This window comes from Pseudomonas sp. TAA207 (genome assembly GCF_001529285.1).
GTDB classification, from domain to species: Bacteria; Pseudomonadota; Gammaproteobacteria; order Pseudomonadales; family Pseudomonadaceae; genus Aquipseudomonas; species Aquipseudomonas weihenstephanensis.
The window spans coordinates 115343-165282 of sequence record NZ_LLWJ01000062.1; the positions used below are offsets into that span (position 1 = coordinate 115343).

Sequence of the window (49940 nt, forward strand, 5' to 3'; positions counted from 1 at the left end):
GCCTGCCTCACAGTGGCAGGAGCCTTGCGGCCAACCATTTACCGAACCAGAGTGACTGGAGTTCAAATCAAAAAGGGTGTATGGCTCTGTTCCGGGGCTAACACTGGGCGCACCGAGAAAAAAGCCAAGGGCGGCATGCTAGCACAGATGCCTGGTTGATGCAGCGTACCCCGGCATTCAGCGCTTCACGCTGCCCTTTTTTGCATAATGCTGAACTTGAGCTGCACTTGTGCCCTCAAATACACCGTGAATCACGTTCGACTTAAATGTCCAAGAAGGAGCATCACATGCGCTTGAATCCTCTGTTTGCTTTCGCTGCCCCTCTGGCACTGCTTATTCCTCTAAGCGCTCACGCCGATAACTGGCCTGCGGGCGCTAAAAGTGACTACATGAAGGACTGCGTTGCAGCCGCCAACCAAAGCGTCGATCTAAAGACGGCTCAACAGCATTGCGCCTGCGGTGCTGACAAATTATCCGAAAAGTTTTCGACTGCCGAAATCACGCAGTTAATGAGCAAGACCACTCAGCCTAGTGCCGAACTACGCACTAAAGCTCTGGATGCAATTCAGACCTGCCGCGCTGAGAAAAAGCCCGCCGCCAAAGGCTGAGCAAGTGCTTTCGCGAGTAAAAACGACTTAAAAAGCACTTATCCTTAAAAAAAAATCATTCACAGCAGCTTTTTTTTAAAGCGTTTTTCGACCCCAAGCCCCCATAAAATGGGGGCCATGACGGTTTTCAGCAACACATACACGCTAACAATTGTGCAAACTGTGACTCAGGGGGGGTTCCAAACCGTACATTTCGACTATGATAGCCAAGTGTGCCCAGTTGGCCTGAGCAACACAGTACTACTGAAAATATAAGTTTCTTGGAGATACACCATGTCTAATCGCCAAACCGGCACCGTAAAATGGTTCAACGATGAAAAAGGCTTCGGCTTCATCACTCCTCAAGGTGGCGGTGACGACCTGTTCGTACACTTCAAAGCTATCGAAAGCGACGGTTTCAAAAGCCTGAAAGAAGGCCAGACCGTTTCCTTCGTGGCTGAGAAAGGCCAAAAGGGTATGCAAGCTGCGCAGGTTCGTCCGGAGTAAATCTCCCTCGAACAAAAAAACCCCGTCCATGTGACGGGGTTTTTTATGCCTGACAGAACGTTAAACCGCTGCGCCTAACCGCAATTCACGCGCGTAATGATCGCGTTATCGTCGGCATTCAGGTTCAGTCGATCAGAACGATACTCAAGCGTCATAACGTCGTGCGGCCCCAGGATGCGTGCATTCTGCGCCCCGGCCTTGACTCGTGCCTGCTCCAGAAGCTCAGAGGAGGCTTTTTTACCGATCACAAACGCTGCTGCTTGAGCGTCGCACCGGCTGTGTCCAGCGTCTTGTGTCACCTCGTTGTCAGAACTCGGCGTGGTGCAGCCAGATAAGACCAGCACCGCCAACAACGAACCCAATGGCATTAGCTTCCAGGACATGAAACCTCCTTAAATTGAATGATCGAAGCCTTTGCGACAGCGGTATCGCAAAGAGGTTGCACGGCACAAAGCAACAAAACACCTCATGACCGAAAGGCGCGTGATTCTGGACGAAAAATTGGCTATTGCTCATTCCCAATCGTCACGGCATGTGTGCACGCTCTAGTACACGTCAATGTAGTCAAAAGCAGGATTGGGCCAGTTCTCTTTGAGCGCGTTGAAAATCTGCATCACCCAAACCTCATCGTTGGCCGCCACGTTGCCCACGTACCCCGACCCTGCCGCCCAGGTTTCCAGCCTGAACAGCAGCCCGTCGATATCGGTTCCACCTACGGCACTGACAGACAGATACGCAATGCCTGCTTTCGTTACGCGCAACTGCGTATGCACATCATCGCTGGCAGAGGCCAGCAACTGGCGCACGGCGTCAATGGTGAGCGCATCCGCTTTGTTCAAATCAATGCTTATCATCCACCTGCCCCTCAAAAAGGCCAAGTGTGACACGCACCCGTCACAGATGGGCCTAAGGATTGGGACACGACGGCCTCCAACGCTGGTGGCTTATCGATAGCATTTTGCTAAAATCGCGATTTTAAACGCCATGAGATAACCATGATCACAGTCACGATTGACGCAAACATCAAGGCAAAGTGGCCTCAAGGCCAGTGTTCATACAGCCCGGGCACCCCTGAAGAACTAGCGATTATCGGGATTGATCTGCTGGTCAAGGAGCTGGGAACAGACGCTGCGCACGTATTTGCCAGCCAGATTTTCGAGAAATATGGAGACCTGTCCCGCGCCACATGAAGTTGCGCAGACATGCGTCTGCGCACTTTCTGGTTATTTCAAGCGCCCTAAACGAGCCGTCAGCAAATCAAAAAAGCCTTGGGCGTTTCCGTTTTCGACCCAAAATGCATTTTTTGGCTGATCTAAGGTGTTGTACCAATCAGCAATCGTCTGACCAAACGTCGGGCCTTCGCGCGTATCAATCACAAGATTGACTTCACGCCCTGTAAACAAGCCAGGCTCCAGTAAATACGCGATGACACTGGCATCGTGCACCGGCCCACCTGGCAAACCATAGTGCTCCATGTCCCCTTTCACGTATTCATTCAAAATACCGCCTACCAGTTTCCCGGCCGTATTACCCAACGATGCAATTTGCTTTAACCGCGCTTCGCTGGTGAGGATTTTGTGTGTCACATCCAGCGGTATATAAGTCAGCTTGACCCCGCTTTTGAGCACCACATCGGCCGCATGTGGATCTGCGTACAGATTGAACTCTGCAACCGGAGTGATATTGCCGCCGTTAAAGTGCGCCCCACCCATTACCACCACTTCTTTAATGCCCTTGGCAATGCCAGGCGCCTGGGTCAACGCCAGCGCAAGATTGGTCTGAGGCCCCAGCATGGCAATGGTCACACTGCCAGGCTTGGCAGCCGTAAGCGTTTCGATCAGGTAGTTGACTGCATTTTTGGGCTCAAGACCTTTGGCAGGCTCATGCACAGGCACACCCGTTATGCCTTCCTGACCATGAATGTTCTCTGCGTAGATAGGCGAGCGAACCAGGGGGCGTGGCGCACCCGCGTACACCGGAATCTCTTCGCGCCCTGCCCACTCACGCGCCAGACGCGCATTGCGCGAGGTTTTATCCAGACGCACATTCCCGGCCACCGTGGTAATAGCGCGAACTTTCAATTGCTCTGGAGACGCCAGTGCCAACAGCAAAGCAACCACATCATCAGCCCCCGGATCGGTGTCGATGATGAGATCTATCTTTTCTGCGGCCTGAGCACTTGAAAGCGTGATCGCTGACAAAAACAAGACACTCCTGATGACTTGAGGCAGACGTGGTGTAAAGCGTGGCATAACCGAATTCCTGTATTGAACGTTATTAAAATGTAACACCCGCAAACAACGCGATATTGCTGTAAGGACGACACTCCCCCGTACGCACGATCACTTTTGCCTGCTGGCATAAGTCTTTGAACGCATCATGTGAAAGCAGGCGCCGACTCCCCAGCTCGGCCCCTCTTGCGTGCGCCTCGATACTGTCCAGCGCGGGACTGGGCGCCAGCAGCAGCTCGTGGGCCAGCGCATGACTTTGCACCTGCATTTCACTCAATACGGTCCGTAAGGTGCTAGCGAAGTCCGGCACGCCTTGAGTCAAGGCCAGGTCGATCAACTCAACACCTTTGGGCACCGGCAAACCGGCATCTGCAATCACCACGAAGTCACCATGGCCCAGCGATGCAATGAGCCGGGAGAGCGCAATATTCAATAAAGGCGTCTTTTTCATGACGGTGAAAACCCCTCAACGTCCGATAAATAAGGAATAGAGGGTTGAGCGCCTGAGCGTGTGACCGACAAGGCCGCCGCCACCTGGGCAAATCGAATGGCTTGATCCTCGCTACGACCAGCGGCCAGTGCGGCAGAGAACGCACCGACAAAGGTGTCGCCAGCGGCCGTCGCGTCAACCGCCAGCACTTTGGGCGCCGCAAAATGCACCGCCCGTTGCTCGCTGACAAACAGAGCGCCCCGAGCGCCAAGCGTGACAATGACCTTGCCTGCACCGAACCCCATCAACGTGCGCGCCGCCAATTCGGCTGAGTCGAGTGAGTCGACAACCACACCGCTGAGTGCCTGCGCTTCACTTTCATTGGGAATCAAATAATCAACAGCGTCATACCACTCAACCGGCAATGGGCCGCTGGCCGGCGCCGGGTTGAGAATGACGGTTTTATTCAGCGCGCGCCCCCGGTCGAGCGTGTAACCCACAGTGCTCATTGGCACCTCAAGCTGACACACAATCACATCGGCTTTTTGCAACGCGCTGTCACACGCATCGATGTCTTGTGACACCAGGCACGCATTAGTACCCGGCACGACCACGATGGTGTTCTGACTGTTGGCATCGACCACAATCAACGCCACGCCACTGACGCCACCTTCAACGTTACGCACACCGTGGCAATCAATCTGTTCGGCCAACAGCCCCTCGCGCAATTGCAGACCATACGCGTCACTGCCCACGCACCCTATCATCGCCACCTGCGCACCAAGCCTCGCCGCTGCAACCGCCTGATTAGCCCCTTTGCCCCCGTGCACGGTCGCCAACGAATGACCAAAGAGCGTCTCGCCCGGTTGAGGCAATCGCTCGGTACGCGTTACCAGATCCATATTCAGACTGCCAACCACTACGACATTTGCTTGCATGTATCGACACTCATCCATGGGATTGCTGTGGGTATTGCAAGGCTACGTCGTACGGCCCCGTGGACTCTCGCAATACGATGTTGGGCGCAACAATCAACTGTTCGACGGCCTGCTGCGGTGTAGCAATGCGTCGTAATAAAACCTGTGCGGCGGTTTCACCCAGTTGCAGGATCGACTGCCCCACGGTGGTCAAGGCCGGGTACACATAACGGCTCATTTGCACATCATCAAAACCGATGACAGACAACTGCTCGGGCACCCGAATGTGCCGCTCGGCAGCTGCGCGCAGCACACCAATCCCCATCATGTCGTTGCACGCAAAAATGGCCGACGGCCTGTCGCCGCTCAACAAGCGGCCCGCCGCCTCGTAGCCACCCGTACAACTGAAGTCACTCTCGATCATCCACTCGTCGTTGGGTATCAGGCCCGCCTCGCTCAGCGCTCTCAGATAACCGGCCTTGCGCATGTGGGCCACGCTGGTGATGGCTGGCCCGCCAATGCACGCGATTGCGCGATGCCCCAGATCAAGCAGGTGCCGTGTCGCGAGATAAGCGCCCTGCTCGTGATCGATTCGCACCAGATCGGCATCTATGCCTTCAAGGCTGCGGTCGACGATCACCATCGGCGTGCGAACCCCCGCCAACCCGCTGGCAAGGCCCGCATCCCCCCCCGCAGAGGCGACCACCAGCCCATCGACGCGTTTTTCCAGCAACACGCGCAAATAGCTGCGTTGCTTGTCGGGGTCATCGTCGCAATTACACAGGATCACGCAGTAATTGTTGCGCTCGCAATAATCCTCAATGCCCCGCGCCAACTCAGCGAAATAGGGGTTGAGGCTATTGGCAACCAGCAGGCCAATGGTTGCCGTGCTTTTGGCCTTCAAGGAACGAGCGACAGCGCTGGGCACGTAGTCAAGGCGCGCAATGGCCTCTTCCACTTTCAAGCGCACGGGTTCACTCACCGGGCGCGTTTTGTTCAACACATGAGAGACCGTTGTGTAGGAAATCCCTGCCAGTGCCGCGACATCTTTAATCGTTGCCATTGCTTAATTCCGTCGACGTGCTCGTTGACTGCGGTAAGTGTCCAGAATCACTGCTATCACAATGACAGCACCGGTAATAATACGCTTGGTCGGCTCCGTTGCGCCGATTTGGGCCAATCCGGCCGCCAGCACCGAAATAATCAGCACACCAAAAAACGTGCTGATGACCGAGCCACGTCCGCCCATCAAGCTTGTGCCGCCGATCACCACGGCAGCAATGACCTGCAATTCAAGGCCAGAACCCGCATTGGGATCTGCGGCCTCAAGACGCGAAACCTGGAACAACGCCGCCACGCCAGCCAGTAAACCCATCAGGCTGAACACCAGCACCTTATAAGGTTTGGGGTTGATACCCGCCAGCCGCACCGCCTCTTCGTTGGTACCAATGGCGATCAGGTAACGACCAAATACCGTTCGGGTCAGCACTGCTTGAGCAATCAGGATCACCAGTAAAGCGATGATGAACGAAGGCGCGATGCCAAACGCAATCGGGTTGGAGAGCCATGCAAAGGCGTCACCGATATAAGCCGTGCGCGAGCCTGTCATTTGATACGCCGCGCCACGCGCCATTTCCAGCACACCCAGTGACACGATGAACGAGGGAATACGCCAGGCAACGGTGATCGAACCCGTGATCGTTCCGGCCAATGCTGCGCAGCCCATACCCAGCAACGCAGCAGGCAAAACGCCCCACCCCCAGCCGAGTATTGCCACGCTCACCACCGAGGCTGCCAGCGCCAGTACCGAACCCACCGACAGGTCGATGCCGCCAATAATCAGCACGAACGTCATACCGACCGCGAGCACCATCAGGTCCGGGATCTGGTTCGCCAATGTGCTCAGCGTGTCATAGGAAAAGAAGTGATCACTGAGGCTGGAGAACAACACCACCATGCCCAGCAAAGCACCCGCCAACCCCAAGTACGTGCCCATCCCATAGAAATTGTGTGCAGCTTTGTGCTCCGAGGCAGCCGTTTTCATGACGCATCCTTTGGCGTTACTGGCGTGAGTAACGCATCGTGTTTTTGATAACCGGCAAATGCTGCGGCCAGCAGTTGCTCCTGACTCCAGGACTCGCGCTCGAAGGTGTCGATCAAACGCCCGGCAGAGAGCACGCCGATACGATCACAAATCAGCATCAGCTCACGTAAATCACTGGACACCACCACCAACGCTTTGCCTTGGCGCGTTAACTCACCCAGCAAACGGTAAATATCGAATTTGGCGCCGATATCAATGCCGCGGGTAGGTTCATCAAACAGTAATACGGTGCAGTCACGTTCAAGCCAGCGGCCGATGACGACCTTCTGCTGATTGCCGCCCGACAATTGCGCAACGATTTGCTCAGGCCCGGAGCTGCGAATGCCCATCGCGTCTATCTGACGCTGAGCCAGAGCGTCTTGAGCAATACCGTTAACAACACCTGCGCGGGAGATGCGAGCCATATTGCCCAGGCCGAGATTGGCGCCGATGGATTGACTCATGAGCAAGCCTTCGCCTTTGCGGTCTTCGGTGATCAGGGCGATGCCCTGCTTAACCGCGTCAACCGGCGAACGGATACTCACCACCTGCAAAGGCGAACCCACGGCTACCGAACCGCTGTCAGCGGTGTCTGCGCCATAAATCAGGCGCAAAAGCTCGGTGCGCCCTGCCCCGATCAAGCCAGAAATACCAAAAATCTCGCCCTTTCGGACCTCAAAAGAGACATCCAGCACTTTGTTCGAGCGACCCAGCCCCTTCACTTGCAACACAGGTTCCCCACGCTGGCGAGACCCCATATCCAGATGATCACCCAGCTCTCGCCCCACCATCAGGTTGACCAGTTGCTGGCTGTCGTAATTAGCCATCGGCTCGACACACACCAGGCAACCATCACGCAGTACTGCAATGCGCTGCGCCACCCGTGCCAGCTCTTCAAGGCGATGCGAGATGTAGACGATGGCAACCCCGCGCGCTTGCAGTTGCGCGATCTGCACAAATAACAGCTCAACCTCACGACCGGTGAGCATGGCCGTGGGTTCGTCGAGAATCAGTACATGGCAGTCGCCGATCAAATTGCGCGCGATTTCGACCATCTGCTGATGGCCAACGCCCAATTCTCCCACCAACGTATCGGGGTCTATCGCTTCAAGCCCAACTTGCGCCATTGCTTCAATAGCCGCCTGGCGCAACTTTTTACGGCTGATCCACCCGCCACGGCTGGGCAGATTATCGAGAAACAGATTCTCAGCCACCGTCAGTGTCGGCAGCAGATTGAGTTCTTGCATGACCATGCGCACACCCAGGCGCTCAGCCTGCGCCCGGCTGCCTGGCGTATAAGGCTGGCCATTGAACTGCATCTGGCCGGTGGTAGGCGTTTCCAGGCCGCCGATGATTTTCGACAGGGTACTTTTGCCGGCACCATTTTCACCGGTCAACGCCAGCACCTCGCCACGATTCAGGGTCAAATCGATGCCGCTCAACACAGGCTGCGTATAGGTTTTACCAATGCCGCTGACTGAAAGGGCCACTCCGGCTACAGGAGTCGTCATAGAGCTTCTCCGAACACCTGCTCAACCGAACAGGTGCTCCGGGCAGGAGGAAGTTTAAGGTTGGGTGACCAGTTGAACCGGGGTATCGATCACACCCTCTTTGAGGTTTTCAACCGGCTCTTTCTTGATCAGTTTGAGCGCCGTTTCGATACCAAAAACTGCCTGTTGGGCAGCCGCCTGATCCGCAGTGGCAACGACACGACCATCCTTGAGCATCGGTTTGATGGCATCGATATTGTCATAACCCACCACCAACACCTTGCCGGTCTTGCCCGCCGCTCGAATGGCCGAGACCGCACCGATCGCCATGCTGTCGTTACCGGCCAGCAGCGCTTTTATGTTCGGGTATTCGCTGAGCATGGCAGCCGCTTTCTTGTTACCGCCATCAATCTCCCAATCCCCCGATTGCACCGAGACCACGTTCATCTGCGCCGCTTGCATGGCGTCCTTGAAGCCAGCCGTGCGCTGCTGGGCGTTGGTGGTGGTCGACACCCCCTCAATAATTCCAACCTCGTCTCCCGCGCTCAGTTTGGCCGCCAGAAACTCACCCACCTTACGCGCGCCATCACGGTTGTTAGGCCCGACAAATGGCACGTCGAGGTGCTTGGCTTTCAACACTTGAGGGTCTAGCTGATTGTCGATATTGACCACCACGATGCCGGCTTTGCGAGCTTTATCAATGGTCGAGATCAGCGCCTTGGAGTCTGCTGGCGCAATAACCAGCCCGTCGACTTTGGCGATGATCATCTGATTGATGATGTCGACCTGACCCGCGGTATCGGTTTCGTTCTTGATCCCGTTGGAGATCAAGTCGAAATCAGCCGGATGCTGTTGTTGATAGGCCTTGGCGCCATCGGCCATGGTGACGAAGAACTCATTGGCCAGCGACTTCATCACGAGGCCGATCTTCGGTTTTTCAGGGGTATCTGCGTGGGCAACAGGAAGGGATAAAGAGGTCGCCGCCAACATGGCGACAGCGAGAAGACGTCCAGCAAAGGGCAGCTTCATGGGAGCACTCCGATCTTATGATTATTGTGAGCAACATCCTGTTTACGCGAAGTAGCAGGTCGACAGCTACAACCGACCTTGTGTGTTTTCAGACACTTAGAAAAAGCACAACTAAAAGCAGCGCGCAAACGTTTGCTTGAACCTCACTATGGAAACCCGTTTCGTATTTGTCAACGTCAAAAAATGGCGTCATAAAACCGACGAACGGACGCATCTCCGAACAAAAACCCTGTGCAACATTCGGAAAACCGTCCTGAACACGACATACACGGCTACAGATATTAATAATTTGTTGATACAAATCAGTGATTTGTAACATTCCTTGAGAACTTTTCGTATTGGCACAGATCATGCCTTCTTAAGGCCAGCGCGTGGCCAGTGGATGGCGCGCGCCGTGCTAGGTGTATGTGCATCAGCACTCTCATCATTAAGAGAGAACATAATGAAAACAGCTGTGTTGAAATCGATTGTTCCGGGCGCTTTGGCCCTTCTGCTAGCCCTGCCAACTGCTCAGGCGCAAGAAACCGCTACTAAGCCCAATGTGATCATCCTGGCCACGGGCGGCACCATCGCGGGTGCGGGCGCCAGTGCTGCTAACAGCGCGACCTACACCGCTGCCAAAGTGGGTATCGACCAACTGATCGCCGGTGTACCCGAGCTGAGCCAATTGGCCAACGTGCGTGGCGAACAAGTGATGCAGATCGCGTCCGAAAGCATCACCAACGACAACCTGCTGCAACTGGGCCGCCGTGTTGCTGAGCTGGCTGACAGCAAAGACGTTGATGGCATCGTGATCACGCACGGCACCGACACCCTGGAAGAAACCGCCTACTTCCTCAATCTGGTCGAAAAAACCGACAAGCCTATTGTGGTAGTCGGCTCCATGCGTCCAGGCACCGCCATGTCCGCAGACGGCATGCTGAACCTGTACAACGCTGTGGCGGTCGCCGGCAGCAAAGAAGCGCGCGGCAAAGGCGTACTGGTCACCATGAACGACGAAATTCAGTCGGGCCGTGATGTCAGCAAAATGATGAACATCAAGACCGAAGCCTTCAAAAGCCCTTGGGGCCCGCTAGGTATGGTCGTTGAAGGCAAATCCTACTGGTTCCGCTTGCCTGCCAAGCGTCACACCATGGATTCTGAATTCGACATCAAAAACATCAAGAGCCTGCCAAACGTAGGCATCGCCTACTCCTATGGCAACGTTGATGACACTGCCTACAAAGCACTGGCTCAATCGGGCGCTAAAGCCATCATCCACGTAGGCACTGGCAACGGTTCCGTTTCTTCGCGCGTGGTTCCGACCCTGCAAGCCCTGCGTAAAGATGGCGTGCAGATCATCCGTTCGTCTCACGTGAATAACGGCGGTTTCGTACTGCGTAACGCAGAACAGCCTGACGACAAAAATGATTGGGTCGTTGCACACGACCTCAACCCCCAGAAAGCCCGTATCCTGGCGATGGTTGCACTGACCAAAACCCAAGACAGCAAAGAATTGCAGCGGATGTTCTGGGAGTACTAAGTCACGCGTAATCACTTCCCTGTGAGCATTAAAAAAGCCAACTGACAGTCTGCTGTCAGTTGGCTTTTTTGTGAGCCGTCGCTTCAGTGCGTTGCCACGGCGTCCATTTTCTGGCGCAGGCTCAGCGGACGCATGTCCGTCCACACCTCTTCGATATAAGCCAGGCACTCAGGCTTCAAGCCGCTTTTGCCCACCGCGCGCCAGCCGTTGGGAATGGCCTTGTAATCGGGCCAGATCGAATACTGGTCCTCGTGGTTCACCACCACCTGAAAGAGAATGTCGTCGCGGTCAAATACTGAACTCATGTGCGGGTCTCCGTCGCAGCAATCTGGCTGCGCGATCACGCGCAGCGGGGTAATAAAACAAACGATCAAGGATGGCCTGGAATTAGAGCCGGGCGATGGCGGCTGCCAGCGCATTGCCAAAAATGGCGGCAACCTGATCGATTTCGGCGCGGGTGATGATCAGCGGCGGCAAAAACCTCACCACACTGCCATGCCGACCGCCCAACTCAAGAATCAGCCCACGTTTGAGGCATTCGCGCTGTACCAAGGGCGCCAACCGGCCAAATGCAGGGGGATGGCCCTGCGCGTCGGCCTTGCCTGTCGGGTCAACCAGCTCCACGCCCAGCATCAGCCCACGACCACGGATATCGCCCAACTGCGCAAAATCACGTTGCAGGATGTGCAGGTGTTCGCTCAATCGCTCACCCATCGCGGCCGCATGAGCGGCTACATCGTGTTCCTTGAGGTAACGCATCACGGCCGAGCCGGCCGCCATCGCCATTTGGTTGCCACGGAACGTACCCGCATGTGCGCCCGGCAACCAGGTATCGAGCCACTGGCGATACACCACCACCGCCAGTGGCAGACTGCCGCCAATCGCCTTGGACAGCACCACCACATCAGGAATGATCCCGGCATGCTCAAACGCAAACATTTTACCGGTACGGGCAAAACCGCTTTGGATTTCATCGACGATCAGCGCCACGCCGGCCTGCTCCGTGATGCGACGCACACCCCGCAGCCAGTCCAGATCAGCCGGAATCACTCCGCCTTCACCCTGCACCACTTCTACGATCACGGCGGCAGGCAATTGCACACCGGCTTCCGGGTCACTGAACAGGTTTTCCAGATAGTGCAGGTTGGCCTTCACACCTTGCTCACCGCCCAAACCGAAGGGGCAGCGGTAATCGTAGGGATAGGGCATAAACTGCACACCGTTACCGAGCAGTGCGGCCATCGGCTTTTTCGGCCCCAGGCTGCCCATCAGGCTCAACGCACCTTGGCTCATGCCGTGATAGCCGCCCTGGAACGACACCACCGTGTTGCGCCCGGTCGCCGTGCGCACCAACTTCAACGCTGCTTCGACTGCGTCGGTGCCGGTCGGTCCACAAAACTGGATTTTCGCTTCTGCGGCCAGCGCTTCGGGCAGCAAGCCGAACAAGTCCTGAACGAACTGGTCTTTGACCGGCGTCGTGAGGTCCAGCGTGTGCAGCGGCAGACCGTCATCCAGCACCTGGCGAATCGCGTCGATCACCACCGGATGGTTATGCCCCAGCGCCAACGTGCCGGCACCCGCCAGACAATCGATAAAACGTCGGCCTTCAACGTCCTCGACGTACAGGCCATTTGCGCGTTTCAACACCAGCGGGATACGCCGCGGATAGCTGCGCGCATTGGACTCTTGGCGGCTCTGACGGGCCAACAAAGGGGATTCTTCAAATTCATACAGCGCTTCAGTTGGACTGACTCCAACCGGCTGATCGTCGATAAAACGGCTAGCGACTGACATTTCCGGGACCCTCAATACGCTGATGAGATTGACCAAAACCGCAGACCTGACCCGTGACCTCCCTGTACGGAAGAACACCGCAGGTTTTCCTGCTTTGGAGACGCATCAGCGCGGTCACGATTTAGAGTTCAAGCAGATAATTCTCAGGCGAAGGGGCACCAGACGACAAAGGGGGCGGCACCTTGCAGCGCCACCCCCTTAAACAAACCGCAAAGCGCTCCGGCCTTTAGAGATCCGCTTTACAGGCCCGCAGTGCTATGCGCTGCTTGTTGCGCACAATTGATCGATAAGCCAATGCCAGCAACACAAACCACCCTGGCACGACGTACAGCGCCTGGCGGGTGTCGTCTTCGAGCGCCAGCAACACCAGAATGAACGCAAAGAATGTCAGGCACACCCAGACCATGACTTTGCCCCCCGGCATTTTGTAGCGCGATGCCAGATGCAAATGGGCACGGTTTTTACGGTAGGCCAGATAGGACAACAGGATCATCGACCAGACAAACATGAACAAAGTCGCTGACACCGTGGTGATCAGGGTGAAGGCCTCCATCAGATTAGGGATCAGATAAATCACCAGCGCCCCCGCCAACAGGCAGATGCAGGAAAAAATCAGACCGTTTGAAGGCACTGCACGACGCGACAGGTGCTTGAATTTACCGGGTGCGTCGCCCTCCAGCGCCAAGCCGTAAAGCATACGACTGGTCGAGAACACGCCGCTGTTGGCCGAAGACGCCGCCGACGTCAGCACCACAAAATTAATGATTCCCGCTGCCGCCGGAAGGCCCGCCAGCATAAAGAGTTCAACAAAAGGGCTTTTATCGGCGACCACATCCCGCCACGGGGTCACGGCCAAAATGGCAATCAGCGCGAACACATAAAACATGATGATGCGCAGAGGGATGGAGTTGATCGCACGGGGCAGATTGCGCTCCGGGTTCTTGGTTTCTGCGGCTGTGGTACCGGCCAACTCAATGCCGACAAAGGCAAATACGGCGATCTGGAAGCCTGCAAAAAAGCCCATCACACCATGTGGAAACATGCCGCCGTCATTCCATAGGTTCCCCAGGCTTGCCGTGTGGCCGACGGGGGACTGGTATGCCGTAACGACCATATACAGACCGGTGCAGACCAACGCGCAAATGGCAACGATCTTGATCATGGCAAACCAGAACTCCAGCTCGCCGAACATTTTCACGGTAATCAGGTTCAGCGACAGCAGTAACGCCACACACCCCAGCGCCGGCAACCACAGAGGTACGTTGGGAAACCAGAATTGTGTGTACCCGGAGATGGCAATCACATCCGCGATGCCGGTGACTATCCAGCAAAACCAGTAGGTCCAGCCCATGAAATAGCCAGCCATCGGTCCGAGCAAGTCGGCCGAGAAATCAATAAATGACTTGTAGTTGAGGTTGGATAAGAGCAATTCGCCCATCGCACGCATGACGAAAAACAGCATGAAACCAATGATCATGTAGACAAAAATGATCGAGGGTCCTGCCAGGCTAATGGTCTTGCCAGAACCCATAAACAGACCGGTACCAATGGCTCCGCCAATGGCAATCAGTTGAATGTGGCGGTTGGACAAACTGCGCTGCAATTCTGGGGGTTCCCCAGCTGGACGGTGATCAAACGCTGAATCCTTCAATGTTCTATTACCTTACAAGTGGATTATTTTTATAGGCGGGACCCACGTGGCCCCCTTATAAATCGAGAGCCACTGTAAAGATGTAACGGGTGCGAAACACTGAGCTATATCAGTGCTTGCTCGACTGCCTGTTTGCCGGTTCGATGCAAACACGCGCCCAAAACCTGCCCTATTGCAACGGCATCCTGAGTTCAACCCGCAGCCCGTCGGGCTGACTGTCAAACTGCAACTCCCCCCCACAACGCTCAACAATTGCCTGCACAATCGCCAGTCCCAACCCACAACCATTGCTGTTGCCATTGCGCCAGAAGCGCTGGGTCATGTGTTGCAAGGTTTGAGGCGAAATACCTGGCCCATGATCGCGCACCACAAAATAGATGAACTGACCTTCGGCACGCAATTTCAATTCGACCCGAGCTTCTTCCGGCGTATGGCGCAAGGCGTTGTCCAGCAGATTGCGCAATGCGGCAATGGCCAGAACCGACGGCACCTTCAGTGCTGTGGCGGGCAAATCTGCGGGCACTTGCACAATGATTCGATCCGCTGCACCACTCGCCGCATCGTGGATCGCCAGGCGCGCCACTTGCTCGGCCGAACATTGCACACCGTCATCGAAGGACAAGCTGCCCTCCACCCGCGCCAATAGCAACAATTGCTCAAGGGTACGGTGCAAACGGTCAGCACCCGCCTCGGCATGCGCCAGCGACTGCTCACGGGCCTCGCCATCGGTCATGCGGGCCACCTGCAAGTGGGTCTTGATTGCCGTCAGCGGGCTGCGCAATTCGTGGGCAGCGTCACCCGTCAGGCGCCGTTCACGCTCAATCGCTTTGGCAATACGCGCCAGCAACTGGTTCTGCGAGTCGAGCAAAGGTTGCAGCTCGCTGGGTAATGGGCTGATTTGCAACGGTTGCAACGAATCTGCATCCCGGCGCATCAACGCATCGCGCATCCGTTTGAGTGGCGCCAGCCCCTGACCAATCCCTAGCCATAACAACAGCAAACACACCATCAGCGCCATGCCCACCGGCACAGAGGCCGCCAGTAACACGGAGAGATTCAGCGCCTCGCGCTCCACTTGGCGGTCTGCGGTGGTGATGCGCAAGTCACCGCGCACCAGGGTAAACGTGCGCCAGGCTGCGCCATCAATGATCTGATCGCGAAACCCGGTCGACTCGGACTGCATGGGTTGATCGGGATTGTTATGGCTGCGGGCGAGAATTTCTCCACGCAGCGAACTGACCTGGCAGGCCATGCCGCCGGGTATGGTCAACTGCTCGGCACTGAAATGCGTGCCCTCGCCTTTTACCGGCAGTTGCGGCAATTGCTCCAGCAAGCCCGCCACCATTCGTGCAGACGCCACCAGACGCTGATCGAGGGAAAACATCATTTGTTGACGCAGATCGCTGAGCATCCAGGCCGCCGCCAACACCCATATGAGGATGAAGGCTGAACCAATGGTCAGGCTCAAACGCAGGCGCAGGCTCATCATGCGTCAGGCTCGGCGCCATCTGCTGGCCCCAGGCGGTACCCCAGGCCGCGCACGGTTTCGACGATGCCATTGCCCAGCTTGCGCCGCAGATGATGGATATGAACGTTCAAGGCGTTGCTCTCCAGTTCGTCGCTGAAACCGTAAATGCTGTCTTTGAGTTGCTCAGTCGACAACACCCGTCCGCGGTTATGCAGCAAAGCTTGCAGCAGGGCCTGCTCGCGACGGGATAGATCCACCGGCTTGCCGCCCAGCAATGTTTCGCGGCTGCTGGGGTCGTAACTCAAGCGACCGTGCTCGATCAGGTTGACACTGCGCCCCGCCACGCGGCGCAGCAAGGTGTGCAAACGGGCCGCCAGCTCGCGCAGGTCGAACGGTTTGAGCAAGTAATCGTCCGCGCCGGCTTGCAGGCCATCGACCCGATCAGTCACCGAGTCACGCGCAGTGAGCACCAGCACGGGCAACTCCAACCCCTGCTGGCGCAATTGTTGCAATAACTTAAGACCGTCTTCGTCGGGCAAACCGAGGTCAAGCACCATCACGTCAAACTCAGCCGCCTTGAGCATGGCCCGGGCGGCACCCGCAGTGGCGACATGCTCAACCGTCATACCCTGAGCCTTAAGCCCCGCCACAATGCCGCTGGCAATCAGCTCGTCGTCTTCGCAAACCAATACGTGCATGCAGATACCCGCGTAAATAGGCCGATTAAAGGGCGGTGGGATTAAGGCCCGATTATGCCGTTTTTAACACTCGGTTAATCAAGTGCCTCCAAGGTGACGGTTAATTGAAAATACCAAGGTCTGGCGCATGTCTCGTTTGATTGTGTTTTTTTTCCTGCTGCTGACGGGTTTTAGTCAGGCCTACGCCAGTGACAATCCCTTTGAGCAAAAAGCCGACTTCCTACCGGCTGAACAGGCGTTCGTCTTCAGCACCGAGCCGCTGCCTTCAGGTGAAACGCGTCTGCAATGGAAAATCACCGATAAGTATTACCTGTACAAGAAGCGTCTGAAGTTCGAGGGCCTGGATGCCGCACACACGCCACCACTCCCTGAGGGGTTGGCGCACAGTGACGAGTTTTTCGGCGCGACTGAGGTTTATCGAGACCGCCTTGAGCTGCTCATCCCCGCCAATGCCAGTGGCCAGATCAAGGTCAGTTGGCAAGGGTGTGCCGACGCCGGATTGTGTTACTCACCGCAAAGCCAAAAGGTTGATCTGGGGAGCGCTCAATCCGCGACTGCGCCCGAACAGGCGCAAGACCAGTCGTTAGCCGCCACGTTGCAGCAGGGTTCACTGGTCTGGAGCGTGCTGCTGTTCTTCGGGCTAGGCCTGTTGCTTGCTTTCACCCCTTGTTCGCTACCCATGCTGCCTATTTTGGCAGGTCTGGTGGTGGGTAGCGGCGCCAGCCCCGGTCGCGGCTTTGCGGTGGCGGGCAGTTATGTCTTCAGCATGGCGCTGGTGTACGCAGGTTTGGGAGTACTGGCGGCCTTGCTCGGCGCCAATTTGCAGGCGCTGCTGCAACAGCCGTGGCTGCTCGGCAGTTTTGCCGCGTTGTTTGTGGTTCTGGCACTGCCGATGTTTGGTTTCTTCGAACTGCAACTGCCCACCGCGCTGCGTGATCGCCTCGAAACAGCCGGGCGCGGGCGCAAAGGCGGCAGCCTGATTGGCGCGGGCATTCTCGGCGCTTTGTCGGGCTTGCTGGTCGGCCCGTGCATGACCGCACCCCTGGCGGGCGCCTTGCTCTATATCGCGCAAAGCGGCAATGCCGTGGAGGGCGGTTTGGTGCTGTTTACGATGGGTGTCGGGATCGGTATGCCGCTGTTGCTTCTGGTCACTGTGGGCAGCCGTTTCCTGCCTAAACCCGGTGCCTGGATGAACCTGATGAAAGGCCTGTTTGGCTTCCTGTTCCTGGGCACCGCCCTGCTGTTGGTGCGCCCGGTGCTGGATGAATCGTTGTGGGTCGGCTTATGGGGCGTCCTGCTGCTGATTTTTGCCAGCAGCCTGTGGCAACAAGGCCAGCAGTTCTTGCGGGCCAAAACCCTGTTCAGCCCATTGAGCCTGATTGCAGGCATATGGGGCGCACTGATGGTGATTGGTGCCGCCGGGGGCAGCACCGATACCTGGCAACCGCTAGCGGTGTACACCGCCAAAACCGTGGCGGGCAGCAGTGTCAACACGAGCCACGACGCATTCATCACGGTCAAGGACATCCCCACCCTTGAGCGAGAACTGGCCAGCGCCAAAGCGCAGGGCCAGTGGGTGATGCTCGACTACTACGCTGACTGGTGCGTGTCCTGCAAGGTGATGGAGAAAAAAGTCTTCGGCCAGGCGCAGGTGATGAACGCCCTGCAAGGCGTGCGCTTGTTGCGTCTGGACGTGACCGCCGATACTGTCGCCAGCCGCGATCTGCTCAGCCGCTATCAAGTACCCGGCCCGCCCAGCTTTATCTGGATAGGCCCCAACGGGGTTGAGCGTCGCGCGCAACGCATTACCGGCGAAGTCAACGCCGAGACTTTTTTGAATAACTGGAACGCCACCCGGGAACTCCTCTAAATGCTGACCCTGACCATCGGTTCGTTTGCACTGGCAATCAACCACTTGCTGCTGATACTGGCCCTCGCCCTGGCGACGCTGGTGGGCTGGCGCGTGGCAAAACGCGGTGGCGAAAACCCTGAGTCAGTGTTGTTCAGCTTGTTCCTGCTGGGTTTGCTGGCGGCACGTATAGGGTTCGTGATTGGCTACTGGCGCTACTTCGAAAACGATCCTCTGCAAATGCTCGACCTGCGTGACGGTGGCTTTTTGATGTGGCCGGGGTTGCTGGCCGTCGTGGTCGGGGCCGTGGTCTGGAGCTGGCGTCGCACCGGCCTCAGACGCCCGCTCGGCTGGGGGTTGGGCAGTGGCCTGGCGTTCTGGCTACTCGCCAGCCTGGCCTCGAATCTCTACGACAAAGGCACCCAATTACCCGACATGGCGCTGCGTAATGCCAACGGCGAGTCGGTGCAACTGAGCAGTTATAAAGGCGGCCCGTTAGTGATCAACCTCTGGGCTACCTGGTGCCCGCCTTGCAGACGCGAAATGCCCGTGTTGCAAAACGCGCAGCACCAACACGAAGACGTGACCTTCTTGTTCGTCAATCAGGGCGAGAGCATGCAAAGCGTCAGCACCTTCCTTGAAACTCAAGGTCTGAACCTGAGTAACGTGCTGTTCGACAGTGGCGGCCAACTGGGGCAGAAAGTAGGCTCGATGGCCTTGCCGACCACCCTGTTCTACAACGCTGAAGGACGCTTGCTGGCCAGCCACTTGGGCGAGTTGTCGCAAGCCAGCCTGGCCCGGGCGCTCGAAAATTTTGACCCGAACACCTCAAAGTCAGCCCTCCAGGGCGACCCTGCAAGGACTACCCAATGCCTAACCGCACACTGCTAAACCTGAGCATGACCACCCTGCTCGGCGCTGCCCTGCTGCAATCGCCATGGCTGCACGCCGAAGAGTTGCCCCCTGCGATCAAAAAAATCGAAGCCAAGGGCGCCAAAATCGTTGGCAGCTTTGACGCGCCCAGCGGTTTGCGCGGCTATGCAGCGCAATACCAGAATCGCGGCATGGCGCTGTACCTGACCAAAGACGGCAACGTGCTGGTGGGTAATTTGTATGATGCCCAAGGCAAAGACCTGAGCCTGGCACCGCTGCAAAAGATGGTGTACGAACCGATGGCCAAGGAAGTCTGGGCCAACATGGAAAAGAGCAACTGGATCGCAGACGGCAAAAAAGATGCGCCGCGCATTGTTTACCTGTTCAGCGACCCGAACTGCCCGTACTGCAACATGTTCTGGGAGCAAGCCCGCCCGTGGGTAGACTCTGGCAAGGTGCAGTTGCGCCACATCATGGTCGGCATCATCCGTGAAGACAGCCCCGGTAAATCGGCCGCGCTGCTGGCAGCCAAAGACCCGATGCAAGCCCTGCATGACCACGAAAAAGCCGGCAAAGCCAGCACCCTTAAAGCACTGGGCAGCATCCCGGCCGACGTGCAGGCCAAGCTCGATGCCAACATGCAACTGATGACCGAGCTGGACGTAGCGGCCACCCCGGCGATTTTCTATCTCGACGAGCAAGGCAACCTGCAACAGCAACAAGGCGCGCCGTCGCCAGACAAACTGCTGAAGATTCTCGGTCCCAAGTAACGCCACAAAAGGCCCGCGCTTGATGCAAGCACGGGCCTTTGTGCTGATTACAGCCCTTCCAGTTCCGCCATCAAATCGCTGAGACGGTCTACTTTCTCCTCGTTGATTTCACTGCTTTGCAGCCCTTCGATGTACTGCGCCAGTTCCTCCACGCAACTGCATTCGAACATGGCGCGTAACGGCACATTGCGTTGCAGCACTTTCTGCACCCGCGAAGCAATTTGCGTGGCCAACAACGAATGACCACCCAACTCGAAGAAGTTGTCGCTCACCCCCACCCGCTCCACCGTCAGCACCTCGGCCCAGATATCGGCCAGGGTCTGTTCCAGCTCGGTGCGTGGCGCCACATAGTCTTCACGTTGCAACTGGCCGATCTCGATCACAGGCAATGCCTTGCGGTCCAGTTTGCCATTGGCATTGAGCGGCAAGTGTTCAAGCCATGCCCAATGCAACGGCACCATGTACTCCGGCAGCTCGGCGCGCAAACAGCGCTTGAGCTGCTCCAGACGCTCGCTGTGGCTCAGCGTCGAAGGCGCCGCCACCAAATAACCCACCAGGTACTTGCCGTTTGGTCCTTCTTGAACGCTGACCGCCGCATCGCGCACCTGCGGTTGCTCGTGCAGACGCGCCTCAATTTCTCCCAGTTCAATGCGATAGCCGCGGATCTTCACTTGATGGTCGATGCGGCCCACGTACTCCAGCACCCCGTCCAGGCGTCGGCGTGCCAGATCGCCGGTGCGGTACAAGCGCTCGCCCGGCGCACCGAACGGGTTAGGCACAAATACCGTCGCCGTGCGCAGCGGATCGCTGACATAACCGCGCCCGACCCCGGTCCCGGCTACACACAGCTCGCCAACGGCACCCAGCGCAACCAGTTGCAAGTCGCCGTCGAGCAGGTACAAACGGTTGTTGTCGGTAGGTGTGCCGATGGGCAAATAACTGCCTTGGGTTGAAGCCTGATCGACACGGAAGAACGCCACGTCATCAGAGCATTCCGCCGGGCCATAGGCATTCACCAATCCAACGTGGGGGTAACGCAATAGCCATTGCTGAGCCAGTTCGGGCGGCATCGCTTCGCCCGTCGGCAGCATCCAGCGCAACCCGTCGAGCACAATGCGCTCTTGCGCCAGCATCCCCTGAATCAGCGACGGCACGCTTTCCAGCACCGTGATGCCCTGCGCATTGACCTGCGCCAACAAGGCCTGCGGGTCATGGGCGAGGGTGTTAGGCACGATGTCGACGCGAGCACCAAACAGGGGTGCAGCCAGGAACTGCCAGACCGAAATATCGAAGCTCTGTGAAGCCGTTTGCGCGATGACGTCGTGTTCGGTCAACTGCAAATACGGCACTTTGCTCAACTGGTTGTTCAACATCCCGCGCTGTTCGACCATCACCCCTTTTGGCAGCCCGGTCGAACCCGAGGTGTAAATCACGTACGCCAGATTGTCCGGCTGGCTGTAAACCTGCGGGTTATGGTCGGCCAGCGCGGCGGCTTGTACCTGCTCCCATACCAGTAAACGCGGACGAATCGGGCAACCCGCCTCGTCGAGCAGCGCCTCGGCCTGTTCGAGGCAGGCTTGGGTGCACACCAGCAACGGCGTGCGGCTCATATCAATAATGCGGCTCAAGCGTGAACTCGGCAGCGCCGGGTCCAGGGGCAAATAACCGGCCCCGGCTTTAAAGCTGCCGATGATCATGCCGAGCAGGTCCAGCCCGCGCTCGGCCAACAGCGCCACCGGTTGGTCCGGCTGCACCAAGGCGTTGATCAAGGCATGCCCCAGACGGTTACTGCGCGCATTCAACTCGCGGTATCGCCACTGCTGATCAAGGCAACTGGCAGCGATGCGTTCTGGATGGGCTGCCACTTGCGCTTCAAACAGCTGGGCATAGCTCTGATCCAGTGGGTATGCACGCTGGCTCTGGTTGCACCCCGCAAGCAGAAATTCGCGCTCGCAGTCACCCAGCAAGGGCAACTGCGCCATATCCCCTTCCAGCCCGTCCATCAGCGCCAGCAACAGACGCTTGAATTCGGCCAGCAAACGCTCAACGCTGCTGCGTTCGAAGTAGCGCTGGTCATACGACAGGTGCAGGCCCAAGTCATCACCGGGATAGCACACGGCCGTCAGCGGGAAGTTGGTGTGGGTGCGCCCCGAGTCCGACGTCGCCTTAAGGCTGTGCGCCCGATCCATGACCGTCATGTCGACCGGCGCGTTCTCGAACACAAACAGGCTGTCGAACAGCGGCTGGCCTTTTGGCAGCTCGCTGCGCTCCTGAATCGTGACCAGCGGCAGGTATTCATACTCACGCAGCTCCATGTTGTGTTCGAGCAGGTTGCTCAGCCACTGACGCACTCCCAGCGCCTGGCCCTCAGCCGGCATTTGCACGCGCAGGGCCACGCTGTTGATGAACAGACCGACCGTGTGCTGCATCTGCGGCAATTCCACCGGGCGCCCGGCCACGGTCACGCCAAACAGTACGTCGCGCTCGCCGCTAAAGCGTTGCAGCACTAAGGCCCACGCGGCTTGAGCGAAGGTATTGATGGTCAATTGATGTTGCTGCGCCAGCTCACGCAAGCGCACACCGTCTTGCACCTCAAGCCGCGTGTAGCAATCGCCCACCAGCATGCCGCCGCTGTCGCCCGCGTGTTCACGCAAGAACGGCCGGTCACTCGGGATGTAAGTGGTTTGCTCGAAACCTTGCAGATTGCGCTGCCACCAGTCGTTGGCCTGTTGCAGGTTTTGCTGCTGCAACCAGCCGATGTAATCGCGGTAGCGCGGCGGAGTGGCCAGTTGTGCAACACGGCCTTCACCCAACGCGCTGTAAATGTCGAAGAAGTCGCTCATCAGCAATGAACGGCACCAGGCGTCAATCAGGATGTGGTGGTTGCTCATCATGAACCAGTAACGCTCAGCCCCCAGACGGATCAGGCGCAGGTGGAATGGCGCTTTATTGAGCAAATCAAACCCGGCCTCACGCTCCTGCTTGAGCAGGGCTTGCAAGCGCGCTTCATGCCCCTCCTGCGGCTCGGCACTCCAATCCAGATAATCAATGTCAGTGCTGCCGGGGCGATGAATGATTTGCAGCATGTCTTCGCCCACGTTCCAGCAGAACGAGGCGCGCAGCGCTTCATGCCGCCCGACCACTTCCTGCCAGGCTTGCGCGAACCGTTGCGGGTCAAGCGCGCTGTTGATGCGGTAACGGTCCTGCATGTAATACAACCCGGTACCCGGCTCCAGCAAGGTGTGCAGCAGCATCCCCTCTTGCATCGGGGTCATCGGGTACACGTCTTCAATCAGCTCGGCCGCCACCGGCAAGGCGTCCAGTTGTGCCTGACTAAGCCTGGCCAGCGGGAAGTCAGAAGGCGTCAGGCCGCCAGCGCCGTCACTCACGCAATGGGCTATCAGCGCGTGCAGTTCACTGACATAGGCTTGCGCCAACTGCTCGATGATCGCTGCATCGTAACGCTGGGCGCTGAATGTCCAGCGCAGCAGTAGCTCGCCGCCATACACCTGACTGTCGATGCTCAGTTCGTTGGGTAACGGCGCCAACGGGTCATGGGCCGCGCCCACAGGTTCGTCCAACGGGTGGAACAGCGCATCACTGGCAAAGCTCTGATCGAACTGCCCCAGGTAGTTGAACGTCACCGCCGCTTGCGGCAACGCCGCCAGCGCCTGACGCGTGGCGTTATCGGTCAGGTAACGCAGCACCCCATAGCCCAGCCCTTTGTGCGGCACGTTGCGCAGTTGCTCTTTGATAGCCTTGATCGAAGCGCCCTGTTCTTGGTCCGGCAACGGGGTCAAACGCACTGGATAGGCGCTGGTGAACCAGCCCACAGTGCGGCTCAGGTCGATGTCATCAAACAGCGTTTCGCGGCCATGCCCTTCCAGTTGCACCAGCGCCGACGGCTGCCCGGTCCAACGGCACAGCACCCGTGCCAGTGCGCTCAGCAGCAGGTCATTGACCTGCGTGCGGTAAGCACTGGGCGCCTGTTGCAAGAGTTGCCGGGTTCGCTCGGCGTCCAGGTGCACGCTGACCGTCTGTGCATGCTGATTTTGCCCGCCACCCTGTGGCCTGTCGCAGGGCAACTCGACCCGTGGCCCGTTCAATTGCTGGCGCCACAGGCTTAACTCTTCACGCAACGACTCGCTGCCGGCATAGGCTTGCAAGCGCTCTGCCCACGCCCGTGAAGCGCTGGTTTTTTCAGGCAATCGCGCAGGCTGTTGCGCCGCCAATTGGCGGTACAGCGTTTGCAAATCTTCAAGCAGTACGCGCCATGACACGCCGTCCACCGCCAAGTGATGGATAACCAGCAACAAGCGCTGCTGGCCTTGCGGCCCATCGACCAGCAACGCACGCAGCAAAGGACCGTTTTGCAGGTCAAGGCTGCGTTGGGCATCGGCGTACAGCGCCTCACATTGCTGCATGTCAGACGCGGATGCCTGCCACAGAAGTGCGTCATCGGCCTCGGTGCGATATTGCGCACGCCATTGCCCCGCTGTTTTCTGGAAGCGCAGGCGCAGCGCATCATGGTGCTCCAGCAGCGCACTCAGTGCCTGTTCCAGCGTATGAGGCTCAAGCGCCAGACTCGGCTCCAGCAGCAACGACTGGTTCCAGTGCTCACGGTGTGGCATGTCGGTGTCGAAGAACCAATGCTGGATGGGCGTCAGCGCCGACTCACCACTGAGTCGTCCTTGCTCGGCGTGGTGCTGCGCGGTGTGCGTCGCAACTGCTGCCAATGCCTGCACCGTTTGGTGCTGAAACAGGTCACGCGGGCTGAAATGAATGCCCAGTTGCCGCGCACGGCTGACCACTTGAATCGACAGAATCGAGTCGCCGCCCAGTTCAAAGAAGTTATCGTTGAGACCGATCTGTTTGAGGTTCAACACATCGCACCACACACCGGCCAGGCTTTGCTCCAGCGGGTTGCTGGGGGCCACATACTGTTGACGGTTCAGCTGCGGGTCCGGGGTTGGCAAGGCGCGCCGATCCAGCTTGCCATTGGCCGTCAGCGGCATGCTGGCCAGCAGCATCAGGTGGGTGGGGACCATGTAGTCGGGCAACTGCACCTTGAGCTGCGCTTTGAGTTCATCCCGTAGCGCAGCCTGTTCAACCTCGCTGTGTTGTGCAGCGTCGCACACCAGATACGCCGCCAGTTGTTTGCCTCCGGCCATGTCGAGCGCCAGCACCACCGCTTCACGCACGTCGTGGTGATCCAGCAGGCGGTTTTCTATTTCCCCCAACTCAATACGGAAACCGCGGATTTTTACTTGGTGGTCAACCCGGCCTACGTACTCAACCAAACCATCGGCGCGTTGGCGTACCACATCGCCGGTGCGGTACAGCCGCCCGCCATTATCGGAAAAAGGATCAGCCACAAACCGCTCGGCGGTCATGCCGGGGCGTTGATGGTAGCCCTGCGCCAATCCTGCACCGCCGACATACAACTCACCCGTGGCCCCTTGCGGCACCAGGGCCAACCCGGCGTCGAGGATATACGCCACCCGCGCGCCGATGACCTGGCCGATGGGCACACTGCTCGCGCCCTCTTCCAATTGTTGCGGCGCCAGGCTGGCCAACGGCATGACCACGGTTTCGGTGGGACCATAGGCATTGAAAAACACCTTTGGCGCGAACGCCGCGCGAATCCGTTGCAAGTGCTCGCCGGTTAGCGCCTCGCCACCGGTGATGCACATGCGCACCGGCAAGGTTTGCTGCTGCGTCGCCAACCACTGCGCCAACTGGCTGCCGTAGCTGGGGGTGAAGCCCAGAATATTGACCTGTTGCTCGCGGATCAGTTGGCAGATCTGCTGCGCATCCCACTGCCCCTGCGCGCGCAATACCACCCGCGCACCACACAGCAAGGGCACCAGCAGACGTTCCGTCGCCGCATCAAAGTTGATTGAGTAGAAGTGCAGCTCACAGTCGTCAGGGCGCATGCCGAAGCGCTCGATCACCGCACGACAGTGCATGGCAATTTCGCCGTGGGACACCACCACGCCTTTGGGCTGCCCTGTGGAGCCAGAGGTGTAAATCAGGTACGCCTGATGACCCGCCAGGCTGATAAACGGCAGCTCAGCAGACGGGTAATTGCCCAGTTCCTGCGCGATGTCTTCCAGGCACCCGAGCGCGACGTGCTGCGGCAACTCGCCCAAGGCGTCAAACAACGCACGGTGACTCAACAGCAGGCCAATGCCGCTGTCGTCAATCATGTAGTGCAGGCGTTCCAGCGGATATTCCGGGTCCAGCGGTACGTAGGCGCCCCCCGCCTTGAGGATCGCCAGCAGGCCGATCACCATCTCCAGAGATCGCTCAAGGGCCAATCCCACACGCACCTGCGGCCCGACACCGCGCTCGCGCAGCAACCACGCCAACCGGTTAGCACGGCTGTCCAGTTCGGCGTAGCTCAGGTGCTGGCCGGCGAAGGTCAACGCGATGGCGTCGGGGCGAAGCCGGGCTTGTTCAGCAAACAGGCTATGAATGCACAGGTCCAGCGCATGTTCGGCAACCGGCGCGGCCATGCGCTGCACCAGTTGCTGTTGCTCTGGGGCCAGCATCAGCGGCAACTCGCTCAGGCGCTGTTGCGGATCGCCCAGCAGCGCCTCCAGCAGGTTGCCCCAGTGCCCGGCCATTTTGGCGATGCGCGGCTCGTCAAACAGATCGGTACTGTACGTCAGGCAGCAACCCAGACGATGGTCAAGGTCAGTGACTTCCAGGTTGAGGTCAAACTTGGTGGCACGCGCATCGTTGGCCAGGTACTCAACGCTCATCCCTGCCAATTCACGGCGTTGCTGGAACTCCCAGCGCTGCACATTGCACATGACCTGGAACAGCGGGTTATAGGCCGCGCTGCGCGGTGGCTGCAACGCTTCGACCAAATGATCGAAGGGCAAATCCTGATGCGACTGACCTTCAATCACGGTCTGACGCACTTGCTCTATCAGTTCGCCCACACTCATCTGCGCATCGAGTTGGCAACGCAGCACCTGGGTGTTGAGGAAGGCGCCGATCAGCCCTTCGCTTTCAGGGCGGATGCGGTTGGCGACAGGTGCGCCGATGCGCAGATCGCTCTGGCCACTGTAGCGATAGAGCAACACCGCCAGCGTGGCAGTCATGGTCATGAACAACGTCAGGCCATGCTCGGCATTGAAAGCCCGCACCCGCGCCGCCAATTCGTCGCTCAGGTCGAAGCGGTACAACTCACCCTGATAGCTTTGCACCGGGGGCCGCGCACGGTCGCTCGGCAGCTCCAGCAGCGGGTGTTCGCTGCCCAGTTTGGCGGTCCAGTAATCGAGCTGGCGTTGACGCTCGCCCGACGCCAGCCACTGGCGTTGCCACACGCTGTAATCCAGGTATTGCACGGCCAGCGGGGCCAGCGGTGACAGGCGGTCATCGAGGAAGGCTTCGTAGAGCACGCCCAATTCACGGGCGAAAATGTCCATCGCCCAGCCTTCCGTCACGATGTGGTGCAAGGTCAGCACAAAGTAGTGTTCGCGCTCACCCGCCTTGACCATGCACGCACGCAGCAGCGGCCCCACTTCCAGGTCGAACGGTCGATGCGCTTCACTGTCAGCCAGCGCTTGCAAACGCTGCTGACGCGTCGGTTCATCCAGCTGGCTGAGGTCGAGCCAGGCCATGTTCACGCCGGTTTCGTGGTGCACGCGTTGGCACGCCACGCCGTCGATACTCGGGAAGGTGGTGCGCAAGGTTTCGTGACGCAAGATCAACGCTTGCAACGCGGCCTCAAAACGCCCGACATCCAGCAAGCCCTTGAGCCGCGCCATGCCCCCCACGTTGTACGCCGGGCTGTCGGGTTCCATCTGCCACAAGAACCACATGCGCTGCTGCGAGTACGACAAGGGCACGGGCTGGCGACGGTCGACTTTTTCAATCGGCCGTTGCGTATTACGCGTGCCCGCCGCCTGAATCAGTGCCACCTGGGCGGCAAACGCTCCCAGTTCACTGGCTTCAAACAGCGTACGCAGCGCCAGCTCCACGTCACACGCCTGACGCACCCGCGAAACGATTTGCGTGGCCAGCAACGAATGCCCGCCCAATGCAAAAAAGTCATCGCGCAAACCGATGCGCGCTTGCCCCAGCACTTCACGCCAGATGCCCGCGATCTGTTGTTGCAGTTCTGTCTCAGGCTCGACATGTTCACGCACCTGCCACAGCGGCTCAGGCAATGCGCGCCGATCCAGTTTGCCGCTCGGGCTCAGCGGCATGGCGTCCAGTCGCAGCAGTTGCGCGGGCACCATGTACTCCGGCAACGCCTGTGCCAGCGCAGCCCTCACATATTCGTTGTCAAAGGCGTCAGCCCCGTGCGCGGTGTAGTAACCGATCAGTTGCGGCCCCGCGGCGGTTTCACGAATCAAGACTGCCGCTTGCGCCACGCCCGGTAGCGCCAGCAAACACGCTTCGATCTCTTGCGGTTCGACACGAAAGCCGCGCAATTTTACCTGTTGGTCGAGTCGCCCGAGGTACTCCAGCACACCGTCAGCGCCCCAGCGCACCTGATCGCCCGTGCGGTACAAGCGCGCGCCAGGCTCACCCAGCGGGTCGGCGATAAAGCGTTCGGCAGTCAGCCCCGGCCGTTGCAGGTAGCCACGCGCCAAACCGATACCGCCGATGCACAACTCACCCGGCACCCCGGCTGGCAGCGGGTTCAGCTCACTGTCGAGAACACGGCACAGCACGTTGCCCAGCGGTCGTCCAATGGGCGAGCGCTCGCCGTCTTCGGGGCCGCAGTGCCAATGGGTCACGTTGATGGCGGTTTCGGTGGGGCCGTAGCGGTTATGCAACTGCACCTGTGGCCATTGCGCCAGCACCCGATTGCGCAACTCGGCCGGCAGCGCTTCGCCCCCCGAGAACAGGCGACGCAGGCTGTGGCACTGCGCCGCCTGGGGTTCATCCACAAACAGACGCAACAACGGTGGCACAAAGTGCAAGGTGGTCACGCCAAACTGCTGCACCAACTGCGCGATACGCTGCGGGTCGCGGTGCTCGCCGGGGCCGGCCAGTACCAATGGGCACCCGGTGATCAGCGGCCAGAAGCACTCCCACACCGACACGTCAAAACTGATCGGCGCTTTTTGCATCAGCACATCGTCGGCGTGTAGCCCGTAGGTGGCCTGCATCCATTGCAAACGCTCACTCAGCGCGGCATGGGTATTGCCTACGCCTTTGGGTTGCCCGGTGGAGCCAGAGGTGTAAATCACGTACGCGAGGTTGTCGCCGTGCAGGTGCAAGCCCGGCGCGTGGCTCGGCCAGTTGTCGAGCTTGAGCAAGTCCATCGCAATGACGCTGACCGTTTCGACAGCAGGCAAGGCAGCTAGCAGTTGGCTCTGAGTCAGCAACAATTGGGCGCCGCAATCCTCAAGCATGTAGGCCAGGCGGTCCTGCGGGTAATCGGGGTCCAGCGGCACATAGGCGCCACCGGCCTTGAGAATCGCCAGCAGCCCGATCAACAGTTGTGGCGAACGCTGGGCGGCAATCGCGACGCGTACATCCGGGCCGACGCCTTTATCGCGCAGGTAGTGGGCCAACCGGTTGGCCTGGGCATGCAGGCTGGCAACGTCAAGGCTGCCACCGTCCCACAGCAACGCTACAGCGCCAGGCGTTTGCAGGGCCTGTTGTTCCAATAATTGCGGCAACCACTGCGCTGCTGGCGCGCAAGGTGCCTCGCCCCAGCGTTGCTGCGCAGCGCACTGCTGAGCCGAGAGCATGTGCAAATCACCCAGTGGCTGATCCGCGCGCGCACTGACCTGGCCCAACAGGCTGACAAACTGTTCGGCCAGAAGGGCAATGGTGCTGGCATCAAACAGTTCATCGGCGTAATCGAATGACAGTTTCAGGCGCCCCTGGCGGTCTTCTTCACTGTGCAACTGCAAGTCGAACTTGGCTTCGCGGCTGTGCCACTCCAACTCTTCGGCGAGCAAACCCGGCAACCGGCGCAAGGCACTCAGGTCGCGCTGCTGGTGATTGAACATGACCTGAAACAAACCGTGTTCGCGAGCCTGCGGGCAGGCTTCGACCAATTGTTCGAACGGCAAATCCTGATGCGCTTGAGCCTCCAATGTGGCCTGACGGGTGTGTTGCACCAGTTGTGCAAACGTTAAACGCCCCTCCAAATGACCGCGCAGCACCAAGGTGTTGATGAAGAAGCCGATCAGGCCGTGGGTTTCCTGACGTGGCCGGTTGGCGCTGGGCACGCCAATGCGAATGTCGTTCTGGCCGCTGTAGCGATAGAGCAGGGTTTGAAAAGTCGCCAATAGCCACATGAACGGCGTGGCGTTGTGCGCGTGCGCCGCCGTGCGTACCGCCTCACTCAGGGCGGCGTCCAGCTTTAAGCTGTGGCGGGCAGCGCTGGCGCGCTGGAGGGCTGAACGCGGGTGGTCGGCCGCCAGCCGCAACACCGGGTGCTCGTCGCCCAACTGGCGGTGCCAGTAATCGAGCTGGCGTGCCGCTTCACCTTGCGCCAGCCATTGGCGCTGCCAACTGCCATAGTCGGCGTATTGCAGCGCCAGCGGCGTCAGTTCCAGCGGTTGGCCCAGACAGGCAGCCGCGTACAACCGCGAGAACTCTTCTATCAACAGGTTGAGCGACCAGCCATCGGCAATGATGTGGTGCAAGGTCAACAGCAACTGGTGCTCTTCGTCATCGAGCTTGACCAGCGTGACCCAGAACAACGGGCCATTTTGCAGATCGAACGGGGTATGTGCTTGTTCTTCGCGTATCTGTTGTGCACGGGACTCGCGCTGATCAACTGCCAGGTCGCTGAGATCAATCCGTTGCAGGTCAAAATCGGCACGTTCATCGACCCGCTGCATGGCTTGCCCGTCATGCTCATAAAAGCGCGTGCGCAAGGCTTCATGGCGTTCAACCAACTGCGCAAAACTGCTGCACAACGCGGCTTCGTTAAGTTCACCGCGCAGGCGCAAGGCACCGGGAATCGTATAGGCGCTGCTGGTCGGGTCGAGCTGCCACATAAACCACAAGCGGTTTTGCGCCAGCGATTGAGGCAGACCGTCCTGGCGTGACAACGCCGCGATCTCGCCCTGGGCCAAGCCGCCATCCTGCTGCAATGCGCCGATTTGTGCGGCGAAAGCGCCCAGCGTCGGCGCTTCAAACAACAGGCGCAGGCTCAGCTCCAGCTTGAGTTCTTCGCGCAGGCGGGCAATCACTTGGGTGGCGAGAATCGAGTTACCGCCCAACAGGAAGAAATGATCATCGCCAGCGACTTGCTCGACCTGCAGGTGCTCACACCAGACCCAGGCAATCAGCGCTTCAAGTTCGGACACGCGTTGTGCGCCATCCTCTTTGAGCGCTGCTTCGTCGCCCGACGGGAACTGCGCGTAACTGTCGAGACTGCCATCGGCCAGGCGATTGCGACAGGCTGAACGTTGCAGTTTGCCGCTGGAGGTTTTGGGCAACGCGCCGGGGTTGAGCAGCACGACCACGCTGGGAGCTTGCTGGCAGGCATCGGCTACCGCTTGGCGAATGGCATTGATCAACGCGTCGGGGGGTAGAATTTTTTGCACGCTGCGGCTGATTTCTGCCGCAATGCCAATCCCCTCCTCGCCTTTGACATTCACCGCAAACGCCGCCACCCGACCTTTGCGCACCACTTCGACTTCGCGCTCGATGGTTTTTTCGATGTCTTGCGGGTACAGATTTTGCCCGCGCACGATCAGCAGATCTTTCAAGCGACCGGTGATAAACAACTCGCCGTCGTGCATAAAACCCAGATCGCCGGTGCGCAGCCAGGTCGCCCCCTGAAACTCGACAAAGGTGTTGGCACTGGCCTGGGGGTTGCGCCAGTAACCGTGGGCAATACTCGGGCCGCTGGCCCACACTTCACCGACGCGATTCTCAGCCAGCACGTGGAGCTGACCCGGTTCGACGATCAATACCGCGTGTTCAGGCTGGCTGGTGCCACAGCTCATCACCGGGCTACCGTCGCCCGGCACGATGCGGTTATCGGCCAGCGCCAATTCGTCCAGGCACAAGGCCGGGATGCCCTGACCGCGTTGACCGCCGGCCACAAACAGCGTGGCCTCAGCCAAACCATAGGAGGCGAAATAACTGGCGGGGGTAAAACCGCAGGGGGCGAACTTCTCGGCGAAGCGCTCAAGACTGTCCTGGCGGATCGGTTCAGAACCCGAGTACGCCACACGCCAGCGGCTCAGGTCCAAGCCTGCCAGCGCCGTGTCACTGACTCGCTCGCTGCACAAACGATACGCAAAGTCCGGGCCGCCGCTGATAGTGCCGCCGTACTCGCTGATCGCTTCAAGCCAGCGCAAAGGGCGGGTCAAAAAGTACGCCGGGGACATCAATATGCACGGCACACCGCTGAAAATCGGCTGCAACAAACCGCCAATCAAGCCCATGTCGTGGTACAGCGGCAACCAGCTGACAATGACGTCGTCCGGGTTCAGGTCGATGCCAAAACCACGGCGAATCAATACTTCATTGGCCACCAGATTGCCGTGGGTGACTTGCACCCCTTTGGGCAAGGCGGTGGAACCCGAGGTGTACTGCAAGAACGCAATGTCGTCAGCCTGCAAGGCGACCGGTTGCCAGCCCTGAGCAATGCCCGGTTCAAGCTCATCGACACACAACAGCTGTGGCGCGCCTTCGCCTGAGAGTTCATCCATGTGCAGCAAAGGCGCGCGCAAACCGCTGCTGGTCAACAGCAGGCGCGGCTCGGCATCGGTCAGAATCGACAGCAAACGCTCTTGATGATGACGTCGCGCTGACTCAGGCGGATAGGCCGGTACAGCAATGACACCCGCGTACAGGCAGCCGAAAAACGCAGCCACATAATCCGGGCCACTGGGAAACAACAACACCGCGCGATCACCCACCCGGGCATTGGCCTGCAATGCTGCGGCAATGGTGCGCGCGCGAAGATCCAGATCGCCATAGCTCAGCACCTGGCCTGCCTGCGGGTCGTCGGCCAGAAAGCGTAACGCCAGTTGATCCGGGGTGTGGGCTGCACGTTGTTGCAGGGCTTGGGCCAATGTGCCGGGAAGTTCGAACGCGTCCATCATGGGGTTTCCTGCCTGGGGTCGGCTTGAAAGAAATTCGGTCTGCTAGAAGTACGAGGCGCCGGGGCTGCGCTTTACACGCTCGCCCCGGCCAACTGCCGGGCCTGGTGATTGCGCCAGCGGGCCAGATGCTCTTCGAGATAGCGGCGCACGCAGCGCAGCAAGGGCTGCTCTTGCTCGACCAGAAAGAAGTGGTGCCCCTCAAACATGTCGAGGGAAAAGACGCTGCTGGTGTCGGCCTGCCAATCGAGCAATTGTTCGGCACGTACGCTGTCCTGCTTGCCGCCGAAGACGTGGATCGGCAGCGCCAGGGCGGGTCGCTGACCGTGGACAAAACTGCCGCACAACAGAAAGTCCGCACGCATGATGGGCAGCATCAATTGCATCAATTCGCCATTGCCCAGCACCGCTTCGTCAGTGCCTTTCAACTCACGTAAACGGGCGATCAGTTGCGCATCGGTTTTAGCCACGGTGTATTCGCTCACATCGCGCCGGGCAGGCCCCGCCGTCGCTGACGCAAACAGCGCCAGCGGTTCAGGCACGCCGCGTGCACGCAAGGCATGCACCAGCTCAAAGGCCAGCAACCCGCCCAGGCTATGGCCGAACAGCGCATAAGGCCGGTCCAGTTCCAGGCTGATTTCATCCGCCAATTGGCTGGCCAAACGCTGGATATCGCATTGCAGCGGTTCGTCCATGCGCATGCCACGCCCTGGCAGCTCCAGCGGACGCACGTGCAGCCATGCGGGTAATGAACGGCGCCAGCGGCTGTACGACATGGCACTGGCGCCCGAATGCGGCAAGCAAAACAAGCGCAGTTTGATCTCGTCGCTCATATCAAACAGCCACTGCGGTATGAGGCGCCAATGCTCGGGCGGTGCGCGCTGTCACCCGGCTGAAACACACCCTGTTCACGATCAAAAAACATCTCGCCCTCCTGTCCGAGCCATTACGCGGCCAGCATTGATGCCCGACCTTTGTCCATTGAGAACGGTTGGCCACGGCAAATAATTAGTCAGGCGCCAGACAGCGGTTTTGAGCGGATGCGGCGTGATGTGAGGTGTTTCTCAAAGTTTTGTAATCGCGATCATTAATTCTCTTTCTCAATTGACAATCATTATCATTCAACCTAATTTGTTGCCAGCTGTGTAGGCGGCGGCTTGCGTACCCGCCCACACTTTTTCAATTGCAGCAGGTGATTTCCATGACGGAACAAGTGTCCACAAGCAAGTGCGATTCACCCTTACTTCAAGCCTTTGTTGAAAACAGGCTCATTCTGGTCAAGATCGCCGCGCGCATTACCGGTTGTCGTTCCAGGGCTGAAGATGTGGTGCAAGACGCCTTCTTCCGTTTGCAGTCAGCGCCGCAAATCACCTCTTCCTTCAAGGCGCAGTTGAGTTACCTGTTTCAGATCGTGCGCAATCTGGCGATTGATCATTACCGCAAGCAGGCGCTGGAGCAGAAATACTCCGGTACAGAAGAGGAAGGCTTGAATGTGGTCATCCACGGCGCGTCGCCCGAAACCTCGCATATCAACTTCTCGACCCTGGAAAACATCGCCCAAGCGCTGACCGAGCTGCCTAGCCGCACGCGCTATGCGTTCGAGATGTACCGGTTGCACGGTGTGCAGCAAAAGGACATCGCCAAGGAGCTGGGCGTGTCCCCCACGCTGGTGAACTTCATGATCCGCGATGCGCTGATTCACTGCCGCAAGGTCTCGGGCACCCCGCGCGATACCTTCGCACGCCGTTAAAGCCCGAGCCTTGCGCTCGATCCTGTAGCCGCGGGCGAGGCATGCGGCTACAGGTCAGCACGGGTCAGAGCAATGAGCACCCGTCAAAGAACCGCTCGCGGCTTTGCATCATCAGCGCTGCGCGCTTGTGCGGGAAGTTGAACTCTTTTTCGCAGTGATACCCCTGAGCCTGCATGTAGCCGATCATTTTTGCGTTATCGGCACGCGGCTCTGCCACCACACGCCGGGTGCGCGGGTCAGCCAAAAACAGGTAATGGGTGAGCGCCGACAGCCAACTGGCCACTTTGTGCGGCCCACGATGCGCCTGCTCCCCCACCAGCATATGAATGCCGCGATCGAAATCATCCACGTCGTAAAACGGCGCGATGCGGTCTTCCTTGGCCCAATACGCCTCAAAGTACGCAAATGGCTGATCGTCGAAACAACCGATCAAGGTCAGGGTATGCGGGTCAGCGGCCAGGGTTTCGAGAAACTGGCGATGACGCTCAAGCGTGCCGCCCTCCTCCCAGAAGTCCATGACTCGCGGGGTGTTTTGCCAGCGGCTGAAACGCTCAAGGTCCAACTCGATATCCAGCGTGCGCAGGGAGATCCATTGACCGAGCCGTGAATCAAACCGGCGATACACTTCCCCCTCCGGTTTGGGCGCTCGCAGCGGGTGACGTTTGCCTGCGCTGATGACCATGTGCAATGGATACGCTGGCGCAACTGTTTCGCCCAGCCACGGCTGAGGCCGCTGCCAAAACAGGCTGCGCAAACAGGTGTATTGACCGGCGATGTCAGTGGCCAGAAGCAGACCGTCAAGCAGTGCTTCATGGGGGGGCTGGCTGAGGTGCCAAGTCAGCTGCTGGCAGTGCGGATCACTGGCCAGCAACCGGTAACACCCCGCCCAGACAGCCTGGAGTGACGGCGCCGCACGGTGATCGCCCAGGTACACATTCAGCCCTTCGCCGCGCTCAAGTCGCAGGTCGATCAACGGCTCATGGCCGAGAGCAAGGGTCAGGCGGGTGTCTGTCAAGTCGGCGCTCAAATCGCGCCAGCAGGGTTGATGCGCTAAAACAGAAGTCATGGTATGGGCTCACGATTATCGTCAACAGTCAGGCTGTTTGACGTTAGCCGCTCGCTGGAATTTAGGGCAGGGTTTGGGGCGATGCCGTACGCACCGGCACCAGGGCAATTTTGAACGGCGCAAAAATAGCGTTCATTTGCCCGTTGTCCCGCAGTTTTTGCAGCAGGTCTGCAAATTGTGGCCCGCTGATCGGCGCCTGCGGGCGTAACAACGCGTAGTGATGGTAGATCTGGTCGATCCGCTGCGAGACCAGGATGTTGTGCTGGATCTGCGGATCGCGACTGAGCAGCTCAGCCAGGTTGGAGCGCGTGATCAAGGCGATGTCGACCCTGGCGCGCAGTACCATCAGCAGATTGCTCTCATGGGAATAGGTGAGCACCGCGTTGAAGGTCTGCGCCAGGTATTTAGGTGAAGGGTTGAACCCTGCAAACGCGTAGTGATAACCGCTGAACAACGCCAACCGCTTGTTGCTCAAGTCGTCGAAGTAATGTTGCTGGCGTTGCGGCTGGCGCTTGGCGACAAACACCTCGGCATCTTCCAGCCCCATGTCGACAGCGCTGTACGCAATGTCCTGCCAGCCCCAGGCCGGGTTTTCGAACATCACGACATCGACCCGCCCTTGCTCGAAATCGCGGAAGCGCCGGGGAATGGAGCTGGGCACCAGTACAAAACGGTAGTCACGTTGCAGGCGGTTCAACGCCTCCAGCAATTGCGGCAGCAAGCCGGTGTCGGCGCCGCTTTCAGGGCGCACGGTGTACGGGGGGAAATGAGCTGCGCCGACCCTGATTTCCTGAGCCGCCCACACAGGCGTCAGGCACATCATGCCAAGGGCCAGCAACACGCTGTGAGCCATCCGGACTGGCAAACACTTCAAACCGTACACCTCTGGAAACGCCCCTGGCTGGAACTTATTGATCGCCACACGACCTGAGATCGGGCGTGCTGGCGATTTAAGCCTGCATAGCCTACCAAGGAAGCGCTTGACTGGCCCATACAAAATAGAGCCTAGGCGGATGTCAACGCTTTAGCTACGCTCCATGGCTCAACGCGGATGCTGTTAAAGGAAGCTGCACATGCCTCACTGGCTGGTAATTGATCTGGAAGCCACAACCGACGATGGCGGCTGGCCTCTGGAGGAAATGGAGGTAATTGAAATCGGTGCCAGTGTTGTCACGCGGGCTGGCCGTGAGGTGGATCATTTCCAGCGCTTTATTCGCCCTGTACGCCGCCCTTTGCTCACGCCCTTCTGTCGCCAATTAACACGCATCACTCAAGCCAACATTGATGGCGCGCCAGCGCTGCCCCTCGTCTGGGAGCAGTTTGAGCGCTGGCTTGGGCAACACCGGCCCAAGCTTGAGGCCTGGGCCAGTTGGGGCGATTACGACCGCCTGCAACTTGAGCAGGAGTGGCAGCAAAAACAGCTCAACAGTGTGCTGGCACATCTGCCGCACCTGAACCTCAAGCAGCAATTTGCTCATGCCCGTCAGTTGAAGCGACCGCTGGGCCTCAACAGTGCGTTGCAACTGGCGGGCATGCAATTTAACGGTCAGCAGCATCGGGCACTGGAAGATGCGCGAAATACCGCACGTTTATTGCCGCTGATTCTTGAAGATAAGCGCTTATAAAAGGGCGTGACGGGATAAAACGGCTTCTGCATACTGGCCAGCCATTTTTAGCCCTTCCCGAGGAATCGCCATGTTTAAAGTCAACGAATACTTCGACGGCACCGTCAAGTCGATTGCCTTCACGCAAGCTGAAGGCAAAGCCACCATTGGCGTCATGGCCCCGGGTGAATACGAGTTCGGTACGGCCGAGCGAGAAATCATGCACGTGGTCTCGGGCGAACTGAGCGTCAAACTGCCAGGCAGCGACACGTTTCAAACCTTCAAAACCGCCAGCCAATTCAACGTACCGGCCAACAGCAAGTTTCAGCTCAAGGTCGCGGTTGAAACCGCTTACCTGTGTGAATACCGCTGAGATACCCCCCGGGCGTAGCTACCTCGCAAGGCGCACGCGCAAGACGTCGCCTCGCGTTACTCGTCAACGGCTACACATACAACGCACGCTTCAGTGCAATCACTCTCGGCCATTGAACTGCAACGCCGCCAACCGCGCATACAGCGGGTTGCTGGCGATCAGTTCGGCATGGGTGCCAATAGCCACCAGCTTGCCGTGATCCATGACCGCAATGCGGTCGGCATTTTGTACCGTGGCCAAACGGTGGGCGATCACCAGCGTGGTGCGCCCCGACATCAGGCTGGGCAACGCTTGTTGAATCAAGTGTTCGCTTTGAGCATCCAATGCGCTGGTGGCTTCATCCAGCAACAGGATCGGCGCATCCACCAGTAAGGCGCGGGCAATCGCCAAACGCTGACGTTGGCCGCCCGACAACCCAAGCCCACCATCGCCCAAATGAGTCTGATAACCCTGGGGCATTTGCAAAATGAACTCATGCGCGTGGGCAATGCGCGCGGCCGCCTCCACTTGAGCGTCAGAGGCCTGAGGGTTGCCGTACCGAATGTTGTCCTCCACGGTGCCGAAAAACAGCGCCGGGTTTTGGGACACCAGGGCAAAACAGCGGCGCAGGTCTTGCGGGTCTAATTGCGAAATGGGCAACCCTTCAAGCAGGATCTGACCTTGCTGCGGGTCGTAGAAGCGCAGCAGCAAATCAAACAGCGTGGATTTGCCCGCGCCAGACGGCCCCACCAGCGCCAATGTCTCGCCTGCATTGATGGTCAGTGTGAGGTCTTCAAGGGCGTAGCGTTCAGGGCGTGACGGATAGGAAAAACACAGCCGCTCAAGCTGAAGGTTGCCTGCCACCCGCTCAGGCAAGGCCAGCACCCCCTGGCTTGGCGACACGATCAGGCTTTTGGATTGCAGCAGCTCTGCGATCCGTTCGGCTGCGCCTGCTGCGCGCTGCAATTCGCCGATGACTTCACTTAACGTGCCAAAAGCGCTGCCTACGATCAGGCTATAGAACACAAACGCTGCCAGCTCACCGCCCGTGATACGCCCTGCGATCACGTCCATGCCGCCCACCCACAACATGACCCCCACAGCCCCCAGCACCAGCAAGATCACCAGCGTTATCAGCCAGGCACGCTGAGCGATACGCTTGCGCGCGGTGGCAAAGGCCTGCTCCACAGTTTGAGCAAAGCGTTGACGGTCCTGCTGTTGGTGGTTATAGGCCTGCACGGTTTTGATCTGCCCCAGCGCTTCGGACACGTAACTGCCTACATCGGCAATCCGGTCCTGGCTCTCACGCGACAAACCCCGCACCCGTCGGCCGAAAATCAAAATCGGCGCCAGCACCAGGGGCAACGCCACCACCACGATGCTGGTGAGTTTGGGGTTGGTCACGAACAGCAGCACGATACCGCCGATCACCATCAGGCTGTTGCGCAAGAACAGTGACAAGGAAGAGCCAATCACCGATTGCAGCAACGTGGTGTCCGCGGTCAGCCGGGACTGGATTTCCGAGCTGCGGTTGTTCTCATAGAACCCTGGGTGCAAGTCGATCAGGTGGTTAAACACCTGGCGGCGGATATCGGCCACCACCCGTTCCCCGATCCACGACACCAGGTAAAAGCGTACAAAAGTGCCCACCGACAATGCCAGCACCAGCAGCATAAACAGGCCGATGGACTGGTTAAGCAGATGCGGTGACTGGGTCATGAAACCTTTGTCCACCAGCAAACGAATACCCTGCCCCATCGACAGCGTGATACCGGCGGTCACAATCAGCGCCAGCAATGCGCCTAGCGCTTGCCAGCGATATGGCGCAACAAAATGAGTGGCCAAACGAATGGCGCGGCGTTGAACGGAAGAAAGCATCAAGGGCATCCGAAAAATCAGCAAAAGAATGGACAGCGATTAAAGGCTGACAGCCTACAACGAATGCTCTGTAAGACCTGTAAACCTTTCTCACTCGTTTTGAATATGACCGGGTGCAGCAAACCCTAGGCCTGAATGATCTAAACCGAGGCTAGTAGTTTCAGGATAATTCTGTTTGAGTAAATGGCCGCCAAGTGTTGTCACTACTTGGTCATTAAACGGAACTACATTAGCGCTACACCCTGATGAGGAGACAGGCCATGGACTTGCAACACAACGCTCAACACGCAGTACCGGTGATTCGGACTCAGCCAGACCAGTCATTGGGGTGCGCGATCATTGATGCGCAGGGCAATGAAGTGTCGATCACTGAAGAAATGATTCAACACGCGTGCGCCGAACTGGATAAACGCCTGGTTCAGCCCAAGCACGAGAATTGATAGCCGTCGTTGGGTGACATCGGTTTAACCACGCATCCACCTGTAGGCGCGAACGTGCTTCGCGCCTACAGGGACCTTGTTCAGACGACCGTTTAAACGACTACACACCCGAGCGCTGTGACCATCGACGTCAGCGCCTCGTTTTGACCTTGGATGTGTACCGCCAGCCCTTCAATCTCGCGACGCACCGGGTAATGCTTGCGCAAAGCATCGAACGCCAGCTTTTGTTGCTCAACCGTACCGACCAGACTGCGGCGAAATTCGGCATCGTCACGACGCGGGTCATACACGCCCCGACACAACATGGCCAATGCCCAGTCCAGATCACTGTTGGCACTGAGTTCAACCTTGGCCAACCACGGTGCGGGCAGCAAGTCGGCCAGGTGGACCTCAGGTGTTTGCCCCAACGCATCACACAACGCCTGATAAATCTGCGCCGTGCCGCGTTGCTTGCCGTCCAGGCTGTAACCCGCGATGTGCGGGGTCGCCAACACACACAGCTCCGCCAATTCAACATCCACCTGCGGCTCACCTTCCCAGACATCCAGCACGGCTTGCAGGTCTTCTCGCTCGGTCAACACCTGGCGCAACGCAGCATTATCGACCACCGGTCCGCGGCTGGCATTAATCAGCCAGGTGCCAGGCTTGAGTTGGTTCAAGCGTTGCGCATCGAGCAAGTGCCAGGTCGCATCATTGCCGGATTTGATCAGCGGGGTGTGCAGGCTGAGCACGTCGCACTGCTCGATGATCTGCTCAAGGGTGACGTAATCGCCCCCTTCTGCTGCCTGACGCAGCGGGTCGCACACTTTGACGTTCCAGCCAAGTGCGCGCAGCACGTTGACCAGCCGCCCACCGACCTCACCCGCACCGATCACGCCATAGGTACGCTGCTTGAGGTCTACGCCTTCGATCTCCGCCAGCGTCAACAAACTGCCCAGCACGTAGTCCACGACCCCGCGCGCATTGCAGCCTGGCGCGCTGGCCCACTGAATACCGGCTTGTTCGAAGTAGTCCAGCTCCAAGTGATCGGTGCCAATGGTGCACGTGCCGACAAATCTCACCGCACTGCCTTCCAGCAGCTCGCGGTCGACGCGCGTCACTGAACGCACCAGCAACACATCGGCATCATGCACGTCGGCACGGGTGATTTGACGTCCCGGCAAACGGCGGATTTCACCGAATGAGGCAAAGAACGCTTCGATCAGCGGAATATTTTCATCAGCAACAATCAACATGGCAGGCTCCTTTGGCGGAGCAGCAGTGTAGGCGTTGTTGTACACAATGGGCCAGTGAGGTGTCGCGCGAGTTTCTTCAGCCTGCTTACAAAGCTGCTACAACTCGGCGGTTAGGGGCGCGTACAATCCCCGCCTTTGCGCGTTAAACACTGTGGATGCACGCTTGTGAATTCTGTTTCTCCTGATATTTGTGCCACTCGCATCAGCCGCCCTGCACGGGTACGTACCGAAGTACGCGCGCTGATGGCGCTGGCGTTTCCGATCATCATTTCTCAAGTGGCCACCACGGCAATGGGGTTTGTCGATGCGGTCATGGCTGGGCGAGTCGGCCCGCGCGATCTGGCGGCCGTGGCGCTGGGCAACTCGGTGTGGGTGCCGGTATTTCTGCTGATGTCTGGCATTTTGCTGGCCACCACGCCCAAAGTCGCTCAGCGTTTCGGCGCCAACAACCACCGTGAAATCGGCCCTATCGTGCGCCAGGCCCTGTGGCTGGCCTTGATAACCGGCGTCTGCGCCGCCTTGATTCTGATCGCGGCCGAACCCTTGCTGCACTGGATGAAGGTCGCGCCTGACTTGATTGAACCGTGCATGGGCTATTTGCACGGGATTGCCAGCGGCATGCCCGCCGTGGCGATTTACTGCGTGCTGCGCGGGTTCAGTGACGGGCTGGGTAAAACCCGCCCGAGCATGGTGCTGGGCCTGTGTGCGCTGGCGCTGAACATCCCTCTCAACTACGTGTTCATCTATGGCCATTTGGGCGTACCGGCCATGGGCGGCGTCGGTTGCGGCTGGGCGACGGCCATTGTGATGTGGTTTATGGCGTTGGGCATGGTGGTGTGGACGTACCGTGGCGCGATCTATCAAACGAGCCAGGTGTACAGCCATTTCGAATGGCCCCAGTGGCCCATTCTCAAACGCTTGCTCAGCGTCGGCCTGCCCATTGGTATCGCCGTGTTTGCCGAGTCGAGCATTTTTGCGGTGATTGCGTTGTTGATTGGCAGCCTGGGCGCAACCGTGGTTTCTGGCCATCAAATTGCCCTTAACTTCAGCTCGCTGGTGTTCATGATCCCGTATTCATTGGGGATGGCGATCACCGTGCGCGTGGGTCAGGCGCTGGGCCGTGAGCAACCGCGTGAAGCCCGCTTTGTCGCAGGCGTAGGCATGGGCACCGCACTGGTGTGGGCGTGTATTTCGGCCAGTTTGATTCTGCTGCTGCGCGGGCCGATTGCCAGTATCTACACCGCCGATCCAATGGTGCTTGAAGTGGCTACCCTGCTGCTGGTGTTCGCAGCGCTGTATCAGTTTTCAGACGTGATTCAAGTGACCGCAGCCGGTGCCCTGCGCGGGTATCAAGACACGCGGGTAACGATGATCATGACCTTGTTCGCGTACTGGGGTGTGGGCTTGCCCGTGGGCTATGCGCTGGGCCTGACCGACTGGCTGGGCGAACCCAGCGGCCCGAGCGGGTTGTGGCAAGGTTTGATTGTCGGCCTGACCTGCGCGGCGTTGATGCTCAGCGTGCGACTGGTGAGCAGTGCCAAAAAACGCATTCGTGCGGCCCGCATCTAGCCTGGCTGGACACACGGGTTGCGTTGCAACCTTGCGCCGCCTGCGTCACCGACTACGGGGTTTGTCTTGATCCCTGTAGTGGCTGGCGCAGGCGGCGGTCGGTTTTATCCCTGCTTCTTGCGGATCCAGTACAGGTACGTGCCCGCCTCTTCTTTTTGCTTCACCAGTTCGTGATCCAGAAACACACAAAACTTGGGGATGTCGCGTTTGGTCGAAGGGTCGGTGGCGATCACTTTCAACACACCACCCGGCACCAGGTCGCGGATGTGTTGATGCAACATCATCACCGGCTCCGGGCAGTTAAGGCCGCTGGCATCCAGCGTGCCGTCAACCGGCAGGTCAGCGCTACTCATCAGTCACTCCTTAATCAACGGGATTTAGGTTTTTTCACGTCCAGTCGACGCAAGTGGCAGGTCACTTCTTCGCGGTCGTGGTACAGCTGCTTGCAGCCAATTTCGACCGTGATGCCACGCGCCTTGAAGCCATCGGCGATGCGATCAAGCAAACGGCGCACTTCGGCATAGCGCTGTTTCATGGGCAGTTTGAGGTTGACCACCGCTTCACGGCAGTGGCCATCGCCGATCCACTCTTCGAGCATTGCCGCATTGCGCGCAGGCTTTTCGACGATATCGCAGACCATCCAGTCCACCGGCTGTTTAGGCTTGAAGGTAAAACCGTCAGCCATCAAATGCTGCACCAGCCCCGTGTCCATCAAGCTCTCGGCCATCGGGCCATTGTCGATGGCCGTCACCAGCATGCCACGGTTGACCAACTGCCAGGTCCAACCGCCCGGCGCGGCGCCCAGGTCAACCCCGGTCATGTCGCTGTGCAGACGATCGTCCCACTGCTCACGGGGGATGAAGTGGTGCCAGGCTTCTTCAAGCTTCAAGGTCGAGCGACTTGGCGCCTCACGCGGGAACTTCAAGCGCGGGATGCCCATTGGCCACATCGCACTGTTGCCAGACTCAGCCAGCCCGAGGAACAGCTCGCGACCACTTTTAACGGTCAACAGCAAACGCGGTTTGCTGTCATCGTCTTCCACCAGCTTGCCGGCCTTGATCAGCGCCTTGCGCAGGTGAGCGTCAAACTTTTTACAGAAGTTGGACAGCTCTTTGCCGTCATTGGTGTCGACCATTTCCAGCCACAGGCTGCCACACACCGCAAAATCGGCCATGTGTTCAAGGATCACACTGATACGGTCGGTTTCGGGCAACTCAATAAATTCACCCCGCGCCCACTGCCGCGGAAAAATCAGTTCGGCGAAACGCAAACCGCGCATCAGGCGTTCAGCGCCGCCCGCTTCGGTGCACACAAATTCGGCGCAGGCACTGGCAGGTTTGGCTTTGGCGTAACCGGACACATTGAGGCGCGCGGCATGCTCGGCGATTTCCGAGCAGACCTCACCTTCAAAACCTGGGCGGCAGTGCATAAAAACGGTGTTCATTGAATCACTCCTGAGCAGCGCGCGAGGATTAGCCCGCTGCACATCCTTGCCTTGGCGCAAGGACTGTCACAAAAAGGCCGGCATGATAACTGAGATTGGAACCTTGAACCTGCATAGACAGTCCAGTTATTAGCCAGTTTGATGAATCAGAGCTAGGTTAGAAGCTCAGTTTGTTCCACACGACCCGTACCGTGCGGGTCTAAAGGAGTCATTTCATGTCCTCCCTCGATAGCCTGAACACCCTCAGTACATTAAAAGTCGACGATAAGACTTATCACTACTTCAGCCTCCCGCTTGCCGCCAAAACACTCGGTGATCTGAGTCGCTTGCCGATGTCACTCAAGGTGCTGCTGGAGAACCTGCTGCGTTGGCAAGACAACAAGACCGTCACTGAAACCGACCTCAAGTCCCTGGCGGCGTGGCTTAAGGAGCGTCGCTCGGATCGCGAAATCCAATATCGCCCGGCCCGCGTACTGATGCAGGACTTCACCGGGGTGCCCGCCGTGGTCGATCTGGCGGCCATGCGTGCCGCGATGGCCAAGGCCGGTGGCGACCCGCAGCGCATCAACCCGCTGTCGCCTGTGGACCTGGTGATCGACCACTCCGTGATGGTCGACAAATTTGCCAGCCCCAGCGCCTTTGAACAGAACGTTGACATTGAAATGGAGCGTAACGGCGAACGTTATGCGTTCCTGCGCTGGGGCCAAAACGCGTTCGACAACTTCAGCGTCGTGCCACCCGGCACCGGGATTTGCCATCAAGTGAACCTGGAGTACCTGGGGCGCACGGTCTGGACCAAAGACGAAGACGGCCGCACCTATGCCTTTCCTGACACGCTGGTAGGCACCGACTCCCACACCACCATGATCAACGGCCTGGGCGTGCTGGGCTGGGGCGTAGGCGGCATCGAGGCTGAAGCGGCGATGCTCGGCCAACCCGTGTCGATGCTGATCCCGGAAGTCGTGGGCTTCAAGCTCAGTGGCAAACTCAAAGAAGGCATCACTGCCACCGACCTGGTGCTGACGGTGACGCAAATGCTGCGCAGCAAAGGCGTGGTCGGCAAGTTTGTGGAGTTTTATGGCGATGGTCTCGCGGATTTACCGCTGGCCGACCGTGCGACGCTGGCCAACATGGCGCCCGAATACGGTGCGACCTGCGGCTTTTTCCCGGTGGATCAAATCACTCTGGACTACCTGCGCCTGTCCGGGCGCCCCGACGCCACTGTGAAACTGGTCGAAGCCTATTGCAAGGCGCAGGGCCTGTGGCGTGAACCGGGTCAGGAACCGGTGTTCACCGACACATTGGCGCTGGACATGGCCACCGTCGAGGCCAGCCTGGCTGGGCCGAAACGCCCACAAGACCGCGTTTCGCTGCCCAACGTGGGCCAGGCGTTTAGTGATTTTCTGAGCCTGCAATTCAAACCCACCAATAAAGAAGAAGGCCGTCTGGAAAGTGAAGGCGGTGGCGGTGTGGCCGTGGGCAATGCCGACTTGGTGGGTGAAGCCGATTACGACTGGGAAGGTAAAACCTATCGCCTGAAAAACGGTGCCGTGGTGATTGCTGCGATTACCTCGTGCACCAACACCTCCAACCCGAGCGTGATGATGGCAGCGGGTCTGGTGGCCAAAAAGGCGGTCGAAAAAGGCCTGATGACTCAACCTTGGGTCAAAACCTCCCTCGCGCCCGGCTCCAAAGTCGTCACCGATTACTACAAGGCGGCGGGCTTGACGCCTTATCTGGATCAACTGGGCTTTTCGCTGGTGGGTTACGGCTGCACCACCTGTATTGGCAACTCAGGCCCGTTGCCTGAGCCCATTGAAAAAGCCATCACCCAGAACGATTTGACCGTGGCCTCTGTGCTGTCCGGCAACCGTAACTTTGAAGGACGGGTTCACCCGCTGGTCAAAACCAACTGGCTGGCCTCCCCGCCGCTGGTGGTTGCTTACGCCTTGGCGGGCAGCGTGCGCACGGACATCAGCAGTGAACCGCTGGGCATTGGCAAAGATGGCCAGCCGGTGTACCTGCGCGATATCTGGCCCAGCCAAAAAGAAATCGCCGACGCCGTGGCCAAGGTCAGTACCGCCATGTTCCACAAGGAGTACGCCGAAGTATTTGCGGGCGATGAGCAATGGCAAGCCATCGAAGTGCCACAGGCAGCCACTTACGTGTGGCAGGCAGACTCGACCTACATTCAACACCCGCCGTTCTTCGATGACATCAGCGGCCCTTTGCCGGTGATCAAGGACGTTGAAGGTGCTCGGGTGCTGGCGTTGCTCGGCGATTCGGTGACCACCGACCACATCTCCCCGGCCGGCAATATCAAGGCCGACAGCCCCGCCGGGCGTTACCTGCGCGAAAAAGGCGTCGAACCGCGAGACTTCAACTCTTACGGTTCGCGCCGTGGTAACCATGAAGTGATGATGCGCGGCACCTTTGCCAACATCCGCATTCGTAACGAAATGCTTGGCGGTGAAGAAGGCGGCAACACGATTTACATCCCGACCGGCGAAAAGCTGTCGATCTATGACGCGGCCATGCGCTATCAGGCTTCGGGCACGCCGCTGGTGGTGATTGCCGGTCAGGAATATGGCACCGGCTCCAGCCGCGACTGGGCCGCCAAAGGCACCAATCTGCTGGGCGTCAAAGCCGTGATTGCCGAAAGTTTTGAACGTATTCACCGCTCCAATCTGGTGGGCATGGGCGTGTTGCCCTTGCAGTTCAAGCTTGATCAAAATCGCAAAAGCCTGAACCTGACCGGCAAGGAAACCCTGGACATTCTGGGCCTGAGCGGCGCCGAGTTGCAGCCGCGCATGAACCTGACGCTGGTGATTACCCGTGAAAACGGCAGCAAAGAGCAGATTGAGGTGTTGTGCCGCATCGACACCCTCAATGAGGTGGAGTACTTCAAGGCCGGAGGCATTTTGCACTATGTGCTGCGTCAGTTAATTGCTTCCTGAAAACCGGAAGTCACTTACGACGTTTTTTGATAAATCCGTCTGAGCGTGATCGCTATAATTGCGCGCCCCGCACATGAGTCGGGGCGTGTTTTATTCGACCACTCAAAGGATTTTCATGATTGCTCTGCCATGGCCTTATCTGGCACTTCTGACCCTTGGATACGGGGTTGCCTTGAGCTACGGCCAATGGGGTCTGCAAGCTGCGGGCGCAGCCTCATTACTGATCATTAGCGGGCTTGCAGCACTGCAAACCCGGCACCGTTACCTGCGTTATGCAGGGCATGGGCTGTTTGTAGGGGTAGCGCTGGCCCTGGCGCTGCACTGGCTGCCGGGTTTTCATAATGGCCGCGCCATCGCCCCTCAACGGCTGACACCTGATGCCGTACCGTTCTCGATGTACCTCAACCTCGACAAACCCCTGATCGGCTTTTGGCTGCTGCTGGTGTGCCCGTGGATTGCCACGCGCGTCAACTGGCGTGCCTCCCTCGGCGCAACCCTGATGGGGCTTGCACTGGCAGTCACCGGCGCACTGGGCGCAGCGCTGTTACTGGGCATGATCAACTGGGCGCCAAAATGGCCGCCTCAAGGCTGGCTGTGGTTATTGAATAACCTGCTGCTGGTCACGCTGGTCGAAGAGGTGTTGTTTCGTGGCTATATACAAGGCGGCCTGAGTCGCTGGCTCAAACAGGTGCCTTATGGGCAAGCACTGGCGCTCTTGATCGCCAGCGCACTATTTGGCCTGGCACATATTGCCGCAGGCGGGCAGTGGATGCTGTTGGCGGGAATCGCGGGCGTCGGCTATGGTTTGGCCTACCGTTTTGGGGGGCTCGGTGCGGCGATCGCCACCCATTTGGGGCTCAACGTGCTGCACTTTGTTTTTTTCACCTACCCGATGCTGATGCCATAGGCGTCAACCGGGCCTCGTAGTGGCTCTATGACAGCGCCTCGCGACTGAAATATTAATTAAACAATTCCCCCCATGGGCCGACACCCTGTCAAAGCCTTGCGGATTGAAACGACATGCGTAATAACCAGCCCATCACTCAACGCGAACGCACATTCCCCGCTCAACAACGGTTGATTTCCACGACCGATGCCAAAGGCGTCATTACCTATTGCAACGACGCCTTTGTCGAGATCAGCGGGTTCTCGCGTGAAGAGCTGATGCGCGCTCCGCACAACCTTGTGCGCCATCCCGACGTGCCGCCTGCGGTCTTCGACCACATGTGGACCACCCTGAAAAAGGGTTTGCCGTGGATGGGCATCGTCAAAAACCGCTGCAAGACGGGCGACCACTACTGGGTTAACGCCTACGTAACGCCGGTGTTCGACGGCGAGCGCGTGGTGGGCTACGAGTCGGTGCGCGTCAAACCGACCGCCGAACAAGTGCGTCGGGCCGAAGCTCTGTACTCGCGAATCAATCGTGGCAAAGCGGCCATCCCGCAGCGCGACAAGTGGCTGCCGGTCTTGCAAGACTGGCTGCCGTTTATTCTGGTTAGCCAGTTGAGCTTCATGATCGGCGCCCTGCTCACCTCCAGTTGGGGCTTTGCCCTGGCCGCCGTGTTGTCGATTCCGCTGGGCCTGCTGGGCCTGACCTGGCAGCAGCGCGGCATCAAGCGCTTGCTGCGTTTGGCCGAGCAAACCACGTCTGATCCGCTGATTGCGCAGATGTACACCGACAGCCGTGGCCCGCAAGCGCGTCTGGAAATGTCCATTCTGAGCCAGGAAGCGCGCCTCAAAACCTGCCTGACACGCCTGCAAGACACCGCCGAGCACTTGAGCGACCAGGCCCGTCAATCTGACGCACTGGCGCACCAAAGCTCCACCGGGCTTGAACGTCAACGTATGGAAACCGAGCAAGTGGCCACGGCCGTCAACCAAATGGCGGCGACCACGCAAGAAGTCGCCAGCCACGTACAACGCACCGCTGACGCCACCCAGGAAGCCAATCGCCTGACCAGCCGCGGCCGTGACATTGCCGGTGAAACCCGCGAAGCCATCGAGCGCTTGTCGGTGGTGGTCGGTGAGACCGGCGCCACAGTGACGCAACTGGCCAAAGACAGTGACGAAATCGGCGGCGTCGTCGATGTGATCAAAGGCATTGCCGACCAGACCAACCTGCTGGCGCTGAACGCCGCCATCGAAGCCGCCCGGGCGGGCGAGATGGGCCGAGGCTTTGCGGTGGTCGCCGATGAAGTCCGCCAACTGGCGCAACGCACCAGCACCTCGACCGGGCAAATTCACAGCCTGATCGCCAAGCTGCAACAGACCGCCGCCAGCGCCGTGCAAACCATGGACGCCGGGCACCGTCAGGCTGAAGAAGGCGTGGCGCGGGTACTGGAAGCTGACGAGGCGTTAGTGGGCATTAGCGAGGCCGTGGCCAACATCACCGACATGACCACGCAAATCGCGGCCGCGACCGAAGAACAAAGTTCAGTCGCCGAAGAGATCAGCCGCAACATCAGCACCATTGCTGACCTGGCTGACCAAACCTCCGATCAGGCCCAACGCTCGGCACAACTGAGTGAAGAACTGACCCAGACCGTCAATGTGCAGTATTCGCTGGTGGAGCGGTTTAACCGCTGATCCTGAGGCCGCTCGTCAGGCACTGCGCAGGAGTTGGTTTTTACGATTGCTGCGCAACCGGACGCAGCCTCGCACTACTCGTCAGCGACTACAGGTTTTGCGTTCACAGCGCAC

At 58.8% G+C, this 49940-nt stretch carries 37 protein-coding genes; 15 read left to right on the forward strand and 22 right to left on the reverse strand.

What is annotated here, in order from left to right:
- The first annotated feature begins 287 nt into the window (after positions 1 to 287).
- Both AP059_RS08810 and AP059_RS08815 read left to right on the forward strand, forming a co-directional pair.
- Complete coding sequence (locus tag AP059_RS08810) at positions 288 to 608, forward strand: hypothetical protein (RefSeq protein ID WP_059762876.1); 321 nt, start codon at positions 288 to 290, stop codon at positions 606 to 608.
- 273 nt (positions 609 to 881) lie between these two features.
- Positions 882 to 1094 (forward strand): cold-shock protein, encoded by a 213-nt coding sequence (locus tag AP059_RS08815; protein WP_003179963.1) that lies wholly within the window; start codon positions 882 to 884, stop codon positions 1092 to 1094.
- 74 nt (positions 1095 to 1168) lie between these two features.
- Here the strand turns inward: AP059_RS08815 and AP059_RS08820 are convergent, their stop codons facing one another.
- The gene (locus AP059_RS08820) at positions 1169 to 1477 is read right to left on the reverse strand and encodes an I78 family peptidase inhibitor (protein WP_059762877.1); all 309 of its coding nucleotides are present in this window, start codon (positions 1475 to 1477) and stop codon (positions 1169 to 1171) included.
- A 162-nt stretch (positions 1478 to 1639) separates the two neighbouring features.
- The gene (locus tag AP059_RS08825) at positions 1640 to 1945 is read right to left on the reverse strand and encodes a hypothetical protein (RefSeq protein WP_059762912.1); all 306 of its coding nucleotides are present in this window, start codon (positions 1943 to 1945) and stop codon (positions 1640 to 1642) included.
- Positions 1946 to 2089: 144 nt separating this feature from the next.
- On the opposite strand from AP059_RS08825, the gene AP059_RS08830 reads away from it, so the two are divergent.
- Complete coding sequence (locus AP059_RS08830) at positions 2090 to 2284, forward strand: hypothetical protein (RefSeq protein ID WP_059762878.1); 195 nt, start codon at positions 2090 to 2092, stop codon at positions 2282 to 2284.
- 33 nt (positions 2285 to 2317) lie between these two features.
- Here the strand turns inward: AP059_RS08830 and AP059_RS08835 are convergent, their stop codons facing one another.
- The 7 genes from AP059_RS08835 to AP059_RS08865 are packed head-to-tail and all read right to left on the reverse strand — an operon-like array spanning position 2318 to position 9274.
- Positions 2318 to 3346 carry a nucleoside hydrolase gene (locus AP059_RS08835; RefSeq protein ID WP_059762879.1) on the reverse strand — a complete coding sequence of 343 codons (1029 nt, stop codon included), beginning with the start codon at positions 3344 to 3346 and terminating at the stop codon, positions 2318 to 2320.
- A gap of 25 nt (positions 3347 to 3371) precedes the next feature.
- On the reverse strand, positions 3372 to 3776 hold the full coding sequence (rbsD, locus tag AP059_RS08840; protein ID WP_059762880.1) for a D-ribose pyranase: 405 nt from the start codon (positions 3774 to 3776) through the stop codon (positions 3372 to 3374).
- On the reverse strand, positions 3773 to 4693 hold the full coding sequence (rbsK, locus tag AP059_RS08845; protein WP_059762881.1) for a ribokinase: 921 nt from the start codon (positions 4691 to 4693) through the stop codon (positions 3773 to 3775). The genes rbsD and rbsK overlap by 4 nt, the downstream gene beginning before the upstream one ends.
- Positions 4694 to 4703: 10 nt before the next feature.
- On the reverse strand, positions 4704 to 5735 hold the full coding sequence (locus AP059_RS08850; RefSeq protein ID WP_059762882.1) for a LacI family DNA-binding transcriptional regulator: 1032 nt from the start codon (positions 5733 to 5735) through the stop codon (positions 4704 to 4706).
- A gap of 3 nt (positions 5736 to 5738) precedes the next feature.
- Positions 5739 to 6716, reverse strand: a complete 978-nt coding sequence (locus AP059_RS08855; RefSeq protein WP_059762883.1) for an ABC transporter permease — start codon at positions 6714 to 6716, stop codon at positions 5739 to 5741.
- Positions 6713 to 8266 (reverse strand): sugar ABC transporter ATP-binding protein, encoded by a 1554-nt coding sequence (locus AP059_RS08860; protein WP_059762884.1) that lies wholly within the window; start codon positions 8264 to 8266, stop codon positions 6713 to 6715. The genes AP059_RS08855 and AP059_RS08860 overlap by 4 nt, the downstream gene beginning before the upstream one ends.
- A gap of 54 nt (positions 8267 to 8320) precedes the next feature.
- Positions 8321 to 9274 (reverse strand): sugar ABC transporter substrate-binding protein, encoded by a 954-nt coding sequence (locus AP059_RS08865; RefSeq protein ID WP_059762885.1) that lies wholly within the window; start codon positions 9272 to 9274, stop codon positions 8321 to 8323.
- A gap of 442 nt (positions 9275 to 9716) precedes the next feature.
- On the opposite strand from AP059_RS08865, the gene AP059_RS08870 reads away from it, so the two are divergent.
- Positions 9717 to 10796: an asparaginase gene (locus AP059_RS08870; RefSeq protein WP_059762886.1), complete on the forward strand. Its 1080-nt coding sequence runs from the start codon at positions 9717 to 9719 to the stop codon at positions 10794 to 10796.
- 83 nt (positions 10797 to 10879) lie between these two features.
- Here the strand turns inward: AP059_RS08870 and AP059_RS08875 are convergent, their stop codons facing one another.
- From AP059_RS08875 to AP059_RS08895, 5 genes are all read right to left on the reverse strand, one after another.
- Positions 10880 to 11101: an MbtH family protein gene (locus tag AP059_RS08875; protein ID WP_047275172.1), complete on the reverse strand. Its 222-nt coding sequence runs from the start codon at positions 11099 to 11101 to the stop codon at positions 10880 to 10882.
- A gap of 82 nt (positions 11102 to 11183) precedes the next feature.
- Positions 11184 to 12590: an aspartate aminotransferase family protein gene (locus AP059_RS08880; protein ID WP_059762887.1), complete on the reverse strand. Its 1407-nt coding sequence runs from the start codon at positions 12588 to 12590 to the stop codon at positions 11184 to 11186.
- Positions 12591 to 12816: 226 nt separating this feature from the next.
- Entirely contained in the window at positions 12817 to 14241 is a 1425-nt protein-coding gene (gene cycA / locus AP059_RS08885) for a D-serine/D-alanine/glycine transporter (RefSeq protein WP_059762888.1), read from the reverse strand.
- Between the two features lie 169 nt (positions 14242 to 14410).
- A complete protein-coding gene (locus tag AP059_RS08890; RefSeq protein WP_177332369.1) occupies positions 14411 to 15730 on the reverse strand; it encodes an ATP-binding protein in 1320 nt (439 codons plus the stop codon).
- Positions 15727 to 16407 (reverse strand): response regulator, encoded by a 681-nt coding sequence (locus AP059_RS08895; RefSeq protein WP_048365661.1) that lies wholly within the window; start codon positions 16405 to 16407, stop codon positions 15727 to 15729. The genes AP059_RS08890 and AP059_RS08895 overlap by 4 nt, the downstream gene beginning before the upstream one ends.
- A gap of 127 nt (positions 16408 to 16534) precedes the next feature.
- Between AP059_RS08895 and dsbD the strand changes: the two genes are divergently transcribed.
- From dsbD to dsbG, 3 genes are read left to right on the forward strand one after another with little or no spacing between them, the layout of a single operon-like run.
- Positions 16535 to 18277, forward strand: a complete 1743-nt coding sequence (gene dsbD / locus AP059_RS08900) for a protein-disulfide reductase DsbD (RefSeq protein ID WP_059762889.1) — start codon at positions 16535 to 16537, stop codon at positions 18275 to 18277.
- Positions 18278 to 19147 (forward strand): TlpA family protein disulfide reductase, encoded by an 870-nt coding sequence (locus AP059_RS08905; protein WP_059762890.1) that lies wholly within the window; start codon positions 18278 to 18280, stop codon positions 19145 to 19147.
- On the forward strand, positions 19126 to 19899 hold the full coding sequence (gene dsbG, locus AP059_RS08910; RefSeq protein ID WP_059762891.1) for a thiol:disulfide interchange protein DsbG: 774 nt from the start codon (positions 19126 to 19128) through the stop codon (positions 19897 to 19899). The genes AP059_RS08905 and dsbG overlap by 22 nt, the downstream gene beginning before the upstream one ends.
- A gap of 47 nt (positions 19900 to 19946) precedes the next feature.
- Here dsbG and AP059_RS08915 read toward each other — a convergent pair whose 3' ends face one another.
- Together AP059_RS08915 and AP059_RS08920 are read right to left on the reverse strand one after the other, a co-directional pair.
- Positions 19947 to 32948: a non-ribosomal peptide synthetase gene (locus AP059_RS08915; protein ID WP_059762892.1), complete on the reverse strand. Its 13002-nt coding sequence runs from the start codon at positions 32946 to 32948 to the stop codon at positions 19947 to 19949.
- Positions 32949 to 33019: 71 nt separating this feature from the next.
- A complete protein-coding gene (locus AP059_RS08920) occupies positions 33020 to 33778 on the reverse strand; it encodes a thioesterase II family protein (RefSeq protein WP_059762893.1) in 759 nt (252 codons plus the stop codon).
- A 368-nt stretch (positions 33779 to 34146) separates the two neighbouring features.
- Between AP059_RS08920 and AP059_RS08925 the strand changes: the two genes are divergently transcribed.
- Complete coding sequence (locus tag AP059_RS08925; RefSeq protein ID WP_059762894.1) at positions 34147 to 34695, forward strand: RNA polymerase factor sigma-70; 549 nt, start codon at positions 34147 to 34149, stop codon at positions 34693 to 34695.
- A gap of 64 nt (positions 34696 to 34759) precedes the next feature.
- Here the strand turns inward: AP059_RS08925 and AP059_RS08930 are convergent, their stop codons facing one another.
- Both AP059_RS08930 and AP059_RS08935 read right to left on the reverse strand, forming a co-directional pair.
- Complete coding sequence (locus tag AP059_RS08930; protein WP_059762895.1) at positions 34760 to 35761, reverse strand: GNAT family N-acetyltransferase; 1002 nt, start codon at positions 35759 to 35761, stop codon at positions 34760 to 34762.
- A gap of 61 nt (positions 35762 to 35822) precedes the next feature.
- Complete coding sequence (locus tag AP059_RS08935; protein WP_059762896.1) at positions 35823 to 36614, reverse strand: substrate-binding periplasmic protein; 792 nt, start codon at positions 36612 to 36614, stop codon at positions 35823 to 35825.
- Between the two features lie 220 nt (positions 36615 to 36834).
- Here AP059_RS08935 and AP059_RS08940 point away from each other — a divergent pair, with 220 nt between their 5' ends.
- Positions 36835 to 37386, forward strand: coding sequence for an exonuclease domain-containing protein (locus AP059_RS08940; protein WP_059762897.1), 552 nt, complete (start codon positions 36835 to 36837; stop codon positions 37384 to 37386).
- Positions 37387 to 37456: 70 nt separating this feature from the next.
- Positions 37457 to 37738: a pyrimidine/purine nucleoside phosphorylase gene (gene ppnP / locus AP059_RS08945; RefSeq protein WP_048365652.1), complete on the forward strand. Its 282-nt coding sequence runs from the start codon at positions 37457 to 37459 to the stop codon at positions 37736 to 37738.
- A gap of 99 nt (positions 37739 to 37837) precedes the next feature.
- Here the strand turns inward: ppnP and AP059_RS08950 are convergent, their stop codons facing one another.
- On the reverse strand, positions 37838 to 39604 hold the full coding sequence (locus tag AP059_RS08950) for an ABC transporter transmembrane domain-containing protein (protein WP_165599923.1): 1767 nt from the start codon (positions 39602 to 39604) through the stop codon (positions 37838 to 37840).
- Positions 39605 to 39855: 251 nt separating this feature from the next.
- On the opposite strand from AP059_RS08950, the gene AP059_RS08955 reads away from it, so the two are divergent.
- The gene (locus AP059_RS08955) at positions 39856 to 40035 is read left to right on the forward strand and encodes a PA1571 family protein (protein WP_048365650.1); all 180 of its coding nucleotides are present in this window, start codon (positions 39856 to 39858) and stop codon (positions 40033 to 40035) included.
- 92 nt (positions 40036 to 40127) lie between these two features.
- Here the strand turns inward: AP059_RS08955 and pdxB are convergent, their stop codons facing one another.
- Positions 40128 to 41270 carry a 4-phosphoerythronate dehydrogenase PdxB gene (gene pdxB / locus AP059_RS08960; RefSeq protein WP_059762899.1) on the reverse strand — a complete coding sequence of 381 codons (1143 nt, stop codon included), beginning with the start codon at positions 41268 to 41270 and terminating at the stop codon, positions 40128 to 40130.
- A 165-nt stretch (positions 41271 to 41435) separates the two neighbouring features.
- On the opposite strand from pdxB, the gene AP059_RS08965 reads away from it, so the two are divergent.
- Entirely contained in the window at positions 41436 to 42839 is a 1404-nt protein-coding gene (locus AP059_RS08965) for an MATE family efflux transporter (protein ID WP_048399158.1), read from the forward strand.
- 104 nt (positions 42840 to 42943) lie between these two features.
- On the opposite strand, the gene tusA is transcribed toward AP059_RS08965, so the two are convergent.
- Complete coding sequence (gene tusA / locus AP059_RS08970; protein WP_059762900.1) at positions 42944 to 43192, reverse strand: sulfurtransferase TusA; 249 nt, start codon at positions 43190 to 43192, stop codon at positions 42944 to 42946.
- 14 nt (positions 43193 to 43206) lie between these two features.
- Positions 43207 to 44283, reverse strand: coding sequence for a 23S rRNA (cytidine(2498)-2'-O)-methyltransferase RlmM (gene rlmM, locus AP059_RS08975; protein WP_048365646.1), 1077 nt, complete (start codon positions 44281 to 44283; stop codon positions 43207 to 43209).
- 215 nt (positions 44284 to 44498) lie between these two features.
- Here rlmM and acnA point away from each other — a divergent pair, with 215 nt between their 5' ends.
- The 3 genes from acnA (at position 44499) to AP059_RS08990 (ending at position 49826) form a co-directional block, all read left to right on the forward strand.
- Positions 44499 to 47240, forward strand: coding sequence for an aconitate hydratase AcnA (gene acnA / locus AP059_RS08980; RefSeq protein ID WP_059762901.1), 2742 nt, complete (start codon positions 44499 to 44501; stop codon positions 47238 to 47240).
- Between the two features lie 115 nt (positions 47241 to 47355).
- Positions 47356 to 48147 carry a CPBP family intramembrane glutamic endopeptidase gene (locus AP059_RS08985; protein WP_059762902.1) on the forward strand — a complete coding sequence of 264 codons (792 nt, stop codon included), beginning with the start codon at positions 47356 to 47358 and terminating at the stop codon, positions 48145 to 48147.
- A gap of 113 nt (positions 48148 to 48260) precedes the next feature.
- Positions 48261 to 49826: a methyl-accepting chemotaxis protein gene (locus tag AP059_RS08990; protein ID WP_059762903.1), complete on the forward strand. Its 1566-nt coding sequence runs from the start codon at positions 48261 to 48263 to the stop codon at positions 49824 to 49826.
- Positions 49827 to 49940: the final 114 nt, after the last annotated feature.

Coding starts and splice junctions, on each gene's coding strand:
- AP059_RS08810 (WP_059762876.1), top strand. CDS start 288: ATGCGCTTGAATCCTCTGTTTGCTTTCGCTGCCCCTCTGGCACTGCTT.
- AP059_RS08815 (WP_003179963.1), top strand. CDS start 882: ATGTCTAATCGCCAAACCGGCACCGTAAAATGGTTCAACGATGAAAAA.
- AP059_RS08820 (WP_059762877.1), bottom strand. CDS start 1,477: ATGTCCTGGAAGCTAATGCCATTGGGTTCGTTGTTGGCGGTGCTGGTC.
- AP059_RS08830 (WP_059762878.1), top strand. CDS start 2,090: ATGATCACAGTCACGATTGACGCAAACATCAAGGCAAAGTGGCCTCAA.
- AP059_RS08835 (WP_059762879.1), bottom strand. CDS start 3,346: ATGCCACGCTTTACACCACGTCTGCCTCAAGTCATCAGGAGTGTCTTG.
- rbsD (WP_059762880.1), bottom strand. CDS start 3,776: ATGAAAAAGACGCCTTTATTGAATATTGCGCTCTCCCGGCTCATTGCA.
- rbsK (WP_059762881.1), bottom strand. CDS start 4,693: ATGCAAGCAAATGTCGTAGTGGTTGGCAGTCTGAATATGGATCTGGTA.
- AP059_RS08850 (WP_059762882.1), bottom strand. CDS start 5,735: ATGGCAACGATTAAAGATGTCGCGGCACTGGCAGGGATTTCCTACACA.
- AP059_RS08855 (WP_059762883.1), bottom strand. CDS start 6,716: ATGAAAACGGCTGCCTCGGAGCACAAAGCTGCACACAATTTCTATGGG.
- AP059_RS08860 (WP_059762884.1), bottom strand. CDS start 8,266: ATGACGACTCCTGTAGCCGGAGTGGCCCTTTCAGTCAGCGGCATTGGT.
- AP059_RS08865 (WP_059762885.1), bottom strand. CDS start 9,274: ATGAAGCTGCCCTTTGCTGGACGTCTTCTCGCTGTCGCCATGTTGGCG.
- AP059_RS08870 (WP_059762886.1), top strand. CDS start 9,717: ATGAAAACAGCTGTGTTGAAATCGATTGTTCCGGGCGCTTTGGCCCTT.
- AP059_RS08875 (WP_047275172.1), bottom strand. CDS start 11,101: ATGAGTTCAGTATTTGACCGCGACGACATTCTCTTTCAGGTGGTGGTG.
- AP059_RS08880 (WP_059762887.1), bottom strand. CDS start 12,590: ATGTCAGTCGCTAGCCGTTTTATCGACGATCAGCCGGTTGGAGTCAGT.
- AP059_RS08890 (WP_177332369.1), bottom strand. CDS start 15,730: ATGATGAGCCTGCGCCTGCGTTTGAGCCTGACCATTGGTTCAGCCTTC.
- AP059_RS08895 (WP_048365661.1), bottom strand. CDS start 16,407: ATGCACGTATTGGTTTGCGAAGACGACGAGCTGATTGCCAGCGGCATT.
- dsbD (WP_059762889.1), top strand. CDS start 16,535: ATGTCTCGTTTGATTGTGTTTTTTTTCCTGCTGCTGACGGGTTTTAGT.
- AP059_RS08905 (WP_059762890.1), top strand. CDS start 18,278: ATGCTGACCCTGACCATCGGTTCGTTTGCACTGGCAATCAACCACTTG.
- dsbG (WP_059762891.1), top strand. CDS start 19,126: ATGCCTAACCGCACACTGCTAAACCTGAGCATGACCACCCTGCTCGGC.
- AP059_RS08915 (WP_059762892.1), bottom strand. CDS start 32,948: ATGATGGACGCGTTCGAACTTCCCGGCACATTGGCCCAAGCCCTGCAA.
- AP059_RS08920 (WP_059762893.1), bottom strand. CDS start 33,778: ATGAGCGACGAGATCAAACTGCGCTTGTTTTGCTTGCCGCATTCGGGC.
- AP059_RS08925 (WP_059762894.1), top strand. CDS start 34,147: ATGACGGAACAAGTGTCCACAAGCAAGTGCGATTCACCCTTACTTCAA.
- AP059_RS08930 (WP_059762895.1), bottom strand. CDS start 35,761: ATGACTTCTGTTTTAGCGCATCAACCCTGCTGGCGCGATTTGAGCGCC.
- AP059_RS08935 (WP_059762896.1), bottom strand. CDS start 36,614: ATGGCTCACAGCGTGTTGCTGGCCCTTGGCATGATGTGCCTGACGCCT.
- AP059_RS08940 (WP_059762897.1), top strand. CDS start 36,835: ATGCCTCACTGGCTGGTAATTGATCTGGAAGCCACAACCGACGATGGC.
- ppnP (WP_048365652.1), top strand. CDS start 37,457: ATGTTTAAAGTCAACGAATACTTCGACGGCACCGTCAAGTCGATTGCC.
- AP059_RS08950 (WP_165599923.1), bottom strand. CDS start 39,604: ATGCCCTTGATGCTTTCTTCCGTTCAACGCCGCGCCATTCGTTTGGCC.
- AP059_RS08955 (WP_048365650.1), top strand. CDS start 39,856: ATGGACTTGCAACACAACGCTCAACACGCAGTACCGGTGATTCGGACT.
- pdxB (WP_059762899.1), bottom strand. CDS start 41,270: ATGTTGATTGTTGCTGATGAAAATATTCCGCTGATCGAAGCGTTCTTT.
- tusA (WP_059762900.1), bottom strand. CDS start 43,192: ATGAGTAGCGCTGACCTGCCGGTTGACGGCACGCTGGATGCCAGCGGC.
- rlmM (WP_048365646.1), bottom strand. CDS start 44,283: ATGAACACCGTTTTTATGCACTGCCGCCCAGGTTTTGAAGGTGAGGTC.
- acnA (WP_059762901.1), top strand. CDS start 44,499: ATGTCCTCCCTCGATAGCCTGAACACCCTCAGTACATTAAAAGTCGAC.
- AP059_RS08985 (WP_059762902.1), top strand. CDS start 47,356: ATGATTGCTCTGCCATGGCCTTATCTGGCACTTCTGACCCTTGGATAC.
- AP059_RS08990 (WP_059762903.1), top strand. CDS start 48,261: ATGCGTAATAACCAGCCCATCACTCAACGCGAACGCACATTCCCCGCT.